The 57,671-nt window shown below is 63.5% G+C and carries 47 protein-coding genes and 2 pseudogenes (2 of these 49 running past the window's edge); 20 read left to right on the forward strand and 29 right to left on the reverse strand.

Annotated elements, in window-relative coordinates; all coding sequences use genetic code 11:
• From aruF to acs, 8 genes are all read right to left on the reverse strand, one after another.
• On the reverse strand, positions 1-859 hold the 5' portion of the coding sequence (aruF, locus tag AC5QPF_RS23220; protein WP_494960071.1) for an arginine/ornithine succinyltransferase subunit alpha. Its footprint begins 161 nt before the window's first position; only the first 859 of its 1,020 coding nucleotides appear in the window; the start codon lies at positions 857-859; the stop codon falls past the left edge of the window.
• 136 nt (positions 860-995) lie between these two features.
• Positions 996-2,216 carry an acetylornithine/succinylornithine family transaminase gene (locus AC5QPF_RS23225; protein WP_494960072.1) on the reverse strand — a complete coding sequence of 407 codons (1,221 nt, stop codon included), beginning with the start codon at positions 2,214-2,216 and terminating at the stop codon, positions 996-998.
• Between the two features lie 326 nt (positions 2,217-2,542).
• Positions 2,543-3,523 (reverse strand): transcriptional regulator ArgR, encoded by a 981-nt coding sequence (gene argR, locus AC5QPF_RS23230; protein WP_494960073.1) that lies wholly within the window; start codon positions 3,521-3,523, stop codon positions 2,543-2,545.
• Between the two features lie 136 nt (positions 3,524-3,659).
• Positions 3,660-4,424 carry an ABC transporter ATP-binding protein gene (locus tag AC5QPF_RS23235; RefSeq protein ID WP_458978453.1) on the reverse strand — a complete coding sequence of 255 codons (765 nt, stop codon included), beginning with the start codon at positions 4,422-4,424 and terminating at the stop codon, positions 3,660-3,662.
• A gap of 101 nt (positions 4,425-4,525) precedes the next feature.
• Entirely contained in the window at positions 4,526-5,224 is a 699-nt protein-coding gene (locus tag AC5QPF_RS23240) for an ABC transporter permease subunit (protein ID WP_494960074.1), read from the reverse strand.
• Positions 5,221-5,910, reverse strand: a complete 690-nt coding sequence (locus tag AC5QPF_RS23245) for an ABC transporter permease (RefSeq protein WP_458978455.1) — start codon at positions 5,908-5,910, stop codon at positions 5,221-5,223. Before AC5QPF_RS23245 ends, AC5QPF_RS23240 begins: the two co-directional genes overlap by 4 nt.
• A gap of 90 nt (positions 5,911-6,000) precedes the next feature.
• Positions 6,001-6,786 carry a lysine/arginine/ornithine ABC transporter substrate-binding protein gene (locus tag AC5QPF_RS23250; protein WP_494960075.1) on the reverse strand — a complete coding sequence of 262 codons (786 nt, stop codon included), beginning with the start codon at positions 6,784-6,786 and terminating at the stop codon, positions 6,001-6,003.
• Between the two features lie 528 nt (positions 6,787-7,314).
• Positions 7,315-9,270: an acetate--CoA ligase gene (gene acs / locus AC5QPF_RS23255; protein WP_494960076.1), complete on the reverse strand. Its 1,956-nt coding sequence runs from the start codon at positions 9,268-9,270 to the stop codon at positions 7,315-7,317.
• A 404-nt stretch (positions 9,271-9,674) separates the two neighbouring features.
• Between acs and AC5QPF_RS23260 the strand changes: the two genes are divergently transcribed.
• Positions 9,675-9,935 carry a DUF2790 domain-containing protein gene (locus AC5QPF_RS23260; RefSeq protein ID WP_494960077.1) on the forward strand — a complete coding sequence of 87 codons (261 nt, stop codon included), beginning with the start codon at positions 9,675-9,677 and terminating at the stop codon, positions 9,933-9,935.
• A gap of 103 nt (positions 9,936-10,038) precedes the next feature.
• Here AC5QPF_RS23260 and AC5QPF_RS23265 read toward each other — a convergent pair whose 3' ends face one another.
• On the reverse strand, positions 10,039-11,598 hold the full coding sequence (locus AC5QPF_RS23265; RefSeq protein ID WP_494960078.1) for a sigma 54-interacting transcriptional regulator: 1,560 nt from the start codon (positions 11,596-11,598) through the stop codon (positions 10,039-10,041).
• A gap of 272 nt (positions 11,599-11,870) precedes the next feature.
• On the opposite strand from AC5QPF_RS23265, the gene phhA reads away from it, so the two are divergent.
• The 3 genes from phhA to AC5QPF_RS23280 are packed head-to-tail and all read left to right on the forward strand — an operon-like array spanning position 11,871 to position 14,248.
• On the forward strand, positions 11,871-12,659 hold the full coding sequence (gene phhA / locus AC5QPF_RS23270) for a phenylalanine 4-monooxygenase (protein WP_494960079.1): 789 nt from the start codon (positions 11,871-11,873) through the stop codon (positions 12,657-12,659).
• A 39-nt stretch (positions 12,660-12,698) separates the two neighbouring features.
• A complete protein-coding gene (locus tag AC5QPF_RS23275) occupies positions 12,699-13,055 on the forward strand; it encodes a 4a-hydroxytetrahydrobiopterin dehydratase (RefSeq protein WP_330075701.1) in 357 nt (118 codons plus the stop codon).
• Positions 13,055-14,248 carry an aromatic amino acid transaminase gene (locus tag AC5QPF_RS23280; protein WP_494960080.1) on the forward strand — a complete coding sequence of 398 codons (1,194 nt, stop codon included), beginning with the start codon at positions 13,055-13,057 and terminating at the stop codon, positions 14,246-14,248. Before AC5QPF_RS23275 ends, AC5QPF_RS23280 begins: the two co-directional genes overlap by 1 nt.
• 74 nt (positions 14,249-14,322) lie before the next feature.
• Here the strand turns inward: AC5QPF_RS23280 and AC5QPF_RS23285 are convergent, their stop codons facing one another.
• From AC5QPF_RS23285 to AC5QPF_RS23325, 9 genes are all read right to left on the reverse strand, one after another.
• Entirely contained in the window at positions 14,323-14,553 is a 231-nt protein-coding gene (locus AC5QPF_RS23285) for a hypothetical protein (protein ID WP_494964293.1), read from the reverse strand.
• A 92-nt stretch (positions 14,554-14,645) separates the two neighbouring features.
• Positions 14,646-15,227, reverse strand: coding sequence for an adenylyl-sulfate kinase (gene cysC, locus AC5QPF_RS23290; protein WP_494960081.1), 582 nt, complete (start codon positions 15,225-15,227; stop codon positions 14,646-14,648).
• Between the two features lie 17 nt (positions 15,228-15,244).
• The gene (gene arfB / locus AC5QPF_RS23295) at positions 15,245-15,658 is read right to left on the reverse strand and encodes an alternative ribosome rescue aminoacyl-tRNA hydrolase ArfB (protein WP_494960082.1); all 414 of its coding nucleotides are present in this window, start codon (positions 15,656-15,658) and stop codon (positions 15,245-15,247) included.
• A gap of 78 nt (positions 15,659-15,736) precedes the next feature.
• Positions 15,737-17,152 (reverse strand): amino acid permease, encoded by a 1,416-nt coding sequence (locus AC5QPF_RS23300; RefSeq protein WP_494960083.1) that lies wholly within the window; start codon positions 17,150-17,152, stop codon positions 15,737-15,739.
• 720 nt (positions 17,153-17,872) lie between these two features.
• Positions 17,873-18,931, reverse strand: a complete 1,059-nt coding sequence (rluB, locus tag AC5QPF_RS23305) for a 23S rRNA pseudouridine(2605) synthase RluB (protein WP_494960084.1) — start codon at positions 18,929-18,931, stop codon at positions 17,873-17,875.
• A 147-nt stretch (positions 18,932-19,078) separates the two neighbouring features.
• Positions 19,079-19,867 carry an SMC-Scp complex subunit ScpB gene (gene scpB / locus AC5QPF_RS23310; RefSeq protein WP_494960085.1) on the reverse strand — a complete coding sequence of 263 codons (789 nt, stop codon included), beginning with the start codon at positions 19,865-19,867 and terminating at the stop codon, positions 19,079-19,081.
• A 15-nt stretch (positions 19,868-19,882) separates the two neighbouring features.
• On the reverse strand, positions 19,883-20,713 hold the full coding sequence (locus AC5QPF_RS23315; protein ID WP_494960086.1) for a segregation/condensation protein A: 831 nt from the start codon (positions 20,711-20,713) through the stop codon (positions 19,883-19,885).
• Positions 20,710-21,339 (reverse strand): L-threonylcarbamoyladenylate synthase, encoded by a 630-nt coding sequence (locus AC5QPF_RS23320; RefSeq protein ID WP_494960087.1) that lies wholly within the window; start codon positions 21,337-21,339, stop codon positions 20,710-20,712. Before AC5QPF_RS23320 ends, AC5QPF_RS23315 begins: the two co-directional genes overlap by 4 nt.
• Before the next feature lie 13 nt (positions 21,340-21,352).
• Positions 21,353-22,216 carry a PHP domain-containing protein gene (locus AC5QPF_RS23325; RefSeq protein ID WP_494960088.1) on the reverse strand — a complete coding sequence of 288 codons (864 nt, stop codon included), beginning with the start codon at positions 22,214-22,216 and terminating at the stop codon, positions 21,353-21,355.
• Positions 22,217-22,283: 67 nt separating this feature from the next.
• Between AC5QPF_RS23325 and AC5QPF_RS23330 the strand changes: the two genes are divergently transcribed.
• From AC5QPF_RS23330 to AC5QPF_RS23355, 6 genes are all read left to right on the forward strand, one after another.
• Complete coding sequence (locus AC5QPF_RS23330; protein WP_494960089.1) at positions 22,284-22,880, forward strand: septation protein A; 597 nt, start codon at positions 22,284-22,286, stop codon at positions 22,878-22,880.
• Position 22,881: 1 nt separating this feature from the next.
• Positions 22,882-23,181: a YciI family protein gene (locus AC5QPF_RS23335; RefSeq protein WP_458978468.1), complete on the forward strand. Its 300-nt coding sequence runs from the start codon at positions 22,882-22,884 to the stop codon at positions 23,179-23,181.
• Between the two features lie 124 nt (positions 23,182-23,305).
• Positions 23,306-23,701 (forward strand): SH3 domain-containing protein, encoded by a 396-nt coding sequence (locus AC5QPF_RS23340; protein ID WP_494960090.1) that lies wholly within the window; start codon positions 23,306-23,308, stop codon positions 23,699-23,701.
• Between the two features lie 7 nt (positions 23,702-23,708).
• Positions 23,709-24,386 carry a response regulator gene (locus tag AC5QPF_RS23345; RefSeq protein WP_494960091.1) on the forward strand — a complete coding sequence of 226 codons (678 nt, stop codon included), beginning with the start codon at positions 23,709-23,711 and terminating at the stop codon, positions 24,384-24,386.
• A gap of 125 nt (positions 24,387-24,511) precedes the next feature.
• Positions 24,512-24,940 (forward strand): LTXXQ domain protein, encoded by a 429-nt coding sequence (locus AC5QPF_RS23350; RefSeq protein ID WP_494960092.1) that lies wholly within the window; start codon positions 24,512-24,514, stop codon positions 24,938-24,940.
• A 54-nt stretch (positions 24,941-24,994) separates the two neighbouring features.
• The gene (locus tag AC5QPF_RS23355) at positions 24,995-26,335 is read left to right on the forward strand and encodes an ATP-binding protein (RefSeq protein ID WP_494964237.1); all 1,341 of its coding nucleotides are present in this window, start codon (positions 24,995-24,997) and stop codon (positions 26,333-26,335) included.
• A gap of 51 nt (positions 26,336-26,386) precedes the next feature.
• Here AC5QPF_RS23355 and AC5QPF_RS23360 read toward each other — a convergent pair whose 3' ends face one another.
• Positions 26,387-26,941: a nitroreductase family protein gene (locus AC5QPF_RS23360; protein WP_494960093.1), complete on the reverse strand. Its 555-nt coding sequence runs from the start codon at positions 26,939-26,941 to the stop codon at positions 26,387-26,389.
• A 133-nt stretch (positions 26,942-27,074) separates the two neighbouring features.
• Here AC5QPF_RS23360 and AC5QPF_RS23365 point away from each other — a divergent pair, with 133 nt between their 5' ends.
• Complete coding sequence (locus AC5QPF_RS23365; RefSeq protein ID WP_494964238.1) at positions 27,075-28,529, forward strand: TrkH family potassium uptake protein; 1,455 nt, start codon at positions 27,075-27,077, stop codon at positions 28,527-28,529.
• Here AC5QPF_RS23365 and AC5QPF_RS23370 read toward each other — a convergent pair.
• Complete coding sequence (locus tag AC5QPF_RS23370) at positions 28,486-29,559, reverse strand: AraC family transcriptional regulator ligand-binding domain-containing protein (RefSeq protein ID WP_494960094.1); 1,074 nt, start codon at positions 29,557-29,559, stop codon at positions 28,486-28,488. The two genes, AC5QPF_RS23365 and AC5QPF_RS23370, sit on opposite strands and share 44 nt — an antisense overlap.
• 147 nt (positions 29,560-29,706) lie before the next feature.
• Between AC5QPF_RS23370 and AC5QPF_RS23375 the strand changes: the two genes are divergently transcribed.
• Positions 29,707-30,018, forward strand: a complete 312-nt coding sequence (locus AC5QPF_RS23375; protein WP_494960095.1) for an Mpo1-like protein — start codon at positions 29,707-29,709, stop codon at positions 30,016-30,018.
• A gap of 198 nt (positions 30,019-30,216) precedes the next feature.
• Here AC5QPF_RS23375 and AC5QPF_RS23380 read toward each other — a convergent pair whose 3' ends face one another.
• On the reverse strand, positions 30,217-31,035 hold the full coding sequence (locus AC5QPF_RS23380; RefSeq protein WP_494960096.1) for a metallophosphoesterase family protein: 819 nt from the start codon (positions 31,033-31,035) through the stop codon (positions 30,217-30,219).
• A gap of 131 nt (positions 31,036-31,166) precedes the next feature.
• Between AC5QPF_RS23380 and AC5QPF_RS23385 the strand changes: the two genes are divergently transcribed.
• Positions 31,167-31,931, forward strand: coding sequence for a helix-turn-helix domain-containing protein (locus AC5QPF_RS23385; RefSeq protein ID WP_494960097.1), 765 nt, complete (start codon positions 31,167-31,169; stop codon positions 31,929-31,931).
• Positions 31,932-32,008: 77 nt separating this feature from the next.
• The gene (locus tag AC5QPF_RS23390) at positions 32,009-32,890 is read left to right on the forward strand and encodes an EamA family transporter (RefSeq protein WP_494960098.1); all 882 of its coding nucleotides are present in this window, start codon (positions 32,009-32,011) and stop codon (positions 32,888-32,890) included.
• Here AC5QPF_RS23390 and AC5QPF_RS23395 read toward each other — a convergent pair.
• Entirely contained in the window at positions 32,887-33,168 is a 282-nt protein-coding gene (locus AC5QPF_RS23395; RefSeq protein WP_494960099.1) for a SelT/SelW/SelH family protein, read from the reverse strand. The genes AC5QPF_RS23390 and AC5QPF_RS23395 overlap by 4 nt on opposite strands.
• 67 nt (positions 33,169-33,235) lie before the next feature.
• On the opposite strand from AC5QPF_RS23395, the gene AC5QPF_RS23400 reads away from it, so the two are divergent.
• Positions 33,236-35,422 carry a patatin-like phospholipase family protein gene (locus tag AC5QPF_RS23400; protein ID WP_494960100.1) on the forward strand — a complete coding sequence of 729 codons (2,187 nt, stop codon included), beginning with the start codon at positions 33,236-33,238 and terminating at the stop codon, positions 35,420-35,422.
• 73 nt (positions 35,423-35,495) lie between these two features.
• Here AC5QPF_RS23400 and AC5QPF_RS23405 read toward each other — a convergent pair whose 3' ends face one another.
• Entirely contained in the window at positions 35,496-35,936 is a 441-nt protein-coding gene (locus tag AC5QPF_RS23405) for a MarR family transcriptional regulator (RefSeq protein WP_494960101.1), read from the reverse strand.
• A gap of 114 nt (positions 35,937-36,050) precedes the next feature.
• Positions 36,051-38,186, reverse strand: a complete 2,136-nt coding sequence (gene recQ, locus AC5QPF_RS23410; protein WP_494960102.1) for a DNA helicase RecQ — start codon at positions 38,184-38,186, stop codon at positions 36,051-36,053.
• 245 nt (positions 38,187-38,431) lie between these two features.
• On the opposite strand from recQ, the gene AC5QPF_RS23415 reads away from it, so the two are divergent.
• A complete protein-coding gene (locus tag AC5QPF_RS23415; protein WP_330075678.1) occupies positions 38,432-39,019 on the forward strand; it encodes a YecA/YgfB family protein in 588 nt (195 codons plus the stop codon).
• A gap of 7 nt (positions 39,020-39,026) precedes the next feature.
• Positions 39,027-39,395, forward strand: a complete 369-nt coding sequence (locus tag AC5QPF_RS23420) for a DUF454 family protein (RefSeq protein WP_494960103.1) — start codon at positions 39,027-39,029, stop codon at positions 39,393-39,395.
• Between the two features lie 109 nt (positions 39,396-39,504).
• On the opposite strand, the gene AC5QPF_RS23425 is transcribed toward AC5QPF_RS23420, so the two are convergent.
• Positions 39,505-49,521 carry a retention module-containing protein gene (locus AC5QPF_RS23425; protein WP_494960104.1) on the reverse strand — a complete coding sequence of 3,339 codons (10,017 nt, stop codon included), beginning with the start codon at positions 49,519-49,521 and terminating at the stop codon, positions 39,505-39,507.
• Positions 49,522-50,037: 516 nt separating this feature from the next.
• Here AC5QPF_RS23425 and AC5QPF_RS23430 point away from each other — a divergent pair.
• From AC5QPF_RS23430 to AC5QPF_RS23440, 3 genes are all read left to right on the forward strand, one after another.
• Positions 50,038-51,408, forward strand: coding sequence for a TolC family outer membrane protein (locus AC5QPF_RS23430; RefSeq protein ID WP_494960105.1), 1,371 nt, complete (start codon positions 50,038-50,040; stop codon positions 51,406-51,408).
• A gap of 34 nt (positions 51,409-51,442) precedes the next feature.
• Entirely contained in the window at positions 51,443-53,596 is a 2,154-nt protein-coding gene (locus tag AC5QPF_RS23435; RefSeq protein WP_494960106.1) for a type I secretion system permease/ATPase, read from the forward strand.
• Between the two features lie 78 nt (positions 53,597-53,674).
• Positions 53,675-55,021 carry an HlyD family type I secretion periplasmic adaptor subunit gene (locus AC5QPF_RS23440; RefSeq protein ID WP_494960107.1) on the forward strand — a complete coding sequence of 449 codons (1,347 nt, stop codon included), beginning with the start codon at positions 53,675-53,677 and terminating at the stop codon, positions 55,019-55,021.
• 120 nt (positions 55,022-55,141) lie between these two features.
• Here AC5QPF_RS23440 and AC5QPF_RS23445 read toward each other — a convergent pair whose 3' ends face one another.
• The 4 genes and pseudogenes from AC5QPF_RS23445 to AC5QPF_RS23460 all read right to left on the reverse strand — a co-directional run.
• Positions 55,142-55,735, reverse strand: a complete 594-nt coding sequence (locus AC5QPF_RS23445; RefSeq protein ID WP_494960108.1) for a DTW domain-containing protein — start codon at positions 55,733-55,735, stop codon at positions 55,142-55,144.
• Between the two features lie 76 nt (positions 55,736-55,811).
• Positions 55,812-56,786: pseudogene (locus tag AC5QPF_RS23450) on the reverse strand (methyl-accepting chemotaxis protein); the annotation flags it as partial.
• Between the two features lie 309 nt (positions 56,787-57,095).
• A pseudogene (locus AC5QPF_RS23455) lies at positions 57,096-57,377 on the reverse strand (PAS domain-containing protein); the annotation flags it as partial.
• A 139-nt stretch (positions 57,378-57,516) separates the two neighbouring features.
• Positions 57,517-57,671: the 3' end of a LysR family transcriptional regulator gene (locus AC5QPF_RS23460; RefSeq protein ID WP_330075671.1), read on the reverse strand. Its footprint extends 739 nt past the window's final position; only the last 155 of its 894 coding nucleotides appear in the window; its start codon lies beyond the right edge, outside the window; it ends in the stop codon at positions 57,517-57,519.

Below are 57,671 nucleotides of genomic sequence, written 5' to 3' on the forward strand. Positions count from 1 at the left end.
CCTTGGTCGGCTGCTCCTGCAGCTTGACCGGTACGACCCGGCTCTGGGCGATCGAGCGGATGCCGGAGACCCGCGCATGCAGGGTCGGGCCGCCGTCGAAAATGTCGATGTAGTGGTCGGTCTCGAAGCCTTCGCGCATGAGGATGTCGAAGGTGATCTGCGCCCGCGGATGCACCTGGCCCATGGCTTCCTGGGCCTCGTCCGGCAGCAGCGGCACGTAGATCGGGTAGTGCGGCATCAGCTCGGCGAGGAAGGTACGGCTCTTCAGGCCGCACAGGCGCTCGGCCTCGGCGTAGTTGAGATCGAAGAAGTTGCGGCCAATGGCATCCCAGAATGGCGAGTCGCCGTTTTCGTCGCTGTAGCCGACGATCTCGGTGACCACCGATTCGGCGAAGCGCTCCGGATGCGAGGCCATGAACAACAGGCGACCGCGGGAGTTCAGCTCTGCCCAGCCGGTGTTCACCAGTTCCGGCAGCACGTAGAAACTGGTCAGCAGGCTGTTGCCGGTGAGGTCGTGGCACTGCGACAGGACGTGGATCTTGTTGTGGATCTTCAGCTCGCGGGACGCATGCACGAAGGTCTCGTTGCGGAAGCTGTAGAACGGCTCGGAGTAGCCCGCCGAGGCGACGATGGCCGAACAGCCCACCAGCTTGCCGGTGTCCGAGTCTTCAAGGACGAAGAAGTAGCTTTCCTCGCCATTGAAACTGACTTCGGCAGCGAACGAGGTTTCCGACGCGGCGATCTTGTCGCCCAGGCGACCGGCATCGTCCGGCAGGGACGTGACACCAATGGGACTGTCCGCAGCCAGGCGCTGTACTTCATCCAGGTCAGCCATTTGCGCGGGTCGCATCACCAGCATGGTGTCACTCCTTTCGGGTATACGGGCCAACGGCATTCGTCGGCGCAAAAAAAGCGGCGTGTGCACGCTGGGCACAGGCCACATGAAATCGGTGCGCTGGCCGGTGGCCGGCCAGCGCGGGTGTCGCGGGGGCGAATCAGGCCTGGGTCAGCTTGGCGGCAGCGCGCTCGAAGCGGTCCAGACCTTCGTCGATGTCGGCGTCCTCGACTACCAGGCTCGGAGCGAAACGCACCACGTCCGGGCCAGCCTGGAGGACCATCAGGCCTTCCTGCTCGGCGGCGTTGAATACGTCCTTGGCCTTGCCTTTCCACTGCTCGGTCAGCACGCAGCCGATCAGCAGGCCCATGCCGCGGACCTGGGTGAACAGATCGTATTTCTTGCCGATCTGTTCCAGGCGTGCCTTGAAGCGCTCGTGCTTGGCCTTGACGCCGGCCAGCACTTCAGGGGTGTTGACGATGTCCAGCACTGCGTTGGCGACAGCACAGGCCAGCGGGTTGCCGCCATAGGTGGTGCCATGGGTGCCGACCGCCAGGTGCTTGGCCAGGTCGTTGGTGGTGAGGATCGCGCCGATCGGGAAACCGCCGCCCAGGCTCTTGGCGCTGGAGAGGATGTCCGGAATCACGCCGTAGTGCTGGTAGGCATAAAGATGGCCGGTACGACCGACGCCGGTCTGCACTTCGTCGAAGATCAGCAGCGCATTGTGCTGGTCACACAGGGCGCGGGCGCCTTCCAGATAGGCCTGATCGGCCGGGACCACGCCGCTCTCGCCCTGGATCGGCTCGATGACCACGGCGCATGTCTTGTCGGAGATCTGGGCTTTCAGCGCTTCCAGGTCGTTGTACGGCACGTGGCTGATGCCGGTGATCTTAGGACCGAAGCCGTCGGAGTACTTCGGCTGGCCGCCGACGCTCACGGTGAACAGGGTACGACCGTGGAAGCTGTTGACGGTGGCGATGATCTCGTTTTTTTCAGGGCCGAAGCGGTCGTGGGCGACGCGACGGGCCAGCTTGAACGCGGCCTCGTTGGCCTCGGCGCCGGAGTTGCAGAAGAACGCGCGGTCGGCGAAGGTCGCGTCGACCAGCTTGCGAGCCAGTTGCAGGGCCGGCTCGTTGGTGAAGACGTTGGACACATGCCACAGCTTGTTGGCCTGTTCGGTCAGCGCGCTGACCAGTGCCGGGTGGGCATGCCCCAGGACGTTAACGGCGATACCGCCGGCGAAATCGATCAGCTCGCGGCCCGACTGGTCCCAGACTCGGGAACCGGCGCCGCGCACGGGAATGAAGGCGGCTGGCGCATAGTTGGGAACCATTACCTGGTCGAAATCGGCGCGTTGCACCGGAGCTTGCTCAACGGACATCGGAGTCTCCTGAAGAGGAACGCCTGCCTGGAACTGGCGAGCGATGGGGGGATTGTAAGGAGAGATGAACACTCGGCCTTGCCGCCAAGCGACAACTTCTTATAGCGCCAAACCCTGTTTTTCCAAGGCTTTCGGCAATGCGACAAATTGGGTCCAAATAGTGTCGCAAAGGCGCAGTTTAAACGGAGGGAGGGGTTGGCGGGGAGTGGCGCCGAGGCGGGAAAGGCAGGAAATTCAAGGTGTTTGATGATTGGTGGGGTGGCAGATGGTTTTTCTGTGGCTTTGAGGGCCTCATCGCTGGCAAGCCAGCGATGAGGCCCTGAAGATCAGCCGCGCTCGGCGGGGACGGAGGAGAGCTCGAACGGCGAACTGCTGCGCCGCTGGTTGCGGTCTTCCCGCGGCGTCGCGCCGAAGAAATTGCGGTAGGCACTGGAGAAATGCGGACCGGAAGAGAAGCCGCAGGACAACCCGATCTGGATGATCGACTTGCTGGTCTGCATCAGCATCTGCCGCGCCTTGTTCAAGCGCAGTTCCAGGTAATACTGGCTCGGCACCCTGTTCAGGTACTGCTTGAAGATCCGCTCCAGTTGCCGACGTGACACGCACACATGCTGGGCGATCTCGTCGGTGGTCAGCGGCTCCTCGATATTGGCTTCCATCAGCAGCACCGCCTGGGTCAGCTTCGGATGGCTGGAACCCAGGCGATTCTGCAGCGGAATGCGCTGGCGCTCGCCACCCTCGCGGATGCGCTCGACCACCAGCTCCTCGGACACCGCACCGGCCAGCTCTGCACCATGATCCCGCGCCAGCACCGCCAGCAGCAGGTCGACCACCGACATGCCGCCACAGGCGGTCAGGCGATCACGGTCCCAGTCGAACAGATGGCTGGTAGCGATCACCTTGGGGAAACGCTCGGCGAAGTCGTCCTGCCAGCGCCAGTGCACCGCCGCGCGGTAACCGTCCAGCAAACCGAGCTGCGCCAGCGGATAGACGCCTGCCGACAACCCACCGACCACGCAACCGGAACGTACCAACTGCTTGAGCGCCGCGCCCAGTGCCGCGCCCACCGCCGGCGGCGGCTCGTCGGCCAGCAGGAACAGTTTCTGGCAATTTTCCAGGCGCCCGGTCCACGGCTCGCCCGGCAGGCGCCAGTCACCTTCTACAGGTGCTTCGGCCTGGAGAAACGCCAGCTCGTAGGCCACTTCCGGGTGCACCTTCTGCGCCACTCGCAACACCTCCTCCGCCAGCGCCAGGGTCAGGGCCTTGGTGCTGGGCCAGATGAGAAAACCGATTCGCTGGGTGGTCATGAGGTGAGGTCCGGAACCTGAAGTGAGTCTGGTGTCCGCAAGGATAGGCGGACTGGAGCAAGTGTGGTGCATGCTGCGCGGGTGACGCAGCATGACCTATTTTGGTGCAAAGCGGCAGTGGCGAGGACGCAACGACTTATTTCAAGCTGCCGGAGAGGAACTGCTGCAGGCGCTCCGATTGCGGATTGACCAGCACTTCCCGCGGGTTGCCGGTCTCTTCCACCAGACCCTTGTGCAGGAACACCAACTGGTTGGACACCTCGCGGGCGAAGCCCATTTCGTGGGTCACCACCACCATGGTGCGGCCTTCCTGGGCCAGCGACTGCATGACCTTGAGCACGTCGCCCACCAGTTCCGGGTCGAGGGCCGAGGTAGGCTCGTCGAACAGCATCACTTCCGGCTCCATGGCCAGCGCCCGGGCGATCGCCACGCGCTGCTGCTCGCCGCCGGACATGTGCCCCGGGTAGGCATCCTTGCGGTGCGCGACGCCGACCTTGGCCAGGTAGTGCTCGGCCTTTTCCAGCGCTTCCTTCTTGCTCACGCCCAGCACATGCACCGGTGCTTCGATGATGTTTTCCAGGGCGGTCATGTGCGACCACAGGTTGAAGTGCTGGAACACCATCGACAGCCGCGAACGCATGCGCTGCAACTGCTTGGGATCGGCAGCCTTGAGCGCGCCATCCTTGTTCGGCACCAGCTTGAGTTCTTCGTTGTTCAGCAGGATCTTGCCGGCGTGCGGCTGCTCCAGCAGGTTGATGCAGCGCAGGAAGGTACTCTTGCCCGAGCCGCTGGAGCCGATGATGCTGATCACGTCACCGGCCTTGGCGGCCAGGGACACGCCCTTGAGCACTTCATGGCTGCCGTAGCGTTTGTGCAGGTCCTGGATTTCGAGTTTGTACATGCTGTCGGTTCTCACGATGCGTTCGGTCGCGGGCACGGGCCCAGGGCGAAAAGAGTCGGCCGCGGGCACAAGCCCAGGGCAAAACAATAGGCCGCGGGGCATCAGCCCTTGCGCGGCGCCAGGTAGCCGAGCCAGCGGCGTTCGGCGAGCTTGAACAGGCGGACCAGGATGAAGGTCATGCACAGGTAGAACACGCCGGCGGTGATGTAGGCCTCGAACGGCAGGTAGTACTGGGCATTGACGGTCCGTGCGGCACCGGTGATGTCGATCAGGGTGACGATGGAGGCCAGGCTGGTGGTCTGCAACATCATGATCACTTCGTTGCTGTACTGGGGCAGCGCGCGGCGCAGGGCCGACGGCAGGAGGATGCGGCGGTACATCTTGTAGCGCGACATGCCCACCGCCTTGGCCGCCTCGATCTCGCCATGGGGCGTGGCCTTGAGGCTGCCAGCGATGATTTCCGCAGTATAAGCGCTGGTGTTGATGGCAAAGGCCAGGCAGGCGCAGAAGGTCGCGCTGGACAGCCAGGGCCAGAGGAAGCTCTCGCGCACCACGGCGAACTGGGCCAGGCCGTAGTAGATCAGGAACAGCTGGACCAGCATCGGCGTGCCGCGGATCACGTAGGTGTAGAGCCAGGCGATACCGTTCACCAGCGGCTGCTTCGAGACCCGCATCAGACCCAGCGGAATCGCGGTCAGCAGGCCGAAGAACAGCGAGATCGCCAGCAGCTTGAGCGTGGTCAGCAGGCCGCCCCAGTACAGCGGCAGCGCCTCCCAGATGACGTTGTAGTCGAAGATCATAGTTCCGCCGCCTTAACGCCTACCGAGTAGCGTTTTTCCAGGTAACGCAGGGCCAGCAGCGAGACGCTGGTGATCACCAGGTACATCGCGGCCACTGCCAGGAAGAAGGTAAAAGGTTCGCGGGTGGCGTCGGCCGCCTGCTTGGCCTTGAACATCATGTCCTGCAGGCCCACCACCGAGATCAGCGCGGTGGCCTTGGTCAGGACCAGCCAGTTGTTGGTGAAGCCGGGAATCGCCAGGCGGATCATCTGCGGCACCAGCACGCGGAAGAACACCTGCAAATTGCTCATGCCGTAGGCCATGCCGGCCTCGGCCTGGCCTTTCGGGATGGCCATGAAGGCGCCACGGAAGGTCTCCGAGAGATAGGCACCGAAGATGAAACCAAGGGTACCGATACCCGCAGCCAGCGGATTCAGGTCGATATAGTCGTCGTAGCCCAGCAGCGGGGCGACGCGGTTGAGGATGTCCTGGCCGCCATAGAAGATCAGCAGGATCAATACCAGATCGGGGATGCCGCGAATCACGGTCGCGTAGAGATCGCCCAGCCAGGCCAGCCAGCGCACCGGCGACAGGCGCAGGGCCACACCGATAAGGCCGAGCACGATGGCCAGGGCCATGGACGACAAGGCGAGCTGTAGCGTCAGCCACGCTCCATCGAGGATGACTGCCCCGTAGCCTTTCAACATGATGAGGTCCTCGACCTTAGGGATGAAAAAATGGTGCAAGCCTCAGCGCTTCTGCTGCTTGCACCATTGAACAGGTGACACGGACGCCGGTTAGTTGGTTTCCGGACCGTAGATATCGAAGTTGAAGTACTTGTCCTGGATTTCCTTGTACTTGCCGCTGGCGCGGATGCCGTCGATGGCAGCGTTGATGCGTTCCAGGTTTTCCTTGTCGCCCTTGCGCACGGCGATGCCGATGCCGTCGCCGAAGTACTTGGCGTCGGTGAATGCAGGGCCGGTGAAGGCGTAGCCTTTACCCGCGTCGGTCTTCAGGAAGCCATCTTCCAGCAGGGTGGCGTCGGCCACGGTGCCGTCGAGGCGACCGGCGGTGATGTCCAGGTAAATTTCGTTCTGGGTGCCGTAAGGAACGATGGTGGCGCCTTTCGGAGCCAGGACTTCCTTGGCGAAGCGGTCGTGGATCGAACCGCGCTGTACGCCGATCTTCTTGCCTTGCAGCTCGGCCAGGCTGTCGCTGACGGTGGTGCCGTCCTTCATGACCAGGCGGGCCGGGGTCAGGTAGTAGCGTTTGGTGAAGTCGACGGACTTCTTGCGGTCGTCGGTGATCGACATGGAGGACAGGATGGCGTCGATCTTGCGCACTTTCAGCGCCGGGATCAGGCCGTCGAACTCCTGCTCGACCCAGGTGCACTTGACTTTCATCTGTTCGCACAGGGCGTTGCCGATGTCGTAGTCGAAACCGACGATGCTGCCGTCCGGTGCTTTCGAAGCGAAGGGTGGGTAGGCGGCCTCGATACCGATTTTCAGCGGTTTCTCGTCAGCCACCGATACCAGGGAAAACACGGAGAGCGCCAGGGCGCCAAGCAGTGCGAGTTTCTTCATCTGGGAACTCCATTGGTAAGGGGCGATACCAGGCAGTTCGACTGCCTGCCATGCAAATGGGTACAACGCAGAGCCGCGCAGGGCCGGACCACCGGTCAGGTGCCACGAGCGAGTGATCGGCATTTTAACGACAGCTCGGAAGCCGATATTTCTTCAATGCGACAAGTAGTTACAGAAGCGCAGGAAGAGCGTCCGAGCGATATTGACAGGCATGGGGAAATATGCAAAAGCGAAAAACAAATAACCTATAACCAAAGCAATAACCGGGCCCATTATTGGCAAAGCCTTGTAATACGGCAAGCCCAGCCGTTCGAGTGTCGGAAAACCCGAACGATTGCGCACCAGGATGGAACACCCGCGTTTCCTTATGCCCCGTTTTCGTACGATCGCGGTGACAGAGCGGTTACCGATGAAAGTCGAAGTAACAAAAACCCAAGGCCCCGTAGGCAGATTGCCTACGGGGCCTTGGGTTTTGGGCTTACAGGGAGGACGCGCTCCCACAAGGGAACGCATCAAGCCTTAAAGCCTTCAAGCCACGTTCATGGTCTTGTGCGTCTCCACCAGATGCGCCACTACGCTCGGGTCAGCCAGCGTCGAGATGTCGCCCAGGGCGTCATACTCGGCCGTGGCGATCTTGCGCAGGATGCGGCGCATGATCTTGCCCGAACGGGTCTTCGGCAGGCCCGGCGCCCACTGGATGACATCCGGCGAAGCGATCGGGCCGATCTCGCGGCGAACCCAGTTCTTCAGCTCCAGACGCAGCGCCTCACTCGGCTCCTCGCCACCGTTGAGGGTGACGTAGACATAGATGCCCTGCCCCTTGATGTCGTGCGGCACACCAACCACAGCAGCCTCGGCGACTTTCGGGTGGGCGACCATGGCGCTCTCGATCTCGGCGGTGCCCATGCGGTGCCCGGAGACGTTGAGCACGTCATCCACGCGACCGGTGATCCAGTAGTAGCCGTCCTCGTCACGGCGGGCACCGTCACCGGTGAAGTACATGCCGCGGAAAGTCTTGAAGTAGGTGTCGACGAAGCGGTCGTGGTCGCCATACAGCGAACGCGCCTGACCCGGCCAGGAATCGAGGATCACCAGGTTGCCCTCGGCGGCGCCCTCGATCAGGTTGCCCAGGTTGTCCACCAGCGCTGGCACCACACCGAAGAACGGACGGGTCGCGGAACCCGGTTTCAGTGCGGTGGCACCTGGCAGCGGGCTGATCAGCACACCACCAGTCTCGGTCTGCCACCACGTGTCGACGATCGGGCAGCGCTCCTTGCCGACGGTCTGGTAGTACCAGTTCCAGGCTTCCGGGTTGATCGGCTCACCCACCGAACCCAGCAAGCGCAGGCTGGAGCCATCGGCACCGGCCACGGCGGCCTGACCTTCGGCCATCATGGCGCGGATTGCGGTCGGCGCAGTGTAGAGGATGTTGACCTTGTGCTTGTCGACGATCTTCGACACGCGGGTGATGTCCGGGTAGTTCGGCACGCCCTCGAACAGCAGGGTGGTGGCGCCGTTGGCCAGCGGGCCGTAGACGATGTAGCTGTGACCCGTGACCCAGCCGACGTCGGCGGTGCACCAGTAGACTTCGCCCGGACGGTAGTCGAACACGCGCTCATGGGTCATGGCGGCGTAGACCAGGTAGCCGGCGGTGGTGTGCAGAACGCCTTTCGGCTTGCCGGTGGAACCAGAGGTATAGAGGATGAACAGCGCTTCCTCGGCGCCCATTTCCTTCGGCGCGCAAACGCTGCCGGCCACTTTCATCAGGTCTTCGTACCAGATGTCGCGGTGCTGGTTCCACTTGATGTCGGCACCGGTGCGCTTGCACACGATGACCTTCTGGATGCTGTTGGTTTCCGGGTTGGTCAGAGCGTCGTCGACGTTGGCTTTCAGCGGAGTGCGGCGGCCGCCACGCAGGCCTTCGTCGGCAGTGATCACCACCTTGGACTTGCAGTCGATGATGCGGCCAGCCAGGGCTTCCGGCGAGAAGCCACCGAAGACCACCGAGTGAATCGCGCCGATACGGGCACAAGCCAGCATGGCCACCACGGCCTCAGGGATCATCGGCATGTAGATAGTCACCACATCGCCACGGTGCACGTCCTGGCCACGCAGGGCGTTGGCGAACTTGCAGACCTGCTCGTGCAACTCGCGGTAGGTGATGTTGCGGTGCTCGGAAGGATCGTCGCCTTCCCAGATGATTGCGACCTGGTCGCCACGCTCTTCCAGATGACGGTCAAGGCAGTTGTAGGACACGTTCAGGGTGCCATCGGCGAACCACTTGATGTCGACGTGGTGATCGTCGAAGGAGGTCTGCTTGACCTTGGTGAAAGGCTTGATCCACTCGAGGCGCTGAGCCTGCTCACGCCAGAAGCCGTCCGGGTTGATCACCGACTTCTGATACATGGCCTTGTAGGTGGCCTCATCGGTCAGGGTATTCGCCGCAACCTCGGGACGAACAGGGTACAGGGAAGCCGCACTCATCTTTGTTACCTCGGTGTAATAGTTGTTTTTGTATGACCTCGTTTTAACTGTACCAGAGCCGCCCGGGCCATTCGACGTTGGTAGTAACGCCACGGTCTTTTCGCCTCACCCCGCCAGAAAACCGCTCTAGCACGGGCGTCCCAGTATTAACCCGAGGGATCGGGGATTTTTTCGCGGCGATTGTTACGGATTCTGCCAACAGTGTTTATCAAAACATCGACTGTTTCAGCTTGATGGCACCCCCTAAAATTCACCTCGCCAGCAACGGCAACGAGATTAACTTCAGGTAACAGGCCCCCACGAAGGCGCGTTAATCCCGAGATAACTTTCAGGATTCACTTTGTTGCACCGTAGCGCCACAAGCGCTACGCCCCCTTTCTCTACCCTGGACAGGTAAATAGAAGATGAAAGCTTTACTGGTATTGGCACTCGCTAGTGTTTGCGCTTCGGCCATGGCCGACGATATTGCAAATACCAATGCCGAGCAGATCCCGGTCGAACAATACAGTTACTCGCAACACCTGGATATCGCCAAGGTCATTTCCATGAGCGAGATACCAAACGTGTGCGAAGTGGTTCCGGCGCGCATGACCTACGAGGATTCCAACGGTCAGAAGCACATCCTCGAATACCGCGTCATGGGTAATGGCTGTTCCAACGGCTAACTTCCCCTCCGTGGCTGCCGCGCCTCTTGATTGAAACAAGAGGCGCCACGCCCGAATAATATTCCCTTAATAAATCTGCACTTCCCCCCGAAAACCTCCAGCGCTATTCAACCGCTTTGCCAATTGCATAATCACGCAACTTGTTGGCAATCGTCGTATGGGAAACACCCAATCTTTTCCCCAACGCCCGACTGGTTGGAAACTCGCCTTGCAAAGATTCCAATACTGCCTTTTCAAAGCGTCCGACAATCTGAGCCAGATCGCCTTCCAGGGAAAACTCGCCCAGCGGCTGGCGCGCGCCGTAGTCCGGCAGACGGATATGTTCGGCCTTGACCACCCCGCCCTCGCACAAAGACACCGCCTGGAACAGCACGTTTTCCAGTTGCCGCACATTGCCCGGCCAATGGTATTGGCTCAGACGCTCCAGCGCCGCCGGCGCCAGGCGCGGTAGCGGGCAGCCTATCTGCCGACTGGCCTGGTCGAGGAAATGCTCCACCAGTGGCGGCAGGCCATCGAGGCATTCGCGTAGCGGCGGGATATGCAGCGACAGCACGTTGAGCCGGTGGTACAGGTCCTGGCGGAATTCGCCGCGGGCGCACAATTCGGAGAGGTCGACCTGGGTCGCGCAGATCACCCGCACGTCGAGATACACCTCTTCATCGCTACCAACCCGGCGGAAGCAACCGTCCTGGAGGAAGCGCAGCAGCTTGACCTGCAGGCGCGGGCTCATCTCGTCGACGCCATCGAGAAACAGCGTACCGCCAGCCGTCAGCTCCAGCAGCCCCAACTTGCCTTCGGCGCGGGCGCCCTCGAAAGCCCCCGGGCCATAGCCGAACAGCTCGGTCTCGGCCATGGATTCCGGCAGGCCAGCGCAATTCAATGCCATCAACGGCGCCTGACCACGGGGACTGGCCAGATGACAGGCACGGGCTAGCAGTTCCTTGCCGGTGCCGGTCTCGCCCTCGATCAGCAACGGTGCGTCCAGCGGCGCCATGCGCCGCGCCTCGCGGACCACCGCAGCCATCACCCGTGAGCTCTGGAAGATGCTGTCGAAGCCGCGCAGCTCCTGCTTGCGCACGTTGTAGATGCGCTCGCCGATGCGATCGGCGCGGTGCAGGGTCAGCACCGCGCCGGCCAGGGCCTCGCTGTCGTCGTGCTCGGATTGCAGCGGGGCGATATCGGCGAGGAACACATCATTCTTGATCTTCACCCGCAGGCCATTGATCCGCGCCTTGTTGGCACGCACCAGTTCCGGCAGGTCGAAATCCTCGGCATAGCGCGACAGCGGGATGCCCGGCACCTCATCCACCCGCACTCCAAGCAACTGCGCGGCGGCGCGGTTGGCGGCGACGATGGAGCCACCCATGTCGATGGACAGCACCGGAAAATCCAGGGCCCCGAGCAGCGCATTCAGCTCCATGTGCCGGCGCTCGCTGGGCATCAGGCCGACGCGCTTGACCCCGAACACCCCGGTGATCGACTCGAACTTCGGGCGCAGCGCCTGGAACTGCAGGTTGATCAGGTTCGGACAATGCAGGTAGATGGCGTTGCCGTGTTCGCCCCCCACCTCACCGCGGGCGACGTTGATGCCGTACTCCACCAGCAGGTTGAGAATGTCGCGAAGGATGCCGATGCGGTTCTGGCAGTGCACTTTGATACGCATGAAAGGTCCTGCAAATAGGTAAAAGCGGCGATTTTTCTGCGGCCAGGCCGGAAATTTTGTAAATAATACGTTACAAAAACAGGCTTTCCCAGCGCTTCGCGATGGCGGATTTCCGCGATCCTGCCGATTACGTAAATTCTGCGTTACAGAAACCGCTTGTTGGCGCCCCGTCCAGCCTTCCGCCCGGGCTGCAAATCCATCGGCCAACGGCTATCTCTAAGGGCATGGCGCAAGCCGCACACAACAATAAAAGCCCTCAGCAGGAGAGCAGCATGAAACAGACGCAGTACGTGGCCCGTGAGCCCGATGCGCAGGGTTTTATCGATTACCCGCCGCAGGAACATGCGGTGTGGAACACCCTGATCACGCGTCAGTTGAAAGTGATCGAGGGTCGCGCATGCCAGGAATACCTGGACGGCATCGAACAGCTCAACCTGCCCCATGACCGCATTCCGCAGCTCTCGGAAATCAACGCGGTGCTGGGCGCCACCACTGGCTGGCAGGTCGCCCGGGTACCGGCGCTGATCCCCTTCCAGACGTTCTTCGAACTGCTGGCCAGCAAGCGCTTCCCGGTCGCCACCTTTATCCGCACCGAGGAAGAACTGGACTACCTGCAGGAGCCGGACATCTTCCACGAGATCTTCGGCCACTGCCCGTTGCTGACCAACCCCTGGTTCGCCGAATTCACCCACACCTACGGCAAGCTCGGCCTGGCCGCCACCAAGGAACAGCGCGTGTACCTTGCCCGCCTGTACTGGATGACCATCGAGTTCGGCCTGATGGACACCCCGCAAGGTCGCAGGATCTATGGCGGCGGCATCCTGTCTTCGCCGAAGGAGACCGTCTACAGTCTCTCCGATGCGCCAGAGCACCAGCCGTTCGACCCGCTGGAAGCCATGCGCACGCCGTACCGCATCGACATCCTGCAGCCGGTGTATTTCACCCTGCCGAACCTCAAGCGCCTGTTCGACCTGGCCCACGAAGACATCATGGGTATGGTTCAGCAAGCCATGCAGCTCGGCCTGCACGCACCCAAATTTCCACCCAAGGCGGCCGCCTGAGCCGCCCTCTACACCTATAACAATCGACTGGAAGACCTTATGAACGCCTTGTCCCAAGCCCACTGCGAAGCCTGCCGCGCCGATGCGCCGAAAGTCAGCGACGAAGAACTGCCGGAACTGATCCGCATGATTCCGGACTGGAACATCGAAGTCCGTGACTCGATCATGCAACTGGAGCGCGTCTACCTGTTCAAGAACTTCGCTCACGCCCTGGCCTTCACCAACGCCGTCGGCGCGATCTCCGAGGCCGAAGGCCATCACCCGGGCCTGCTGACCGAGTGGGGCAAAGTCACCGTCACCTGGTGGAGCCACTCGATCAAAGGCCTGCACCGCAACGACTTCATCATGGCCGCACGCACCGACGAGGTCGCCAAGACCGCCGAAGGCCGCAAGTGATGCATTTCCAGGCCATCACCCGGGTGCCGGGCGACCCGATCCTCGGGTTGATGGAGGCTTACGCCAAGGATGCCAACCCGGTGAAGTTCGACCTCGGCGTCGGCGTGTTCAAGGACGCACAGGGCCTGACGCCGGTGCCCGCGGCGGTCAAGCAGGCAGAACAGCGCCTGGTCGAGCGCCAGCTGAGCAAGAGTTATGTCGGCGGTCATGGCGATGTCGCCTTCGGCTACCTGCTCTGCCAACTGGTACTGGGCGAGACCTCGCCGCTGCTCACCGAGCAGCGCGCCGGGGCGACCCAGACTCCGGGCGGCACCGGCGCCCTGCGTCTGGCCGCCGAGTTCGCCCGGCAGTGCCTGCCGGGTCGCGGTATCTGGTTGAGCGATCCGACCTGGCCGATCCACGAAACCATCTTCGCCAGTGCCGGGCTCAAGGTGGAGCACTATCCCTACGTCGGCACGGACAACCGCCTGGACGTGGCCGGCATGCTGGCCGCGCTGGAGACTGCGGCCGAGGGTGATATCGTCCTGCTGCATGCCTGCTGCCACAACCCGACCGGTTTCGACCTGTCCCATGCCGACTGGCACGCCGTGCTGGACGTGGTGAAACGGCGTTCGCTGCTACCGCTGATCGATTTCGCCTACCAGGGCTTCGGTGACGGGCTGGAAGAGGACGCCTGGGCGGTGCGGCTGTTCGCCGCCGAACTGCCTGAACTTCTGATCACCAGTTCCTGCTCGAAGAACTTCGGCCTCTACCGCGAGCGCACCGGTGCCCTGCTGGTGTGTACCCATGACGCCGAGAAGCTGTTGGATGTGCGCAGCCAGCTGGCATTCATCGCCCGAAACCTGTGGTCGACGCCGCCGGATCATGGCGCAGCGGTGGTAGCGGAGATTCTTGGCGATCCGGCGTTGAAGCGCCTGTGGATAGAAGAGGTCGAGGCCATGCGTCAGCGGATTGCGCGGCTGCGCAGCGGGCTGGTGGATGCACTCAAGCCACATGGGCTGAGCGAACGCTTCGCACATATTGCCGAACAGCGCGGGATGTTTTCCTACACCGGATTGTCGCCGGAGCAGGTGAAAGCGCTGCGGGAGCGGCATAGCGTGTATATGGTCGGGACCGGACGGGCGAATGTGGCCGGGGCCGACGAAGCGCGGCTGGACATCCTCGCGGCAGCCATTGCCAACGTTTGTCAGTAAACGCGACGCGGACCGTGTGGACCTGCTCCCACACGGTCCGCGCCCTGCTACTAATGTTGTAATTTTCCTACCAATCAGCAGGAAAAACTCAATCTGTCATCCAGACTGCTGTATCCTGCCCCCGGCTTCACCGGAGCCACGCGTACTTTGTGCGTGAACTTCCCACCTACGACCACCTTGCGAGGAACGACGAGATGCACGAAATCCCGAATCTTCCCTTCCCAAGCCTGAACCATGTCGAGCAGAAGCCGGCTTCCCAGAGCGCCGAACCAGCCCAGGTGGCTGATCAACAAGGCGACGACCATCCGAGCGCTGACCAGGAATAACAAAGCGCGCAACAGGACGTGTGAAAACCTCGGTTACCGGGGGTCCACCTCACCAACCGGTTTTCACACGCTCAAGAAGCTCCGCCCTCCCTGCGCACCCGCGCCAGCAATCTCTCCAGACACTCCTCCACCGCCACCTCGGCGGTATTCAGCGCCAGCGCCGGTTCCTGCGGTGATTCGTAGGGATCATCCACCCCGGTAAAACCACTCAGCATCCCCGCCCGCGCCTTGCGGTAAAGGCCTTTCGGATCACGCCCCTCACAGATGGCCAGCGGCGCACTGACGTGGATCTCGTGAAAGCACTCGACACCAATGATGCGCCGCGCCATCTCGCGATCGCGCTGGTAGGGCGAGATGAAAGCGGCCATCACCACCAGGCCGGCATCGTTCATCAAGCGCGCCACCTCGGCGACACGGCGGATGTTCTCGGCACGACTTTGCGCGTCGAAGCCCAGGTCGCTGCACAGGCCGTGGCGGATGTTATCGCCGTCCAGCACGCAGCAGGCAATACCGGCGTCGAGCAAGCGGCGCTCGAGGCCGAAGGCCAGGGTGCTCTTGCCCGAGCCGCTGAGGCCGGTGAACCACAGGGTTGGGGGGCGCCAAGTGTCGCGGCGGGCAGCGGGGTGCCAGGTCAGATTCCGTTCGCAGGCCATGGAGGTCCTTGTAGGGTTCAGTAGTCGATCTTGCCGCGGCCGGCCTTGATCGCCCCGCGCTTGCTCTTGGTGTCGAGGCGACGGGTCTTCGAGCCCAGGGTGGGCTTGGTCGGTCGGCGTTTCTTTTCAACCTTCACCGCAGCCAGGATCAACTCGCGCAGGCGCTCCAGAGCGTCGGCACGGTTCTGTTCCTGGGTGCGGTATTGCTGGGCCTTGATGACGATCACGCCGTCGCGGGTGATGCGGCTGTCGCTGAGCTGGAGCAGGCGTTCCTTGTAGAACGGCGGCAGCGACGAGGCCTGGGTGTCGAAACGCAGGTGCACGGCCGAGGAAACCTTGTTGACGTTCTGCCCGCCGGCGCCCTGGGCGCGGATGGCGTTCAGCTCGATTTCTTCGTCGGGGATATGCACGGAGTTGGAGAGGACCAGCATCGGAGGAAGCCCGGGGGAATGTGGGCGTCAGGATACTCCGAGTTGCCGGAATTGGGGCCGCTTTGCGGCCCCGAAGACTTACTTGACCGCCGGACTCACCACGACAGACGCACCGGCCCGCTTGGCCTTGATCATGTAGAACACCCACATCACGCCCAACCACACCGGAATCGCATATACCGACTCACGGATACCATCGATCATCAGCATGATTCCGAGGATCAGCACCACGAACGCCAGGCACAGGTAGTTGCCATACGGGTACCACAGCGACTTGAAGAACGGCTTCTGACCGGTACGGTCCAGGTGCTGGCGGAACTTCAGGTGCGAGTAGCTGATCATCGCCCAGTTGATCACCAGGGTCGCCACTACCAGCGACATCAGCACTTCCAGCGCGTTGTGCGGCATGAAGTAGTTCAGCAGCACCGCCACCAGGGTCACTGCCGCCGAAGCCAGGATCGAACGCACCGGCACGCCGCGCTTGTCGATCTTCGCCAGGCTCGCCGGAGCATCGCCCTGCTCGGCCATGCCGTAGAGCATCCGCGCGTTGCAGTAGGTGCCGCTGTTGTACACCGACAGCGCCGCGGTCAGGACCACGAAGTTGAGGATGTGCGCCGCGGTGTTGCTGCCCAGCATCGAGAACACCTGGACGAACGGGCTGCCGCTGTACGAACCGCCGGCCGCCTCGATATTGCCCACCAGCGCATTCCACGGGGTCAGCGACAGCAGGACCACCAGGGCACCGATGTAGAAGATCAGGATGCGGTAGATGACCTGGTTGATCGCTTTCGGGATCACGGTCTTCGGCTTGTCTGCTTCAGCCGCGGTAAAACCGAGCATTTCCAGGCCGCCGAAGGAAAACATGATGAACGCCAGGGCCATCACCAGACCATTGATGCCATGGGGGAAGAAGCCGCCGTGCTCCCACAGGTTGCTCACCGACGCCTGCGGGCCGCCGTTGCCGCTGACCAGCAGGTAGCTGCCCAGGCCGATCATGCCGACGATGGCCAGGACCTTGATGATGGCGAACCAGAACTCCGCCTCGCCGAACACCTTCACGTTGGCCAGGTTGATCGCGTTGATCAGGATGAAGAATGCCGCCGCCGTGGCCCAGGTCGGCACCTCCGGCCACCAGAAGTGGATGTATTTGCCGACCGCAGTCAGCTCCGACATGCCCACCAGGATGTACAGCATCCAGCAGTTCCAGCCCGACAGGAAACCGGCGAAGCCGCCCCAGTACTTGTGCGCGAAATGGCTGAAGGAACCGGCCACCGGCTCTTCGACGATCATCTCGCCGAGCTGGCGCATGATCATGAAGGCGATGAAGCCGCAGATGGCGTAGCCGAGGATCATCGACGGGCCCGCCGATTTCATCACGCCGGCCGAGCCGAGGAACAGGCCGGTACCGATCGCACCGCCGAGGGCGATCAACTGGATGTGGCGATTTTTCAGGCCGCGCTTGAGCTCACCTGAATGCGGAGTTTGTCCACTCATGAACGAAGTCACCTGTTGTTTTTATCTGTGACGGGATCGGACCCACCACGCTCGTGGCGCGGCGGAATTGGCAAGGGGTGGTTACCTTGGGGCCATGACGCGGGCTGACGATCCCGGCAAAAGCCCCGGGGATATCAGCCTGGCGTCGGCCAGGGTGCGTGGTACGCAAGAAGGTCACAGGTAAAACGCGGCGCACTGTATACCCTTGCATTGACGCAAGGGTCAACACACAGCGTAACGTTTTGATGACGGCACGAAGCGTTCCAGCGGGCAGATTGAAGCCTGGGGGAGTGAATGGCGTGCATGGCGCCCTCCGTTTTTGTTTTGTTTTCTGTCCCGCTCTGCGGCGGTCAGGCACTTGGCTATGGACGCCATGACACCCGGTTTATGAGGGTTGCGGCAAGGTGTTGACGTGAGCGTAAAGGGGATTGGCGGGGGAATTGCGGCAAGGAATGTTTACAGTTTTGGAGAGTTCCGGGATCGGCCTGATAAGCGTGGCGGCTCAGTAACAAAATATTTACAGGCTGGTCGAAAATATTTCCAACAGGACAGTTTTGTAGGGGCCTGCAGGGCCTCATCGCGGGCAACGCCCGCTCCCACAAGATTCGGCGGCGCATATGAAACCTGTGGGTGGCGTTGCCGGCGATGAGGCCCTCAAGCCCGACACATTTCTACCAGACACAAAAAAGCCAACCCGAAGGTTGGCTTCCTGCACATCACTCACTCGCTACGCGGCTTGCCCCGCCCGGCACCCGGGCCAGGACGCTTGCCCGCCCCGGTCGGCGCCGGCTTGCGGCGAACGTCACTCGGACGCTCGGCCACGGTGGTACGGCCTTTGCGCGGCGCGTCCTCGCGTGGTTTGCGGGCAGGACGCTCTTCCCCTTCCTTCGCCGGGCGCAGGGTCCGCACGCGCTCACCACGACCGATCGGCTTGCTGGACTTACGCTGCATGCGCTCCAGCTTGTCCTTGGTCTTGGCGTTCATCTGCGGCATCGCCACCGGGGTCAGACCCACTTCGGCCGCCAGGATGTCGATCTCGCCCTGGCTCATTTCGCGCCAGCGGCCCATCGGCAGGTCGGAGTTGAGGAACACCGGACCGAAACGCACGCGCTTCAGGCGGCTGACCACCAGGCCTTGGGATTCCCACAGGCGACGCACTTCGCGGTTGCGACCCTCCATCACCACGCAGTGGTACCAGTGGTTGAAGCCTTCGCCACCCGGCGCCTGCTGGATGTCGGTGAAACGCGCCGGACCGTCTTCCAGAACCACGCCTTCCTTCAGGCGCGCGATCATGTCTTCGTCGACCTCGCCACGCACACGCACGGCGTACTCGCGGTCCATCTCGAAGGACGGGTGCATCAGGCGATTGGCCAGCTCACCGTCGGTGGTGAACAGCAGCAGACCGGTGGTGTTGATGTCGAGGCGGCCGACGTTGATCCAGCGGCCCTCTTTCGGCCGCGGCAGGCGGTCGAACACGGTCGGACGGCCTTCCGGGTCGTCACGGGTGCAGATCTCGCCGTCGGGCTTGTTGTACATGATGACGCGGCGCACGCTTTCGGCGCTCTCCTCACGCTTGATCAGGCGACCGTCGACGGAAATCGCGTCGTGCAGGTCGACCCGCTGGCCAAGGGTGGCGACCACGCCGTTGACCTTGATGCGGCCTTCGCCGATCCAGGCTTCAACGTCGCGGCGCGAGCCGACGCCAATGCGTGCGAGTACTTTTTGCAGTTTTTCCCCGGCCGGACGTGGCGGGCTGTCTTGCAGGTCTTGTTCACTCATCTGGGCACCTCCCGGTGTAAAAAGTCGAATCTGGGTTTCTGGCATGTGCGCCAAAAAGGCCGCGAATCATACGCTGATCGCGGCGCAAACGCACCTGAGCGTAGACCGATTTAATCCACCGCGCCGGCCTTTACGCCGGGCGGCACCTCAGTCCCGCGGGGTTTCCGGCTCGGGCTCGGCGGAATCTGCATCCGCCTCGGCCTCCGGCAGGTCACGCAGGATGTCGTCGAAGTCAATCTTCAGGCCCTCCTCCATGGCATCCAGCTCCACCAGCAGGCTGCGGAAGCTGGTTTCTTCCGCCGGCGGCTGCTCGTCCGGGTCGGCGCTGGCGTCGGCCAGGGCCTGCAGGTGCGCCGGTACCGGCAGGTCGTCGAGGTCCACCGGTGGCAGTGGCGACGGTTCCATCTCGCGCAGCTCGGCCAGCGGCGGCAGTTCGTCGAGGCTTTTCAGGTTGAAATGGTCGAGGAAGGCCTTGGTGGTGGCGAACATCGCCGGGCGCCCGGGCACCTCGCGGTAGCCGACGATGCGCACCCACTCCCGTTCCAGCAGGGTCTTGATGATGTTGCTGTTGACCGCCACGCCACGCACGTCCTCGATCTCGCCACGGGTGATGGGCTGGCGGTAGGCGATCAGCGCCAGGGTTTCCAGCAAGGCACGGGAATAGCGCTGCGGCCGCTCTTCCCACAGGCGGCCGACCCAAGGTGCGTAGTCCTCGCGGATCTGCAGGCGATAGCCGGAAGCCACTTCCTTGAGTTCAAAGGCGCGGCCCTCGCAGGACTCGCGAAGGATCTCCAGGGCTTCTTTGAACACATCGGATTCCGGACGCTCGGCTTCCTCGAACAGTTCGAACAGGCGCTCCAGGGATTGCGGCTTGCCGGATGCGAGAAGGAAGGCTTCCAGCAGGGGCGCCAGGTCATGGGGGTCAGTCAGGTTCATTGCGGTGCTCGTGATTTACTCTGCCCGGGCGCGGACGTGGATCGGCGCAAAGGCCTCATTCTGCACCAGTTCCACCAGTTGTTCCTTGACCAGTTCGAGAACCGCCATGAAGGTCACCACCACCCCGAGCCGGCCTTCTTCGGCGGTGAACAGCTCGGCGAAGGGCACGAAACCGGCGCCGCGCAGGCGCTCCAGCACCTCGCTCATGCGCTCGCGGGTGGACAGTGCCTCGCGGCTGACCTGATGGCTTTCGAACAGGTCGCTGCGGCGCAGCACCTCGGCCATGGACATCAGCACCTCTTCCAGGATCACGTCCGGCAGCAGCTTGCGCGCCTTGGCCTGCGGGGCTTCCAGCCGCGGCACGATGACGTCGCGGCCGACCCGGCTGAGGCCGTCCATGTCCTCGGCGGCAGCCTTGAACCGTTCGTACTCTTGCAGGCGGCGGATCAGCTCGGCCCGCGGGTCGTCCTCTTCTTCCTCGGCAGTCTCGGCCCGCGGCAAGAGCATGCGCGACTTGATCTCGGCGAGCATGGCGGCCATCACCAGGTACTCGGCGGCCAGCTCCAGGCGCACGGTCTTCATCAGCTCGACATAGCCCATGTACTGGCGGGTGATTTCCGCCACCGGGATGTCGAGGATGTCGACGTTCTGCTTGCGGATCAGGTATAGCAACAGGTCGAGCGGGCCTTCGAAAGCTTCGAGGAAGACTTCCAGAGCGTCCGGCGGGATGTACAGGTCCACCGGCATCTCGGTCAGGGCCTGGCCGTAGACCATCACCAGCGGCAGTTCCTGCTGGGCGCCGGCCTGGGGATCGACCGGCGCTTCCATGGCTTCCACCGCGCTCACACGTTGACCATGAACGGTTCGGGGTCGCCGCAGCCGGCCCGTACCACTTCCGGTTCGTCGCCGCTCAGGTCGATCACGGTGGAAGCCTTCAGGCTACCGAATCCACCGTCGATGATCAGGTCGACGTGGTGCTCTAGAACCTGGCGCATTTCATAAGGATCGGTCATCGCCTCCTCTTCGCCAGGCATGATCAGGCTGACGCTCATCAGCGGCTCGCCCAGCTCTTCCAGCAGGGCCCGGACAATGGGGTTTTCCGGTACGCGCATGCCGATGGTGCGGCGCTTTTCGTGCATCAGCAGGCGCGGCACCTCGCGGGTGGCGTTGAGGATGAAGGTGTAGGGGCCCGGGACATGGGCCTTGATCAGACGGAACAACCCGGTATCGACCTTGGCGAACAGCCCCAGTTGCGACATGTCGCAGCAGATCAGGGTGAAGTTGTGGTTCTTGTCCAGCTGGCGCAGGCGGCGCACCCGCTCGATGGCGCCCTTGTCAGCGATCTGGCAGCCCATGGCGTAGGACGAATCGGTGGGAAACACCACCACGCCACCCTTGCGGATGATCTCCACCGCCTGTTTTATCAGGCGCGGCTGGGGATTCTCCGGATGTATCTGGAAAAATTGACTCACGTTGTCTTCCTGTTCAGACGCCCGCGGATGGCTGCTCATGTTTGAATCGACGCCACAGAGGTGGCAGATCCTCCGGCAAAGGCCGGTAAACACCGATTTCGGACCAGGTGCCCGGGCCATGGAAGTCGCTGCCAGCACTGGCCAGCAGGCCGAACTCGCGGGTCAGGATGGACAACGTGCCGACCTGTTCAGCCGGTTGCATGCCGTTGACCACCTCCAGAGCCTGGCCCCCCGCTTGAATATAGTCGGCAATCAGCCGACGGCGCTTGCTGCGGGTCAGTTCGTAATGCATGGGATGGGCCAGACTGACCCAGGCGCCTGACTGGCGCAGGGTCTCGACGGTGTCGTCGAGGGTCGGCCAGTGCAGCTTCACATCGCCCAGCTTGCCGGCCCCCAGCCACTTGCGGAAGGCTTCGGCGCGGTCCTTGACATGCCCGGCGCTGATGAGGAAATCGGCGAAATGCGGGCGCGCCGGGGCATTGCCGCTGTCACCCAGGGCCTGCTGGATCGCCCGTGCGCCTTCCAGCGCACCCGGCATGCCCTTGGCCGCCAGGCGCCGGGAAATTTCCTCGGCGCGCAGCCAGCGCCCGCGGTGCAACGACTCGACCGCGGCCAGCAACGGCGGCGCGTCCAGCGGGAAGCCATAGCCGAGGATATGAATGGTAGCGCCCGACCAGGTGCAGGACAATTCGATACCGCTGACCCATTGCATGCCGCGGGCGCGCATCGCTTCCCGGGCTTCGACCTGGCCTTCGAGGGTGTCGTGGTCGGTGAGCGCCATCGTCCGCACGCCCTGTTCGTAGGCGCGGGCAACCAGTTCGGTGGGGGTCAGCGAGCCGTCCGACGCGGTGCTGTGGCAGTGCAGGTCAACATTCATGGGGTGAAGCTTTTCCTCTCATTGAGGTTTGTTATTATGCCGGGACATCCTGCTCCTGGCTGCCACTGTGAAACAATTCATCGATTTCATCCCGCTCCTGCTGTTCTTCATCACCTACAAGATCGAACCACGTCTCGTCGAGGTCGCCGGCCAGAGCTTCACCCTGGGCGGTATCTACAGCGCCACGGCGGTGCTGATCATCAGCTCGCTGGTGGTCTACGGGGCCCTGTTCATTCGGCAACGCCGCCTTGAAAAAGGTCAGTTGCTGACTCTCGTGGCCTGCCTGGTGTTCGGTGGCCTGACCCTGGCCTTCCACAGCGAGACCTTCCTGAAATGGAAGGCGCCAGTGGTCAACTGGCTGTTCGCCATGGCCTTCTTCGGCAGTCATTTCATCGGCGACAAGGTGCTGATCAAGCGCATCATGGGCCATGCCCTGACCCTGCCGGACGCCGTCTGGACCCGCCTCAACGCGGCCTGGATCGCCTTCTTCCTGATCTGCGGCGCGGCCAATCTGTTCGTCGCCTTCACCTTCCAGGACTTCTGGGTCGACTTCAAAGTGTTCGGCAGCCTGGGCATGACCGTGCTGTTCCTGGTCGGCCAGGGTGTCTACCTGTCCCGACACCTGCACGACAGCGATCCCACCACTCCCAAACCCGAGGAATGACATGCTCTACGCCATCATCGCCACCGATGTCGCCAACTCGCTGGATGCCCGCCTGGCCGCACGCCCGGCGCACCTCGAGCGCCTGCAACAGCTGAAGGCCGAAGGCCGCGTCGTGCTGGCCGGCCCGCACCCGGCCATCGACAGTAACGATCCGGGCGCCGCCGGTTTCAGCGGCAGCCTGATCGTCGCCGAGTTCGCTTCGCTGGAAGCCGCCCGGGCCTGGGCCGATGCCGACCCGTACATCGCTGCCGGCGTCTACGATCACGTCGTGGTCAAGCCGTTCAAGCAAGTCCTGCCGTAACCGCGAAGACGCACCGGCCAGTGCCGGTGCGTCGCCTGACGCTTTTAATCCATCCCTTTGCTCATTATTCTCATCACCCGGCCGACAACGTCCTGAACATTCGTCTTGAATTACAGGAGTTACCATGCGTCAAGGTTCGTTGTCCCTGCTGCTGTGCCTGTTGTTGCTGAGCCCCCTCGCCCAGGCCGAAGAAGAATCCACCCCGCTGTCGCTGAGCGCCGGCGCCCAGATCACCGAACTGCAGCAACGTCTGCAGGACAGCGAACGCCAGCGCGAGGCACTGGTCCAACAGTTGCAAAATGCCGACAACGAACGCGAAAGCGCACAACTGAGCCGTTTGCGCCAGGAAAACCAGCGCCTGAAGATGGCGCTCAAGGAAGCCCAGGCCAGTGTCAGCCCGCGGCTGCTGAGCGATCAGCAGCAGTGGTTCGTGACGGGCGGTGCGGTTGCCCTGGTCGCCCTGCTCTGCGGTATCTTTGCCAGCGGCAGCCACAGACGGCGCAAGCAATGGTTGAATTGAGTGAGAAATGAGCGAGCTGCTACTGATTGACGATGACCAGGAACTCTGCGAACTGCTGGCCCATTGGTTGGGCCAGGAAGGTTTCCTGGTGCGTGCCTGCCACGATGGCCAAAGCGCCCGCAAGGCCCTGGCCGAACAGGCCCCCGCCGCGGTGGTACTGGATGTGATGCTGCCCGACGGCAGCGGCCTTGAACTGCTCAAGCAGTTGCGCAGCGAGCATGCCGAACTGCCGGTGCTGATGCTTTCGGCCCGCGGCGAACCGCTGGACCGCATCCTTGGCCTGGAACTGGGTGCCGACGACTACCTGGCCAAGCCCTGCGATCCCCGTGAACTGACCGCCCGCCTGCGCGCCGTACTGCGTCGCAGCCACGGACCGGCAGCACCAAGCCAGATGGAAATCGGCGACCTGAACTTCAGCCCGGCCCGTGGTGTGGTCGCCATCGACGAACGGGAACTGAGCCTGACCCTCTCGGAAAGCCGCATCCTCGAAGCCCTGCTGCGCCAGCCTGGCGAGCCGCTGGACAAGCAGGAGCTGGCGCAGATCGCCCTGGGCCGAAAGCTGACCCTGTACGACCGCAGCCTGGACATGCACGTCAGTAACCTGCGCAAGAAGATCGGGCCGCACCCCGATGGCCGCCCGCGCATCGTCGCGCTGCGCAGCCGTGGCTATTACTACAGCCTGTAAACCCGGTGTCAGCGAGGTGCTCGACCGTCTTTACCCAGGCTTTACCATCGCCTGACCGCCGCTGACCTTGATCTCCGTAGACTGGCCACATCCGGTAATGACCGGCCTCAGAAAGGAGATACACCATGCGCAAGACCCTTATCGCCCTGATGCTCGCCGCTGCCCTGCCGACCGTTGCCATGGCCATGCCGGAAGGCGGCCCGGCCCCTGACCACGGCCCGCGCTTCGAGCACCACCGCGGTGACGCGCCTTTCGCCAAGCTCGACCTGACCCGCGAACAGCGCCAGCAGATCGGCAAGCTGATGGGCCAGGAAATGAAAGACCGCCGCGACGTCACCCAACGCTACCTGGAAAAGCTGCCGCCGGCCGAGCAGAAAGCCATGAAGGACGAGCTCAAGGCCAAGCAGGACAAGACTCAAGCCGACATCCGCGCCCTGCTCAAGCCTGACCAGCAGAAGCAGTTCGACGAGATGAAGAAAAAACGCGAGGAACGCCGCGCCGAATGGCAGGAGTTCCAGGCCTGGAAAGCCGAGCACGGCAAAAAAGTCCAGTAATCCATGACCCCGCCCGGCCTGCCCACGCAGGCCGGGCTTTTCTCGTTAGAGGGACTGAATTTGCGCTCACTGTTCTGGCGTATCCTGGCCAGCTTCTGGCTCGCCATCACCCTGGTCGCCGGCCTGTCGATCGGCATGGGCCACATGCTCAACCAGGACGCCTGGATCCTCAGTCGTCATCCTGGCCTCAATACCCTGGCCAAGAACTGGGCCGAGCGCTACGAGAAGATGGGGCCGGAAGCCGCCCAGCAGTACCTGGAACAGCGCAAGCGCCGCTATCACATCGACACCCAGGTGCTCAACGAAGCTGGCGAAGCCGTGGTACCCGGCACCTTCCCGCGTCGCGCGGCGGTGTTCGAAGAACGCCAGGGCAACGACCACCGGCCACTGCCGTGGCGCCGCCTGACCGAGGAATACACCAGCGCCAGCAGCGGCGAGACCTACCTGCTCATCTACCGCATTCCCCATCCCGAACTCGATGCCTGGCACCGCGACAGCCTGATCTGGCCGCTCAGCGCCCTGAGCATCGCGTTGGTGGTGCTGACCCTGTTCAGCCTGCTGGTGACCCTATCCATCACCCGCCCGCTGAGCCGCCTGCGCGGCGCAGTGCATGACCTGGGGCAGACCAGCTACCAGCAGAACAGCCTGGCGCGCCTGGCCAGCCGCCGCGATGAGTTCGGCGTGCTGGCCAATGACTTCAACCGCATGGGTTCGCGCCTGCAGAGCCTGATCGGCAGCCAGCGGCAGCTGTTGCGCGACGTATCCCACGAACTGCGCTCGCCCCTGGCCCGCCTGCGCATCGCCCTGGCACTGGCCGAACGTGCCGAGCCGGAGCAGCGCGATGCCTACTGGCCACGGTTGACTCGCGAATGCGACCGTCTGGAGGCGCTGATCAGCGAGATCCTGGTGCTGGCCAGGGTTGACGCCGAACAGGCCCATGCCGAGCCGGTGGATGTCAACGCGGTGCTTGCCGGGGTGTGCAAGGACGCGCAACTGAGTGCGCCGGAGCAAGTGATCCACCTCAGCGAGACCCCGGGTTTGAACCTGCACGGCTGGCCGACGCTGGTGGAGCGGGCGGTGGATAACCTGCTGCGCAACGCGGTGCGCTTCAATCCTGAAGGGCAGCCGATCGAGGTAACGGCGGAGTGCGAGGACGAGAAGATCCTGCTCAGCGTGCGCGACCATGGGCCTGGAGTGGCGGCGGAGCATCTGGAGCAACTGGGCGAGCCGTTCTTCCGGGCGCCGGGGCAGAGCGCGCCGGGGCATGGCCTGGGCCTGGCAATCGCACGAAAGGCGGCGCAACGGCATGGCGGGACGTTGCAGTTGGCCAATCATCCGCAGGGCGGCTTCGTGGCGACGCTGGTGTTGCCGGTTCAGGGCACTGCCAGCGCCTGACCCAAGGTGCATGCGCTCCCACACGGTCCGCGTCAATCAGCCCTTATGCGATCAACCCCAGGCGCTGACGAAGTCCTCGGTCTTGAGCACCGGCGCCGTGCGCGGCTCGCTCATCGGCGTGCCCAGGTACAGGTAGCCGATCAGCTCTTCGCCATCACCCAACCCCAACCCCTTGGCCACATGCGCCGAATAAGCCATCTCGCCAGTACGCCACACCGCACCGATCCCCTGGGCATGGGCCGCGATCAGGATGCCATGGGCCGCGCAACCCGCCGCCAGCACCTGCTCGGACACCGGCACCTTCGGGTGCTCGCGGGTGCAGGCGATCACCAGCACCAGCAGCGGCGCACGCAGCGGCATGGCCCGCGCCTTGTCCAGCGCGGCCTGGTCGGCATCGCCCTTCTGCGCCACCACTTCGGCGAACAGCTCACCCAGCTTGTTCCGCGCCTCGCCCTCGACGGTGAGGAAGCGCCACGGCCGCAGTTGACCATGGTCCGGGGCGCGCAGGGCGGCCTGGAACAGGCCTTCGCGCTGCGCGGCATTGGGCGCGGGCTCGGTCAGGCGCGGAACGGAAACACGGTTGAGCAAAGCGTCGAGAGCCTCCACGGGCATCCCTCCAGGTCAGAAAAATGAACCTGCATTCTAGTGCCGCGCCCCACAAACGCCACAGCGTCGTTTACTTAAAAAGACCCACAGGTAGAATGGCGCCCTTCCGTTTCGAGTCAGGGCTGAGTACATGGTGGCGTTGCCGACCCTAAGGATCATCGGTTTCATTATCGGCATCTTCCTGATCACCCTGGCGATCAGCATGACCGTTCCCATGGCCACGCTGGTCATCTTCGAACGCACCGGCGACCTGCCGGAGTTCCTCTGGTCGAGCCTGATCACCTTCGTCGCCGGCCTCGCCCTGGTGGTGCCCGGCCGTCCGCAACACGTGCACCTGCGCCCGCGGGACATGTACCTGCTGACGGTGAGCAGTTGGCTGGTGGTGTGCATCTTCGCCGCCCTGCCGTTCCTGCTGACCCAGCACATCAGCTACACCGACGCCTTCTTCGAAAGCATGTCCGGGATCACCGCCACCGGCTCCACCGTGCTCAGCGGCCTGGACACGATGTCGCCGGGCATCCTCATGTGGCGCTCGCTGCTGCACTGGCTCGGCGGCATCGGCTTCATCGGCATGGCAGTGGCGATCCTGCCGCTGCTGCGCATCGGTGGCATGCGTCTGTTCCAGACCGAGTCCTCGGACCGCTCGGAAAAGGTCATGCCGCGCTCGCACATGGTGGCCAAGTCCATCGTCCTGGTGTACATCGGCATCACCATCTTCGGCAGCCTGGCCTTCTGGTGGGCGGGCATGAGCGTGTTCGACGCGATCAACCACGCCATGTCGGCGATCTCCACCGGAGGCTTCTCCACCTCAGACCAGTCCCTGGCCAAATGGCACCAGCCGGCGGTGCACTGGGTGGCGGTGGTGGTGATGATCCTCGGCAGCGTGCCCTTCACCCTGTACGTGGCGACCCTGCGCGGAAACCGCAAGGCGCTGATCCGCGACCAGCAGGTCCAGGGGCTGCTCCTGTTGCTGGTGGTGACCTGGCTGGTGCTCGGCACCTGGTACTGGGCGACCACCAAGCTGCACTGGCTCGACGCTCTGCGCCACGTGGCGCTGAACGTCACCTCGGTGGTCACCACCACCGGCTTCGCCCTGGGCGACTACAGCCTGTGGGGCAACTTCTCGCTGATGCTGTTCTTCTACCTGGGCTTCATCGGCGGCTGCTCCGGCTCCACCGCCGGCGGCATCAAGATCTTCCGCTTCCAGGTCGCCTACATCCTGCTCAAGGCCTCGCTGAACCAGTTGATCCACCCGCGCGCGGTGATCAAGCAAAAGTACAACGGTCACCGCCTCGACGAAGAGATCGTCCGTTCGATCCTGACCTTCTCGTTCTTCTTCGCCATCACCATCTGCGGGATCGCCCTGCTGCTGTCGCTGCTCGGGGTCGACTGGATGACCGCCCTGACCGGCGCCGCCAGTACGGTATCCGGCGTTGGTCCGGGCCTGGGCGAGACTATCGGCCCGGCGGGCAACTTCGCCAGCCTGCCGGACGCGGCCAAGTGGATCCTCGCCGGCGGCATGCTGCTGGGCCGCCTGGAGATCATCACGGTGCTGGTGTTGTGTATGCCGGCGTTCTGGCGTCACTGAGGGTTTCCGCCTCGGCCTGGCTCAGGCCGTGACGGCGGGCGCGGTATTCGCCGGGGGTAACATCGAACCAGCGGCGGAAGGCGCGGAAGAAGTTGCTCGGGTCGGCGAAGCCCAGCAGGTAGGCGGTTTCCAGCAGGGTCATGCCGGGCTGGGCAAGGTATTGCTCGGCCAGTTCGCGCCGGGTGTCGTCGAGCAGGGCCTGGAAGCTGGTGCCCTCTTCCTGAAGGCGCCGCTGCAGGGTGCGCTGGGACAGGTGCAAGGCCTGGGCCACCAGCTCGCGCTTGGGCTCGCCCTGCGGCAACACCCGGCACAGCACCTGGCGCGCCCGATGGGTCACCCGGCTTTCCGAGAAGCGCGCCAGATACTCCCCCGCAAAACGATCGTGCAGAACGGCCATGGCTTCGTTGGCCGTGGGCAAGGGTGATTGCAGGTCCGCCGGGTCGAAGATCACCGCATCGTAGGCCGCGTTGAAGACCAGCGGCGAATGGAAAGCGGCCTTGTAGGGTTCGATATCGTCCGGTTGCGGGCCCTGGATCAGCACCTTGCGCGGCTGAATGGTGCGCCCGCTAAGCCAGCTGCACAGCGACAGCGCGCAGGCCAGCGAGGCTTCCGAGCTGTGTCGGGTCGGGGGAAGGTGGTCACCATGCACGGTCAGGATCAGGGCATGGCCTTCGGGGCCGAGATGGAAACTCAGATCCGAGCTTTCGGCGATGATACGCTGGTAGCGGACCAGGCGTTCGAAACCTTCGGCCAGGGTGCGGCTGGACATCAGCGCGTAACCGACCACATGGAAAGATGCCGGGCGTACCACCCGCGCCATGTTCAGGCCGATAGCGTGGTTGCCGGACAGCTCCTCGGCAAGTTGCCAGAGGCGGGTCATGGAATCCTGGGTGAAGCGGGCATCCGGGTCGCTGAGCGCGGCGAAGTCCAGGCCGAGCTTGTTGAAGAGGGCCGGGCAGTCCAGCCCTTCCAGTTCGAGAGCCTTGACAATCCCCGAGGCCCAGCTTGCTGAAGTGGTTCTCTCGTTCATGGCTGGCTCTGGTTTGGGGGAAAGACGCAAGGATACTAAAGTGGCGCTTATTGTCACTGGCCGTATCACTCGTTGACTCTAGACTCAGATCAGGCTCCACGCCGTGCAGTTCAGAAAACCGACAATAACAAGGAGGCGTCTGATCCCGTGGAAAGTCCTCGCCAATTCAACAGCTTTGCGCAGTTCTACCCCTACTACCTCGACGAGCATGCCAATCCTTCATGCCGTCGCCTGCATTTCGTCGGCACCACCCTGGTGATCGCCCTGCTTGCCTACACCATCGCCAGCGGCAAATGGATCTTGCTGCTGGCGGTGCCGTTCGCGGGGTATGGATTTGCCTGGATCGGGCATTTCTTCTTCGAGAAGAACCGGCCGGCGACCTTTCAGCATCCGTTCTACAGCTTGCTGGGGGACTTCGTGATGTACCGCGACATGTTGCGGGGGAAGGTCAGTTTCTGAATAAGCACATGGCTCATTGATTTAGCAAGGACGGCGTGGGAGCGGATTCATCCGCGATTGGCCGCGAAGCGGCCATAAAACCGGTATCCCAGGTGTGTCAGGAAAACTTGGGACTTAGGTTTTACGACGGCTGCGCCGCCGATCGCGGATGAATCCGCTCCCACGCCGACTCTGGGTGGACTCCCAGTGGGATGGCCCTTAGCCTTGCACGGACTCGGCGGCCTGCGCCTCCTCCTGCTCCTGCCGCGCCTGGTCATCCGCCAGCCGATACAGCTCGATATTGCCGTCCCAGTGCTCGATCAGCGCCGTGCACGACTCCACCCAGTCCCCGCAGTTGAGATAGTCCACCTCGCCCACCTTGCGGATCTCGGCATGGTGGATATGCCCGCAGACCACCCCGTGGAACCCCTGCTTCACGCACTCGTGGGCGATGGCTTCCTCGAAATCGCTGATGAAGTTCACCGCGGTCTTGACCTTGTGCTTCAGGTACGCCGACAGCGACCAGTAGCCATAGCCATACCGCGCACGCCAGTAGTTGAGCCAGCGATTGAGGGTGAGGGTGAATTCGTAGGCCGAATCGCCCAGGAACGCCAGCCAGCGGTGATAACGGGTGATGACGTCGAACTGGTCGCCATGGATCACCAGCAGGCGGCGGCCATCGGCGGTGAGGTGCTCGGCCTGGTCCACCAGGTGGATGTTGCCGAGGATCAGCTTGGAATAGCGGCGCAGGAATTCGTCATGGTTGCCGGTGACATAGATCACCTCGGTGCCACGCTTGCTCATGGTCAGCAGGCGGCGGATCACGTTGGTGTGAGCCTGGGGCCAGTACATGCCGCCGCGCAGTTTCCAGCCATCGATGATGTCGCCGACCAGGTAGATGCGGTCGGCGTGATAGCGCTTGAGGAATTGCGACAAGTGCTCGGCCTGGCAATCCCGGGTGCCCAGGTGCACATCGGAAATCCACAGGGTGCGGACACGCTGTTTGCGCGTGGGCTTGATCAACGCGGCACTGGTCATGGGCAGGCTCCGGCAGGCTTTCGGCGAGCTTGCCAACCAGCCGTTAATCGAACATGACAAGCATGCGGCAATCCCATGACAGCCGCCGAAGCGTACACTGTGCACTTTCACCCGTTCCGGACCCGGCAGCGATGAACAGCGACCCGATCCTTTCCCTGCGCCACTACCGCGATGACCTGATCGCCCACGCCCACGAGCACCCGCAACTGGTGTTCGGCCTGCGCGGGCGCCTGGAATTCGAAGTCGACGGCCGTGGCGGGCGGGTCGAGCGCCAGGACCTCATGGTGGTCCCCGCCGGTGCGCACCACAGCTGCGACAGCGCCGCCGGCAGCCATTGCCTGGTGCTCGATGTCCCCGGCTGCGCCTGGGTGGAAGACAGCCTGGGCGCCCATGTCGATCCTTGCCGGCGCCTGCTCGAACGTCCCGGCACCTTGCAGCTGGACAGCCGCCAGCAGCAACTGGTGGACTGGCTCGCCCAGAGCCCGGTCGACGATCCGCTGATCGCCCGCCAGGGCGCAGTGTTGCTGCTCGCCAGCCTGAATGGCGCCGGCGCCGTCACTTCCACTCAACGGCAATTGCCCTACCCCGCCTTCGATGCCCATATCGAGCAATACGCCGCCTACCCGCTGCAGGTCGCCGACCTGGCGCGTCTGGCCGGGTTGTCCAGCGCCCGCCTGCACGCGCGCTTCATGGCCGAGCGCGGGATCACGCCGATGGACTACATCCGCCAGCACCGCCTGTTGCGCGGCCGGCACCTACTGCAAGGCACTGCGTTGCCCATCGGCGAGATTGCCGGCCAGGTCGGCTACAGTTCCCAGAGCGCCTTCGCTGCCGCCATTCTAAAAGCCTTCGGCCGTAGTCCCGGTGCCTTGCGCCGCGAGTCCTGCAACAACTGACGCGAGGATCGCGACAGACATGCCTGCGCCCGGTTCCGTAGACTGGCTGGGCAATCTTCTATCCTGCAAGGACTTCCATGAACCACCGCACCGCCCTCGGCGCCCTGCATATCGGCGCGCTGTTCTTCGGCCTGACCGGCGTCTTCGGCAAGCTGGCCAGCGCATCGCCGGCGATCATCGTATTCGGCCGCGCGGCCTTCGCCGTGCTTGCCCTGAGTTTGTTCGTGCGGCTCGCCGGGCCGGGCTGGAAAGCCCTGCAGGCTCAGGACTGGCGTCGCCTTGGACTCGGTGGCGTGCTGCTGGCAGGACACTGGGTCAGCTTCTTCATTTCGGTGAAGGTTGGCGGCGTGGCCATCGCCACCCTCGGCTTCGCCAGTTTCCCAGCCTTCACCGTGATCCTCGAAGGCCTGCTGTTCCGCGAGCGAATCCGCGGCAACGAGTTACTGCTGGTGGGCCTGGTCAGCATCGGCCTGGTGCTGGTCACACCGGAGTTCAACCTAGCCAGCGAAGCCACCGGCGGGCTGCTCTGGTCGCTGCTCTCCGGCCTGCTGTTTTCTCTGCTGTCGCTGACCAACCGCGCCGGTTCTGGACGGATCCCGGCGGTGCAGGCCGCCATGTGCCAGAACCTGGTAGTCGCCCTGTGCCTGCTGCCCTTCGCCGCTCCCGGGCTGGGCGCGGTACCGGTACTGGACTGGCTGTGGATCGGCCTGCTCGGGGTGTTCTGCACCGGCGTCGCCCACAGCCTGTTCGTGGCGGCGCTGGGCGTGATCAAGGCACGCACCGCCGCGGTGGTGTTTGCCATGGAGCCGATCTACGGCATCGCTGTGGCCTGGATGCTGTTCGCCGAAACACCGACGCCACGCATGCTCGCCGGCGGCGTGCTGATCATCTTCGCCATCGTCATTTCCAGCCGGCTCGCTGCCAGCGGGGAATCACGCAAGGCAGCGACTGGGCACTAACGGTCGTTGTGGCCCAGGTCACGCTGCGGATCGATCTGGTCGCGCACCCGCTGCTTGAGCACCTTGGCTTCGGGGAAGCCGCCGTCGGCCTTGCGCTCCCAGATCTGCACGCCGTTGCAGGTGATGCGGAAGTTGCCACCGGTGGCCGGTTCCAGCGCTACCCGGGCGAGGTCGTCACTGAAGGTGCTGAGCAGTTCCTGGGCCAGCCAGGCGGCCCGCAGCAGCCACTGGCACTGGGTGCAATAGGTAATGACGATTTCCGGCTTCGAAGCGCTCACGACGACAACCTCAAACAAAATGTGTGGCGCTTATACTAGCGGCTTGCCCCTGGTTCCGAGAATCACGATGCGCCGCCTGCTGTTGAGCCTCCTGCTGGTCCTGACCCCGCTTACCCTCCTGGCCGCCGAAGCCACCCGGCCCAAGGTCGGCCTGGTCCTGTCCGGCGGCGCTGCCCGCGGCCTGGCCCATATCGGCGTGCTCAAGGCCCTCGAGGAACAGGGGGTGAAGATCGATGCCATCGCCGGCACCAGCATGGGTGCGGTGATCGGCGGCCTCTACGCCTCCGGCTACACGGTCGCGGAACTGGAAAAGCTGGCGCGCAGCATCGACTGGCAACAGGCCCTGTCCGACGCCCCGCCGCGCAAGGACGTACCCTTCCGGCGCAAGCAGGACGACCGTGATTTCCTGGTCAAGCAGAAGATCAGCTTCCGCGACGACGGCAGCCTCGGCCTGCCGCTGGGGGTGATCCAGGGCCAGAACCTGGCGCTGTTGCTGGAAAGCCTGCTGGCCCACACCAGCGACACCCGGGACTTCAACAAACTGCCTATCCCCTTCCGCGCCGTCGCCACCGATATCGCCAGCGGCGAGAAGGTAGTGTTCAGCCGCGGCCACCTGCCTCAGGTGATCCGCGCCAGCATGTCGATTCCCGCGGTGTTCGCCCCGGTGGAACTGGACGGCCGCCTGCTGGTGGATGGCGGCATGGTCGACAATATCCCGCTGGATATCGTCCGCGAAATGGGCGTCGACCTGGCCATCGTCGTCGATATCGGTACCCCGCTGCGCAACCGCAAGCAACTGGGTACGGTGGTGGACGTGCTCAACCAGTCCATCACCCTGATGACCCGGCGCAACTCCGAGGAACAACTGGCCGCCCTGCACCGCGACGACATCCTGATCCAGCCGCCGCTGGCCAGCATCAGCGCCACCGATTTCGGCCGCGCCGAGGAAATGATGGACGCCGGCTACCGCGCCACGCGCATCCTGGACAACCGCCTCGCCGCCTTGCGTCCGCCCGTGGGAGACGTCGAGCTGGCGGTGGCGCGCTCGGCGGACCGACGCACCCCGGTGATCACCGCGATCCGCATCGAGAACGACTCCAAGGTCAGCGACGACGTGATCCGCTACTACATTCGCCAGCCCATCGGCGAACCGCTGGAACTGGATCGCCTGCAGACCGACATGGGCACCCTGTACGGCCTGGACTACTTCGACCGGGTGCAGTACCGCGTGGTGCACAAGGGCCAGGACCACACCCTGGTGATCAACGCCCGCGGACGCTCTGGTGGTACCGACTACCTGCGTCTGGGCCTGAACCTGTCGGACGACATGCGCGGCGACAGCGCCTTCAACCTTGGCGCCAGCTACCGGGTCAACGGCATCAACAAGCTCGGTGCGGAATGGCTGACCCGGGCGCAGATCGGCGATGTGCAGGAGCTGTACAGCGAGTTCTACCAGCCGCTGGATGCCGGCTCGCGCTACTTCATCGCGCCGTTCCTCAGCCTCGGCTCACAGAATATCGAGGCGACCCTGGACAACGACCCTGTGGCCGAATACCGCCTGGAGCGCTATGGCTATGGCCTCAACCTGGGCCGGCAGATTGGCACCAGCGGCGAGGTACGCCTGGGTGTCGGCCAGGCCTGGGGTGAAGCGAACGTACGCATCGGTGACCAGGACCTGCCCAAGGTCAGCTTCAGCGAAGGCTTCTATGAGCTGAAGTACTCGTTCGACACCCTGGACAATGTCTACTTCCCCCATGACGGCGAGGATATCCGCCTGACCCTGCGCCAGTTCGAGCCGCAACTGGGCTCGGACCAGCGCTACCGGCAGTGGGACTTCAAGCTGGACAAAGCCCTGAGCAGCGGGCCGAACACCTTTGTTCTCGGCGGCCGCTACGGACGCACGCTGGACGATGCCGAGGTGGTGATTTCGAGCATGGTGATGGGTGGGGCGCGGCAATTGTCGGGCTTCCGCCAGAACTCGCTGTCGGGACAGAACCTGAGCCTGGCACGGGTGGTGTACTACCGGCGGCTGACGCCGCGGGCCTACCTGCCGCTGGACTTCCCGTTGTACCTGGGAGGATCGCTGGAGCGCGGGCGGGTGTGGAACAACGACAACGAGTTCGACAGTGGATATATCAATGCCGCGAGCATCTTCGTCGGCTTCGATACGCCGCTGGGGCCGTTGAGCTTCAGTTATGGGTTCAATACCGAGGACCAGAAGGCGATCTATCTGAACCTGGGACAAACCTTCTAGGGGCTGGACGGCGACGCGGACCATGTGAGAGCGGGTTCACCCGTTCCCACATGGTCCGCGCTGAATCAATGCGTCAGACCTTGGACTTGTCGAGGTTCGCCAGGATTCGCGTGTGCACCCGCATGCACACCGCCAGCTCCTCTTCATCCACCCCGGTGAACAACTCCACCCGCAGCGCATTGGCAATGGTCTCGATCTGGTCGATCAGCGGCTTGGCCGGCGGGCACAGGACGATCTTCTTGGCCCGGCGGTCTTCCACCACCGCCTGACGCTTCACCAACCCCTGGGACTCCAGGCTGTCCAGCAGGCGGGCCAGGGTCGGCCCCTCGACGCCCACGCTCTGGGCCAGTTCACGCTGGGTCGGGGCTTCTTCGAAACGGGCGAGATGCAGCAGCACCAGCCAGCGCGCCTGGGACAGGTTGAGGCCGGCAAGGCGGCGGTCCAGTTCGGCACGCCAGCCCCGGGACATATGGGCCAGCTGCATGCCGAAGCGGTGTTGATCGGTCAGGGGCATGAAAAACTCTTATTCAGAACTAATTATTAGTCAGCTAACCATGCCAGTTGCGCTTAGGCAAGGTCCATCTGGAGGACGCTTCGGACCAAACGTAAGAAATCGTGACACCCCAGCTCACATCTCGAATTCGGCCGCCAGCGCAGCCCGCACGCAATAGAGCACGCCTTCCGGCACCCGGCTGCCGAACAGCGGCAGGATTTCCGAAACCGGCGGCAGTTCGCCCTCGCCGTCGAGGAAGGCGTCCTGGATTTCCATCATCAGGTCTTCCGGCAGGTCCAGGGCCTGTTCCAGCGACAGTTCCTGGCGGCCGATGGCCTCGGCCAACAGGCTGTAGACGTTCTTCTCGCTGCACTTCAACTGCCCGGCGATCTGCGCCGGGGTCATGCCAGCGCGGGCCAGGCTGACGAGTTCGTGGCGCAGGTCGGTGACCACCGGCGGCGCCTCGGCACCACCGCCGAGCACTTCGAGGAAGGCCTCACCATAGCGCTCCAGCTTGCGCGCGCCGACACCGCTGACCCGCGCCATCTCGGCCAGGCTGGTGGGCTGGCTGCGGAGCATTTCCAGCAGGGTCGAATCGGGGAAGATGACATACGGTGGCACGCCGTGTTCCTCAGCCAGCTTGCGTCGCAGGCTGCGCAGGGCTTCCCACTGCTCGCGCTCGTCGCCGCGCACCAGCTGGCTGGCCGGGCTACCGCCACCGCTGCTGCCCTTGCTGCTGGTCTGTGGCTTGAGATCGCGGCGCAATTCCAGGGTGACTTCACCGCGCAGCAACGGCCGACACGTGTCGGACAGGCGCAGGCCGCCATAGCCGTCGAGGTCGACATCCACCAGCCCGCGCGCCACCAGCTGGCGAAACAGCGAGCGCCATTCGCTCTCGGAACGGCTCTTGCCAACGCCGTACACGGAAAGCTTCTCGTGGCCGAAGTTGCGCACCTTCTCGTTGTCCTTGCCCAGCAGCACGTCCACCAGATGGCCAACGCCATAACGCTGGCCGGTGCGGTAGATCGCCGACAGGGCCTGACGTGCCGCTTCGGTGGCGTCCCAGGTCTGCACACCATCGACGCAGTTGTCGCAGTGCCCGCAAGGCTGCGGCAGTTCCTCGTCGAAGTAGCGCAGCAGGGCCTGGCGGCGGCAGCGGGTTTCCTCGCAGAGGGCGAGCATGGCGTCGAGCTTGTGCTGCTCGACGCGCTTGTGCCGCTCGTCGCCTTCGGAGTTCTGCAGCATCTGCTTGAGCATCACCATGTCCTGCAGGCCGTAGGCCATCCAGGCGTCGGACGGCAGGCCATCACGGCCGGCGCGGCCGGTTTCCTGGTAGTAGGCTTCCAGCGACTTGGGCAGGTCGAGGTGGGCGACGAAACGCACGTTGGGCTTGTCGATACCCATGCCGAAGGCGATGGTGGCGACCATGATCAGCCCTTCCTCGTTGAGGAAGCGCCGCTGGTTTGCCGCACGGGTCTCGGCGGGCAGGCCGGCGTGGTACGGCAGGGCCGGGAAGCCTTGGTCGCAAAGGAATGCGGCGACCTCGTCAACCTTCTTGCGCGACAGGCAGTAGACGATCCCGGCGTTGCCACGACGCTCGGCGAGGAAGGCCAGCAACTGCTTGCGCGGCTGTTCCTTGGGCACGATGCGGTAGAAGATGTTTGGCCGGTCGAAACTGGACAGAAAGCGCTCGGCGTCGTGCAGGTGCAGGCGCTCGACGATCTCCTCGCGAGTACGCATGTCCGCGGTGGCGGTCAGGGCGATACGCGGCACGTTGGGGAAGAACTCGGCCAACTGGCCCAGTTGCAGGTATTCCGGGCGGAAGTCGTGACCCCATTGCGAGACGCAGTGGGCCTCGTCGATGGCGAACAGGGCGATGTCGAGCTCGCGCAGGAAGTCCAGCATGCGCGGCTGCACCAGGCGCTCGGGGGCCAGATAGAGCATCTTCAGCTCGCCGCGGCGGATGCGCCCAGCCAGTTCACGCTGCTGCTCGGCGCTCATGGTCGAGTTCAGCGAGGCGGCCGCGACGCCCAGTTCGTCGAGAGTGGCGACCTGGTCTTCCATCAGCGCGATCAGCGGCGAAACCACCACCGCCAGGCCCTCGCGCAACAGCGCCGGGACCTGGAAGCACAAGGACTTGCCGCCGCCGGTAGGCATCAGCACCAACGCATCGCCGCCCTTGGCCACGCGTTCGATGATCGCCCCCTGGCGACCGCGGAAGCTGTCGTAGCCGAAGATGTCGCGAAGGACGCGCTGAGCCTGTTCGAGCATAACCACTCCAAAAATCATGAATCCATCCCGGCCACACAGGCTGGATGAAAACCGCGCGCAGCTCACGTGAAAAAACGCAAGCAGCTTTTACCGGGGGAAATGCCCTCCCCGGGCGGAAAAAAGCCGGCAGTATACCCGAGCCCCTGCCCTTGCAGGACGACCGCACGATAGACCGTCATCCTTTGCCTTGTTGGGGCCGCAAAATGCTAGAATTCAGCATCGTTCCGTTTCCAAGGTAGCCCCTAATGTCCTTCGCTGAGCAATTGACCCGCCTGCAAGCCTTCCTCGACGCCGACGAGCTGCATGAAGAGGCGCTGGACTACGTTGCCGCCCACGGCTACATGACCGCGCTGTCGATCTGCGCCGAAGAGGTACCGGAGCGTGAATGGATCGACGCCCTGTTCTCCGAAGAACCCCACTACGCCAGCGATGCCCAGCGTGCCGAGATCGAGGCGACGCTGGTCCAGCTCAAGGCGCACATCGCTCGCCAACTGGCCAGCGACGAGGAATTCGAGCTGCCGTGCGACCTCGACCTCGGCGAGGAGCCGGACGATTCCGACCTGCGCGGCTGGTGCATCGGTTTCATGGAAGGCGTGTTCCTGCGCGAGGAAGCCTGGTTCGAGAGCGCCGAGGAAGAAGTCAGCGAGATGCTCCTGCCGATCATGGTCGGTTCCGGCCTGTTCGACGAACAGCCTGAATTCGCCGACATCGCCAGCGACGCCAACCTGATGGACGACATGATCGTGCAGATCCCGGAAGCGCTGACCGCGCTGTACCTGCTGTGCCACGCGCCAGACGAGAAACCGGCCCTGCTCAAGCCTCGCCACCACTGATTCGGTGATGGTGCGCTACCTGTTGCTGGCTGTCGGCTGGCTCAGTGTCGCGTTGGGGGTGATTGGCATATTCCTTCCGGTATTGCCAACCACCCCTTTTCTATTGCTCGCCGCCGCCTGTTTCGCCCGCAGTTCGCCGCGCTTCCATGACTGGCTGGTGAATCACCCCCGACTGGGGCCGTGGATCCGCGACTACCTCAGTGGTGAGGGGATTCCCCTGAAGGGCAAGGTCTACGCCATCGGGTTGATGTGGGTGAGTATCGGTTTTTCCTGCTATCTCGTGCCTTCGCCGTGGGCACGGGGGTTCATGCTGACCAGTGCGGTGCTGGTTTCGGTTTATATCCTGCGGCAGAAGACCCTGCATCGGCCTGGCTGATTGGCTGTTGCCGAGGGCCTCATCGCGGGCAACGCCCGCTCCCACAGGGTTCGGCGGTATACGCGGAATCTGTGGGAGCCGGCGTTGCCGGCGATGAGGCCCTCGAGCCCTACACCGTATCCACCTTCAGCGAATGGTCATTCAACATGCCATTGATGATGGTGGCTGTATCCGCCCCCGCCGCGACCACTCCGCCCGCTCCCGCCGTCACCCCGTAGTGCTGGGCCAGGTCGACTCCGGCCAGATCGATGGTCTGGGTCGGCGCCGCGCCGGCCACTGAACTCACCTCGATGGTCGAGACCAGGCTGGCCCCGCTGCCGGTCACCTTGAAGTGCAGGTAATCGTCCAGCGACGCGGCAGTCGCGTTCTCGCCCTGAAGCAACTGTGAAAGGTCGAGGTGATCGGTCCCCGGAGTGAAGTCGGTGACCACGTCATGGCCGTTATCGCCCAGTTGCCAGAGGAAGGTGTCCGCCCCCGGACCGCCGGTCATGATGTCGTCGCCACGCCCACCGATCAGCACATCGTCCCCGCCACCGCCATTGAGGATGTCATTGCCCAGCCCGCCCTGCAGCACGTTGGCGTTGCCGTCGCCGGTCAGGGTGTCGTTGTAGTCAGAGCCGATCAGGTTCTCGATCGACACCAAGGTATCCATCCCGGCACCCACGGTGTTCTGCTGGCCGGTGATGGACAGGTTCACCGTGACCCCAGCGGTGGCATTGGCATAGCTGGCGGTATCTATACCGGGTCCACCATCCAGCAGGTCGTTGCCGGGTCCGCCGATCAACAGGTCATTGCCATTGCCGCCATACAGGAAGTTGTTGCCACCTCCGCCCACCAGCACGTCGTTGCCGTCGCCGCCATAGAGTGTGTCGTTGCCGCTGCCACCGAGCAGCACGTCGGCGTTCACCGTACCGGTGAGTATCGAGCCGTCCTGATAATTGATGTCCAGCGCCCCTGTCGCGGTGCCACCATGACCATCCGTGACCGTGTAGCTGCCGTTGTACTGCGGCGTGTTGTTGGCAGCGCCGGAGTAATCGATGGTCATTGTCAACTGGTAGTTTTCCGCGTTGTTGGCGCTGCCGCCACCGCTACTGTTGGTCAGATTGACCACATGGATGCTGTAGACGCCATCGTGGGTCGCGGTGAAGGTGCCACCGTCGGCGATGGTCTGGTAGCTCCCGGTAGCATCTTTCCACTCCATCAATACGTTACCGGCCGGCCGGTCGTGATCGAGGTTCAGGCTTTCGCCCTGCTTCAGGGTCACGGTGATGGTGTCTTCGTCGTTGGCATTGGCCGTGGTCACCGCGCCCAGGTAACCGCTGACGATCACCGCTGCGGTCGTGGACGATGCCGTGCCGGTGAACGCACTGCGAGCGATATCCTTCATCTGGTTGGCCAGGGTGTTGCTGGTGCCATTGAACACCACGGTCGGCGTCGTGCTGCCCACGGTGAAATCGGCGCCGCGGGCGCTCCAGCCGGTGTTGAAGGTAGTCGGCGACGCATTCAGGCGATCGACGTTGGCATCCGTATCGTTGGCCAGCAATGCCTCGGCTGGCACGCTGATGCTCGACGAAAGAATGTTGGTGATGATGTGGTCGGCCCCTGGCACCGGCGCGGCGTTGGTGTAGATGTTGACCACCAGGCTGGCATTGGCCAGGTCGCCATCGTTGTCGCTGACCACGTAGCCGATGTTCTCCACATGGCCGGCGCCATCATCCTTCGGCGGCACGTAGGTATATTCGCCGGTGTCCATGTTAACCACGATGGAACCACCTAGCGCGGTCTTGACCGTGATGCTGTTGGTTACGGTATCGAACGTGCCCTTGTCGGTCCCGCCACTGACAGCATAGGAACCCTGGTTGGAATTTCCCTTCGGATCATAGGTGTAGGTAGTTCCATCGACCACCAGCGACTTGATGAAGCCTCCATCCGCGCCGAAAGTGCCGCCCGTCATCAGGCTGCCGGTGACCGGCGCCCCCTGTACGGTGCCGGACAATACCGAGTTGAGCTGATTGAGATCGGTGACCACGGTGGAGTTGGTGTCGGTGTGGGTACTGCCGTCGTAGGCCAGCGGATTGAGGTTGCTGGCATTGACACCGCTGCCCAGGCCGATGGCATAGGACTTGATCCCGTTGCTATCCAGGAAGTTAGTCCAGGCGGTCTCGCGGGTGCCGGAAATGGCGTGTCCAGACGTAGGCTCACCATCGGAAAGGAAGTAGGCGATGTTCTGCGCACCGGTGATTTTCCCTGCGGTGACAAAGGCCGCCTGCGCCGTGGTGGTGGCCGAGTCGTAGTAGGTCGACCCGCCTGCGGTGAGGCCGTTGACGATAGCCTTGGCCTGGGCCACCGAGACCCAGGCCGAGCTCTGGTCAGTGGCACCGCTGGAGAAGGTGACGATCTGCACTTTCACATCGCCCAGGTCGTCGTACTTGTCGAGCAAGGCGTTGATCGCCTGCTTGGACAGTTGCAGGCGAGTCAGCCCGGTCACGCCAGAGGCGTCGTTCATGCTGCCCGACACGTCGACCACGAGCAGCAGGTTGGTATCCACCTGCCCCGGGCTGACCGAGCGAACCTCTCCCACGGCCTTGGGCACATCGTCGACGATGTTGATCTGGATGGTGCTGGTGGTGAAGTTGCCGAGGGCATCCGTCGCCTTGTAGGTGAAGGACTCGGTCATCACGTTGGCACCGTCGTTGGCGCCGCCCGGCGTCTTCGGTGCCGAGGTCAAGGTGTAGGTGTAGGAACCGTTCGCGAGCAACTGAATCTGGCCGTAGGACCCGGTCGCACTACCGACCAGGGTGTAGGTGATGGCGCCAGAACCACCCGACACCGATCCCACCAAGGTACCCGTGCTGGTTTCCGCGGTGCTGGTCGGATCGCTACCCACCACAGTACCAGGCGCGAGATCCTGGCCGTCCCTGTTCAGGTCCAGGGCTTTTTCGTACACCGTAATGTCCTGGTCCTGACTGGCGACCAGCGAGCAGTCCTTCACGTTGATCGTCAGGGTGGTAGTGCTTTCATCGCCATCGGCGTCACGGATGGTGTAGGTGAACACATCCTGGGCACCGGCCGCGGACACCGAGTTGGGGTTGGCGTGATACACCGCGTTGCCCGCGGCATCCAGGGTCAGGGTACCGTAGGTGCCAACGACATTGGTATTCAGCGAGCCGATGGCCGAGGTCGAGGTATTGGAACCGGCCCGCACCCCTACCACCACGTTGCTGCCCGGGTCATCGGCGCCCTTGGTGTCGTTGCCGAGGACATTGCCGGTCACCGTATCGCCCTCGATCACCGAGGCCACGTCTGGCCGGGCGGTCGGCACGTCATCGATGATGTTCACGTCCAGCGAACCGCTGTTGGTGCTGCCGTCGGTATCGGTAGCGGTGACGGTAAAGCTCTCGGTCAGGCTGTTGGCACCATTGCCTGTCGGATGCGTCTCGTTGTCCAGCAGGGTATAGCTGTAGGACACGACACCGGTACTGGCGTTGTAGCCAGTGACCGTCAGGGTATTGCCCAACGGCGTGGTCAAGGTCTGCGGGAAGGTCGCCGCCACCCCGCCGCTGACCACGTTGATGCCACCTACGGTCAGGGTCTGCAGGCCGTCCGGTGCCGTTACGGTGAAGGTGCCGGACTGGGTCAGGGCCGCCGGGTTCGGGCTGCTGCCGTCGCTGAGGTTCTTCTCGTAGACGGTCAGTTCACCGCCCGCAACATTGAGGCCGTTGAGGGTGACCGGATCGTTGAGGTTCTTGATATCCAGCGTCAAGGTGGCGGTGCTGGTATCGCCGTCGGCGTCCCTCAGGGTGTAGGTGAAGGTCTCGGTGCCCGTACCACCGCCGTGCAGGTTGTAGAAGTCCGGGTCTGACGGATTCAGGGTGTAGGTGTAGGAGCCGTCCGCAGCCAGGACCAGGGTGCCGTAGGTACCGACGAAGGTACCGGCGGTGATCGGCCCGCTGACCCTGTCAGCACCCTGGATATCGTTGGTCAGCACATTGCCGGTCAACACCGTCGAGGCTTCGGTCGCCACCGAGGCATTGGTATCGGCCACCGCCGTCGGTACGTCGTCGACGATGTTCACGTCGAGGCTGCCGGTGGTGCTGCTGCCATCGGTATCGCTGGCCGTGACGGTAAAGCTCTCGGTCAGACTGTTCGCTCCGGCGCCAGTCGGATGGGTCTCATTGTCGAGGAGGGTGTAGCTGTAGGACACCACACCGGTGCTGGCGTTGTAGCCGGTGACTGTCAGGGTATTGCCCAGCAGGGTCGTTGTGGATTGCGGGAAGGTAGCCGCTACCCCACCGCTGACCACATTGATACCACCGACACTCAGGGTCTGCAGGCCATCCGGCGCGGTCACGGTGAAGGTGCCGCTCTGGGTCAGGGCGCCCGCGTTCGGAGCGCTGCCGTCGCTGAGGTTCTTCTCGTAGACAGTTAGCTCGCCGCCTGTCGCATCCAGGCCGGTAAGAGTGACCGGATCATTGAGGTTCTTGATATCCAGCGTCAGCGTGGCAGTGCTGGTGTCGCCGTCGGCGTCCCTCAGGGTGTAAGTGAAGGTCTCGGTGCCCGTACCACCGCCGTGCAGGTTGTAGAAGTCCGGGTCTGACGGATTCAGGGTGTAGGTGTAGGAGCCGTCCGCAGCCAAGACCAGGGTGCCGTAGGTACCGACGAAGGTACCGGCGATGATCGGCCCGCTGACCCTGTCAGCACCCTGGATATCGTTGGTCAGCACATTGCCGGTCAGCACCGTCGACGCTTCGGTCGCCACCGAGGCGTTAGTGTCAGCGACCGCCGTCGGCGTGTCGTCGACGATATTCACATCGAGGCTGCCGGTGGTGCTGCTGCCATCGGTATCGCTGGCCGTGACGGTAAAGCTCTCGGTCAGACTGTTCGCTCCGGCGCCGTTCGGGTGCGTCTCACTCTCCTGCAAGGTGTAGCTGTAGGACACGACTCCGGTGCTGGCGTTGTAGCCGGTGACCGTCAGGGTATTCCCCAACGGTGTGGTCACCGTCTGTGGGAATCCGGCCGCAACGCCGCCACTGATGACATTGATGCCACCTACGCTCAGGGTCTGCAGGCCATCCGGCGCGGTCACGGTGAAGGTGCCGTTCTGGGTCAGGGCGCCCGCGTTCGGAGCACTGCCGTCGCTGAGGTTCTTCTCGTAGACAGTTAGCTCGCCGCCCGTGGTATCCAGGCCGGTAAGGGTGACCGGATCATTGAGGTTCTTGATATCCAGCGTCAGCGTCGCGGTGCTGGTGTCGCCGTCGGCGTCCCTCAGGGTGTAGGTGAAGGTCTCGGTGCCAGTACCACCGCCGTGCAGGTTGTAGAAGTCCGGGTCTGACGGATTCAGGGTGTAGGTGTAGGAGCCGTCCGCAGCCAGGACCAGGGTGCCGTAGGTACCGACGAAGGTACCCGCAGTGATCGGCCCGCTGACGCGGTCAGCCCCCTGGATATCGTTGGTCAGCACATTGCCGGTCAGCACCGTGGACGCCTCGGTCGCCACAGAGGCGTTAGTGTCAGCGACCGCCGTCGGCGTGTCGTCGACGATGTTCACATCGAGGCTGCCGGTGGTGCTGCTGCCATCGGTATCGCTGGCCGTGACGGTAAAGCTCTCGGTCAGACTGTTCGCTCCGGCGCCGTTCGGGTGCGTCTCACTCTCCTGCAAGGTGTAGCTGTAGGACACGACTCCGGTGCTGGCGTTGTAGCCGGTGACCGTCAGGGTATTGCCCAACGGTGTAGTCACCGTCTGCGGGAACCCAGCCGCGACGCCACCACTGATGACATTGATGCCGCCCACACTCAAGGTTTGCAGCCCATCCGGCGCAGTGACGGTGAAGGTCCCGCTCTGGGTCAGCGCACCGGCATTGGGAGCACTGCCGTCGCCGAGGTTCTTCTCGTAGACAGTTAGCTCGCCGCCCGTGGTATCCAGGCCGGTAAGGGTCACCGGATCATTGAGGTTCTTGATATCCAGCGTCAGCGTGGCGGTGCTGGTGTCGCCGTCGGCGTCCCTCAGGGTGTAGGTGAAGGTCTCGGTGCCCGTACCACCGCCGTGCAGGTTGTAGAAGTCCGGGTCTGACGGATTCAGGGTGTAGGTGTAGGAGCCGTCCGCAGCCAGGACCAGGGTACCGTAGGTGCCGACGAAGGTACCCGCAGTGATCGGCCCGCTGACGCGGTCAGCCCCCTGGATATCGTTGGTCAGCACATTGCCGGTCAGTACCGTGGAGGCCTCGGTCGCCACCGAGGCGTTGGTATCGGCCACCGCCGTCGGCGTGTCGTCGACGATGTTCACATCGAGACTACCGGTACTGTTGCTGCCGTCCGTGTCCGTCGCAGTGACGGTGAAGCTTTCCGTCAGGCTGTTCGCCCCGGCACCAGCCGGATGGGTCTCATTGTCGAGGAGGGTGTAGCTGTAGGACACCACACCGGTGCTGGCGTTGTAGCCGGTGACTGTCAGCGTGTTCCCCAGCGGCGTCGTTACCGTCTGCGGGAATCCGGCTGCAACGCCGCCACTGATGACGTTGATACCGCCCACGCTCAGGGTCTGCAGGCCATCCGGCGCAGTGACGGTGAAGGTCCCGGACTGGGTCAGCGCACTGGCGTTCGGGGCACTGCCATCACTGAGGTTCTTCTCGTAGACAGTTAGCTCCCCGCCGGCGGTATCCAGGCCGGTAAGAGTGACCGGATCATTGAGGTTCTTGATATCCAGCGTCAGCGTCGCGGTGCTGGTGTCGCCGTCGGCGTCCCTCAGGGTGTAGGTGAAGGTCTCGGTGCCCGTACCACCGCCGTGCAGGTTGTAGAAGTCCGGGTCTGACGGATTCAGGGTGTAGGTGTAGGAGCCGTCCGCAGCCAGGACCAGGGTACCGTAGGTGCCGACGAAGGTACCCGCAGTGATCGGCCCGCTGACGCGGTCAGCCCCCTGGATATCGTTGGTCAGCACATTGCCGGTCAACACCGTCGACGCTTCGGTCGCCACCGAGGCGTTAGTGTCAGCGACCGCCGTCGGCGTGTCGTCGACGATATTCACATCGAGGCTGCCGGTACTGTTGCTGCCATCCGTGTCAGTCGCAGTGACGGTGAAGCTTTCCGTCAGGCTGTTCGCGCCCGCGCCATTCGGATGTGTCTCGCTTTCCACCAAGGTGTAGCTGTAGGACACCACCCCGGTGCTCGGGTTGTAGCCGGTAACCGTCAGAGTATTCCCCAACGGCGTGGTCACCGTCTGCGGGAATCCGGCAGCGACGCCGCCGCTGATGACATTGATACCACCCACACTCAAGGTCTGCAGACCATCCGGCGCGGTGACGGTGAAGGTCCCGCTCTGGGTCAGCGCACCGGCATTGGGAGCACTGCCGTCGCCGAGGTTCTTCTCGTAGACCGTCAGCTCGCCACCGGCGGTATCGAGACCACCGAGGGTCACCGGATCATTGAGGTTCTTGATATCCAGCGTCAGCGTCGCGGTGCTGGTGTCGCCGTCGGCGTCCCTCAGGGTGTAGGTGAAGATCTCGGTACCGGTACCACCACCATGCAGGTTGTAGAAGTCCGGATCTGAAGGATTCAGCGTATAGGTGTAGGAACCATCGGCAGCCAGCACCAGGGTGCCGTAGGTACCGACGAAGGTGCCCGCAGTGATCGGTCCGCTGACGCGGTCAGCCCCCTGGATATCGTTGGTCAGCACATTGCCGGTCAACACCGTCGACGCTTCGGTCGCCACCGAGGCGTTAGTGTCAGCGACCGCCGTCGGCGTGTCGTCGACGATATTCACATCGAGGCTGCCGGTACTGTTGCTGCCATCCGTGTCAGTCGCAGTGACGGTGAAGCTTTCCGTCAGGCTGTTCGCGCCCGCGCCATTCGGATGTGTCTCGCTTTCCACCAAGGTGTAGCTGTAGGACACCACCCCGGTGCTCGGGTTGTAGCCGGTAACCGTCAGAGTATTCCCCAACGGCGTGGTCACCGTCTGCGGGAATCCGGCAGCGACGCCGCCGCTAATGACATTGATGCCGCCCACACTCAAGGTTTGCAGCCCATCCGGCGCAGTGACGGTGAAGGTCCCGCTCTGGGTCAGCGCACCGGCATTGGGAGCACTGCCGTCGCCGAGGTTCTTCTCGTAGACCGTCAGCTCGCCACCGGCGGTATCGAGACCACCGAGGGTCACCGGATCATTGAGGTTCTTGATATCCAGCGTCAGCGTCGCGGTGCTGGTGTCGCCGTCGGCGTCCCTCAGGGTGTAGGTGAAGATCTCGGTACCGGTACCACCGCCGTGCAGATTGTAGAAGTCCGGGTCTGAAGGATTCAGCGTATAGGTGTAGGAACCATCGGCAGCCAGCACCAGGGTGCCGTAGGTACCGACGAAGGTACCGGCGGTGATCGGCCCGCTGACCCTGTCAGCGCCCTGGATATCGTTGGTCAGCACATTGCCGGTCAGCACCGTCGACGCTTCGGTCGCCACCGAGGCATTGGTATCGGCCACTGCCGTCGGCGTATCGTCGACGATCACCACATTGAGGTTGATGCTGCTGGTACTGCCGTCAGTATCGCTGGCCACCACGGTGAAGGTTTCGCCCAGGGTGTTGGCGCCGCCCCCCGTCGGGTGAGCTTCGTTCTGCACCAGGGTGTAGCTGTAGTTCACCACACCGGTATTCGGGTTGTAGCTGATGACCGTGAAAGTATTGCCCAGCGGCGTGACGATCGACTGCGGCGAGCTGATCGCCACGCCGCCACTGATCACGTTGATGCCGCCCACGCTGAGGTTCTGCAGGCCATCCGCTGCGCTGACGGTAAAGCTGCCACCCTGGGTCAGGGCCGCTGCGTCGGGGCTGCTGCCGGTGGCCAGGTTCTTCTCGAAGACGCTGATGATCCCGCCGTTGGCACCGAGGCCGCCGAGGTTCACGCCGTCGTCGAGGTTGGTGATGTTCAGCACCAGGTTGGCGGTGCTGGTGTCACCATCGGCATCAGTCAGGGTGTAGGTGAACGTCTCGGTGCCCTTGCCGCCGCCATGGAGATTGACGAAGTCCGGATCCGACGGATTCAGTGTGTAGGTGTAGGAACCATCCGAGGCCAGGACCAGGGTACCGTAGGTACCGACGAAGGTGCCGGGAATGATCGGGTTAGGTGTCCGGTCGGCGCCCTGGATATCGTTGGGCAGGACATTGCCAGTGAGCACGGTCGATGCTTCGGTGGCGACCGAGGGGTTGGTGTCGTTCACCGCCCGTGGCACGTCGTCGATGATGGTGACATCGAGACTGCCGCTGGTGACGTCGCCATTGGTGTCGCTGGCCGAGACCGGAATGCTCTCGCCCACGGCACTGCCCGCGGTGGTCAGGGTGTAGGTGTAGCTGACCACGCCGGTGGTGGGGTCGTAGCCGGTGATGGTCAGCAGATTGCCGGTACCGGTGGTGATCGACTGCCCAACCCCGGTCACGCCACCGTTGGTCAGCACATTGATGCCGCCGACATTGAGGTTGAGCACGCCGTCCGGGGCCACCACGCTGAAGGTGCCGGCCTGGACCAATGCCGCCGGATCGCTGGCCGAGCCCAATGGCAGGTTGGCTTCGTTGACGGTGACCTCGCCGCCTTCCACTGACAGCCCTACAAGGCTGATCGGATTGTTGACCGCCGGCAGTTCGTTGTTGTGATCAATGAAGCCAGTGTCGATGTTGGCCAGTTCGCCGAAGAAATTGAAACCGGCCGTGGGGAAACCGATCACCGGATCGACATGCCCAGCGACCTCGGTCAGCAGCACGAAGGAATGCCCGCCCCCCAATGCCCCTGGCACACCATTATTGGGGCCGGCAGCAGTGGCTTCGGCATCCTGGGTAGGGTCGCCACCGGCAGCGATGGCTTGCTGGAGTTTCTCCACCTCGGTCAATTGGGCTTCGCTGGGAGTGATCGCTTCCGGCGCCAGCACGTGAGGCGCGTGGTTGGCCAGCAAGGCATTGGACAGGTTCAGGCTGCTGTCACGACCCAGGGTCAGCTCCTCGCCGTTGGCCAGGTGTACCGCCACCGCCCCCGCCGCGCCGGTCTGCAGTTGTTCGCCCGCGTACAGCCGGTCGCCTTCGACCAGCAGCCGCCGGGTTCCGTCGGCCTCGACCGCGAACACCTGCCCGATCACCTTGCTGACCACACCGATTGACTTAGCCATCTAGCCACTCCTCTCCACTGCCGACGTTCTCTATGCAGGAAAGCCTGTGGTGTTTCGTGGGCGGACCCCTGCCAGCGGGTCCGACTCGAAGTAGCTGCGACCGTCAAGACCGTGGGTTTCCCCGGGAAAACCACGGTTATGGCGAGTATCGCTGCGGCGGAGTGACAACACGATCTGGCGATTTGCTTTGTGTCAACTTTTTGTCGCCAGCATTTCCGTTATCCCTCTCCCTCCACTCCTTTCTTGCCCTGTGCCGAATCACGGCTTGAAATCTTTCTGACGCCAGTAAAAAAGCGCCACAGCGCCCGGTATACGCGGTGCTTGGGTTAAACAATGTGCTGCTTTTCTTAGACCGCATAAGTTTTTTTTCGCATAACCCTTATGAAAATTTCTTCTTAGCTTTCCGTCCAGATGTTCTTAGCTCTGTTGTTACAAGCCTGAAACGGTTTGAACTTTCTTTTTCGTCAAATCTTTGGCGATTGCAAGACCTAAAAATGGATCAGGGAGAAGTAACCCATGCGCGTTTTGAACCCCATCACCAGCGCCTTGTTGTTGGCCATGACCTGCGCCAGCGCCCAGGCGATGTCACTACAGGAAGCCGTACAGAACGCCGTGGATACCCACCCGGAAGCCAAGGCAGCGGTCAATGGCCGGTTGTCCGCCGATGAAGACGTGAAATATGCCCGTGGCGGCTACTATCCCAGCGTCGACCTGGTTGCCGGTTATGGCCGCCAGCGCTCGGACAACCTCAATACCCGGGGCCTGAACCCGGACGGCACGCGCAACCACAACAAGGAAACCCTCAACTACACCCAGTCCGAACTCCGCCTGCGGCAGATGCTGTTCGACGGCTTCAATACCTCCAATGAAGTGGCGCGCACCCAGGCCGTGGCCAACTCTCGCGCCTATTACGTGCAAGCCACCTCGCAGACCGTCGCCCTGCGCGCGATCGAGGTCTACCTGGATGTGCTCAAGCGCCGCGAGCTGGTGACCCTGGCGAAGAACAACCTGCAGGCGCACCTGCGGGTCAACGACCAGATCGGCCTGCGCAGCGAGCGCGGCGTCGGCAGCACCGCCGACCTCGACCAGTCCACCGCACGCCGGGCACTGGCGCAGAACAACCTGGACACCGCCACGGTCGACCTGGAAGACGCCAACGCCAATTTCTTCAGCGTCGTCGGTCGTGAGCCCGACCAACTGGAAGCGCCCACCTCCATCCAGGACCTGATGCCGGCCAACCTCACCGATGCGCGTCAGGACATGCTGCAGAACAACCCCTACCTGAAGTCGGCACAGGCCGACGTCAACGCCGCCGAGCAGCAATACGAGGTGGCCAAGTCGCCGTTCTATCCGCGCCTGGATGCCGAGCTCAGCACCGGCGCCAACAACAATATCGGTGGCGAACCCGGCCACGCCAACGACATCACTGCCGGCGTGACCATGACCTACAACCTGTTCCGCGGCGGCAGCGACAAGGCGCGCCTGCAGTCCGACGCGCACAAGATCAACCAGGCCATGGACATCCGCAACAACGCCCTGCGCCAGCTCAACGAAGACCTCAAGCTGGCGTGGAACGCCTGGAAGAACGCCGAGATCCAGACGCCGACGGCCAAGCAGTACGCCGAAACCACCACTCGCGTACGCGCCGCGTACCAGGACCAGTTCGGTCTGGGCCAACGCACCCTGCTCGACGTGCTGGACAGCGAGAACGAGCTGTACAACGCCAACCGCCGCTATGTGGAGGTGCGTTATACCGAAATCTTCTCGCGCTACCGGGTGCTGGCCAACATGGGCGAGTTGCTGACCAAGCAGAGGATTTCCCTGCCGCCGGAAGCCTTCGCCCAGACCGACGTGAAGACCGACGCACACTTACCCGATATGCGTTGACTGCATCCGCCACCTCGGCGGGAGGTAGGCCATTGTGACCAGCATGCAACCGGCGAGCTCGGCGGACCAACGCCAGAGTTTCGATGATCCGTTACTCGATGGGCTGTTGATTCTCTGCAAGCTCCACGGTTGCACGGCGAGCCGCGCCAGCCTGTGCAGCGGCCTGCCGCTGCCCGAGCAACGCCTGGATATCGATCTGCTGCCGCGGGCCGCAGCCCGTGCCGGCTTGCAAGCGCGAGTGCTGCGCCGCGAGCTGGCGGCGATTTCGGCGCTGAACCTGCCGGTGCTTCTGCTATTGAAGGACGGCCGCTGCGCCGTACTGCGGCGCTGGAAAGACCAGGACCAGGCGCTGATCCTGCCCTGCGAGGCGGATGGCGGCGAACAACTGGTCAGCCGCGCCGAGCTTGACGACGCCTATTCCGGCCACGCCCTGTTCGCCCGCCCCCGGCATGAACTGGAACACCAACGCAACCCGCTGGTACCCCGGGTCCACGCCTGGTTTCGCGACACCCTCAAACAATCCCGCTGGCTGTACAGCGATGCCCTGCTGGCGAGTCTGCTGATCAACCTGCTGGGCCTGCTGGTGCCATTGTTCGTCATGCAGACCTACGACCGCGTGGTGCCCAACCAGGCCATCTCGACCTTGTGGGTGCTGGTCATCGGCCTGTTCATCGGTACCACCTTCGAACTGATCCTGCGGGTGGTCCGATCTCACCTGCTGGACCAGGCCGGCAAGAAGACCGATCTGATCCTCTCGGCGACTCTGTTCGAGCGCATCACCGGTATGTCGATGAAGGCCCGTCCGGCCACCATCGGCGGCTTCGCCCAGAGCATCCACGACTTCCAGGGTCTGCGCGAATTCCTCACCGCCGTCACCCTGACCAGCGTCATCGACCTGCCCTTCGTCGTGCTGATGCTGGCAGTCATCGGCCTGCTCGGCGGCTGGCTGGTGCTGATCCCGATGATCGCCTTCCCGGTGACCATCCTCTTCGCCCTGCTGATCCAGGTGCGCCTGCGCGACACCGTACAGAAGAGCCTGGCCCTCGGCTCGGTGCGCCAGGCCTTGCTGATCGAGACCCTCGGCGGCCTGGAGACGCTCAAGGCCTGCGGTGCCGAAAGTGAACGCCAGTATCAGTGGGAAAGTACCCACGGCGCCCTCACCCAACTTGACGCCCATGCCCGCAACCTGGCGGCCCTGGCCACCAACGGCACCCTGTTCGTCCAGCAGTTCTGCGGCATGGCCACCATCGTCGCCGGGGTCTACAGCATCATCGCCGGCAACCTCAGCGTTGGTGCCCTGGTGGCCTGCTACATGCTCGGCAGCCGGGTGCTCGCGCCGCTGGGGCAGATCGCCGGGCTGATCACCCGCTACCAGCAGGCGCAACTGACCATGCGCAGCACCGACGCGCTGATGGCCCTGCCCCAGGAGCGCCGTGCCGACCAGCAACCGCTGGAGCACGCGCGCCTGCAAGGGGCGCTGGAACTGAGCCGGGTCAGCTTCCGCTATCCCGGGCAAGCGGCGCCGGCCCTGAACACTGTCAGCTTCAGCGTCAAACCGGGTGAGCGCATCGGCATCATCGGCCGCAGCGGCTCGGGCAAAAGTACCCTGGCGCGGCTGGTGATGGGCTTCTACGAGCCGGACGAGGGGCAGATCCTCCTCGACAACCTCGACCTGCGCCAACTGGACATCACCGAGCTGCGCCAGCAACTGGGCTATGTCGCCCATGACCTGCCGCTGCTGGCCGGCAGCCTGCGCGACAACCTGACCCTGGGCGCGCGCTATGTCAGCGATGCGCGGATGCTCGAAGTGGCGGAACTGACCGGGGTCAGTGAACTGGCCCGGCAGCACCCGCGTGGCTTCGACCGGCCGCTGGGCGAACGTGGGCAACTGCTGTCCGGCGGCCAGCGCCAGGCCGTGCTGCTGGCCCGGGCGATGCTACTGGAGCCGCCGATCGTGGTGCTCGACGAGCCCACCAGCCACATGGACAACAGCAGCGAGGAACAACTGCGCCAGCGCCTGCACGGCTGGGTCGAGGGCAAGACGCTGCTGCTGGTGACCCACCGCACCTCGATGCTCAGCCTGGTGGACCGGTTGCTGGTGCTGGATAACGGCAAGATCGTTGCCGACGGGGCCAAGGACGCGGTCATCGATGCCCTGCGCAAGGGCCGCATCGGCCAGGCGCTCTAAAACGGCACGGACCCTGTGGGAGGGTTCACCCGCTCCCACAGGGTCCGCGCTGAATCGACGATATGAGAGGCGTTCACCATGTCCTCGCTCCGCAGCTACTTCAACAGCTTCAACAAGACCGCCGAGCACGAGTACCTGCCGGACCTGGCCAGCGCCACGCTGCAGGATTCGCCGCGGCTGTCGCGGATCACCGTGTGGCTGGCGGCGGCGTTGCTGCTGATCGCCCTGGTCTGGGCCAAGCTGGCGGTGCTCGACGAAGTGACGGTCGGCGAAGGCAAGGCGATTCCGTCGAGCAAGGTCCAGGTGATCCAGAACCTCGAAGGCGGCATCGTCACCGAGATCTTCGTCCGCGAAGGGCAGATGGTGAACAAGGGCGATACCCTGTTGCGCCTGGACGACACGCGCTTCCGCTCGAACAAGGGCGAGAGCGAGGCCGATCGCTATGCCCTCACCGCCCAGGTCGAGCGTCTGGCGGCAGAGGCCGAAGGCAAGCCGTTCCAGCTGTCCGAGGAAGTGCGCACGAAGGCGCCGCAGGTGGCCGAGGACGAACTGGCGCTGTACCAGTCGCGCCAGCGCCGCCTGAGCAGCGAGAAGCAGACCCTCAACGAACAACTGCGGCAGAAGACCCAGGAACTGGCCGAGTTTCGCTCCAAGCTAGACCAGTACCGTTCCGGCCTGGCCCTGCTGCAACAGGAACTGGACATGTCGACGCCACTGGTGAAGACCGGAGCGATTTCCCCGGTGGAGATCCTCCGGCTCAAGCGCAACGCCGTGGAAGCTCGCGGCCAGATGAACGCCACCAGCCTGGCGATTCCGCGGGCCGAGGCGGCGGTGGCGGAGATCAAGAGCAAGATCGAGGAAACCGACGCCAGCTTCCGTTCCGAGGCAGCCAAGGACCTCAACGAGAAGCGCACCGACCTGTCGAAGATCACCGCCACCAGCGTCGCCATCGACGACCGGGTCAACCGCACCACGGTGATCTCGCCGGTCAAAGGCATCATCAAACTGCTCAAGGTCAACACCATCGGCGGCGTGGTCCAGCCGGGCAGCGACCTGGTGGAGATCGTACCGCTGGAAGACAACCTGCTGATCGAAGCCAAGGTGCGGCCGCAGGACGTGGCATTCCTGCACCCGGGGCAGAGCGCGATGGTCAAGTTCAGTGCCTATGACTACTCGATCTATGGCGGGCTCAAGGCGAAGTTGGAGCTGATCGGTGCGGACACCGTCACCGATGACAAGGGCAATGCGTTCTACATGATCCAGGTGCGCACCGACAAGAATCACCTCGGGGGTGACAACAAGCCGCTGTTGATCATCCCGGGGATGGTGGCGACGGTGGATATCATCACCGGCGAGAAGAGCGTGCTGGACTACCTGTTGAAGCCGGTGCTGAAGGCGCGGACGGAGGCGCTTCGCGAGCGGTGAATCAGCTCGATCGGTGTCGCCTGTATCGCTGGCAAGCCAGCTCCCACACGTACAGCGTCGCTCTTGAGGACGATGGAGAAACCTGTGGGAGCTGGCTTGCCAGCGATGAGGCCCGAATGATCAACGCAGATGATTGCGCTCGAACGTCTCCCGCCCCATCGCCGCGATCTGCCCTTCGATCAGCGCATCGAACGGCCTGAGCAAGTCATCGAACCGCCCCTCTCCCTCCAGCACATTCAACGCCTGGGTCACCGCCTCCACCGTCGACAATGCTCCATCCCCAGGCGCCTTGCGCAGGCGATAGCGCGACGGCAGGACACTGGCCAGGGTCACCCGCGGCAACCTCTCCAGCAACGAATTCAGGTACAGCAACTTGCGCGCCTTGCGCCAGGTACCGTCGGGCACGATCAACAGCCATGGCCGGTCATCCGCCTCATAAGCCTGCAACGCGGTCGCCGCCTCGCCGGGAAACAGCAATCCCACCCGATACCCTGGCGTAGCGACCAGTTCAGCCAGATCCTCGAACACCTCACCGACCCGCAATTCCGCGTTCTTCAACCCAAGCGCTGCCAACCGCGCAGTATTCAACGCATGGCGCACTTCATCGGGATGCTGCAACAGCACCACGCGGGTGCGGCTGTCCAGAGACGGGATCAAGGGACAAAGGCAGTGATTCTGCGGACGCAGGCAACGTTCGCACTGGATTCTGGACATCGGGCTCTCCTGGGCGGGCAAGTGTGCCACAGCAGTCCCGCAACGCGCCCACTTCCCTGTGGGCCGGTGATTGCGTTCAGCGGTTGAAGCGCTCCGCCAGGTCGTGCAGGTACTCCGCCATGCGCTCCAGCTCCAGGCTGATCTGCGCCCCCTGCCGCGCCTGTCCGGCACTGTGGTCGCAGAGCTGGGCGATGCGCACGATCTGCTGGTTGATGTCGTCCACCACATGGCTCTGCTGCTCGGACGCCGTGGCAATCTGCTGGCTCATGCCGGTGATGCGGCTGACCGCCTCGCTGATCCCGCTCAACGCCTGCTGCACCGCCTCGACACTGTGCACGCTGTCACGAGAGATCTGCTCGCCCTTGCTCGCACTGCTCACCGCACGATCGGCACCCGCCCGCAGCGAGGCGATGATCTGGTGGATTTCCTCGGTGGACGCTCGAGTACGCTGGGCCAGGGACCGTACCTCATCGGCCACCACCGCGAAGCCGCGCCCCTGTTCCCCGGCCCGCGCCGCCTCGATGGCCGCGTTCAGGGCCAGCAGGTTGGTCTGCTCGGCGATCGAGGTGATCACGTCCACCACGCTGCCGATGGACTGAGTCTGCTCGGCCAAGGCATTGACCGCCTGGCCGATGTCGCTGACTGCCTCGGCCATGCTGCCCATCGCCTTCAGGCTCTGCTGCGCCAGCGTGCTGCCCTGGCGGGTCAGCTGGTCGGCGTCGGAGGCCGCGTGGGCGGTGTTCTGCACATTGTGCGTGACTTCCTGGATGGTCGCCGCCATCTGCGCCACCGCGGTAGCGGACTGGTCGGTCTCGCTGCGTTGACGATCGAGCATCTGCGCCTGGGCATCGGACAGCTCGGACGACTGCGAGGCACGACTGCGCACACTGACACCGGCATCCACCAGGCGTGTCAGCGCGGTCTGCAAGCGTGCTTCCTCGCTGATCATGGCCAGGTCGAGTTGCCCTTGGGGCCCGAGGTTGCGGCTGTAGGTCAAGGCCACCAGCGGGCTGGTGAAGGCCTTCGGGTGCTCCGCCAGGGTATGGCGGATCATCCGGTTGTGCTGGTTCTCCAGGAGGAACCAGGCCCCCAGCAGGCTGGCCATAAGCAGGCCGAGGGCAGCGTACTGTGGCAAGGCCAGGTAGCCGAACACCGACACCGCGCCGGCAGCGAGCAACGGCCAGCCGTGACCGAGCCCGTCCGTGACACGCGCAGCCCATGGCGTCGGCGCCCGCCCGGCGTTAAGCCGCGTGTACAACGCCGAAGCCCGCTCGACCTGCTCGCGGGTCGGCAACGAGCGCACCGACTCGTAGCCGCTGACCCGACCGTTCTCGTAGATCGCCGTGACATAGGCGCTGACCCAGTAGAAATCGCCGTTCTTGGCGCGGTTCTTGACCACGCCCATCCAGGGTTTGCCCTCCTTGATGGTTTCCCACATATGGGCGAACACCGCCGACGGCATGTCGGGGTGGCGCACGATATTGTGGGGTTGGTTGATCAGTTCATCGCGGGTGAAGCCGCTGATGTCGACGAAGGCGTCGTTGCAATAGGTGATACGGCTATTGAGGTCGGTGGTGGAGATCAACCGCTGCCCCGGGGGGAATGATCTTTCCTGCTCAGTGACGGGCAAGTTCTTGCGCATCTCGGGCGTTCCCTGCTGATGAGGTTGTCGGAAAATTCATCAAGGCAAAGAAAGGTCTAGCAGAGCATTCAACTGAGTGGGGGCATTGGGCCAGTATTTTTACCATAGGCACAAAGTAATGATAGCAAAACGCCTCTAGTCAGCCGGGCGTCAGCTGTGCGCGAAGCAGGTCACGGAATGTCTGAATGAGTGGTTCGCGACTCCGTCCACGGCGAATGATCATCGAAAAGGGCGCCTGGTAGCCGAAGGTGGCCGGCGACAGCACGCGCAGATCACCCTTGTCGACCCAGGCCT

Source organism: Pseudomonas sp. Con_6, assembly GCF_059379395.1.

Excerpts from the sequence above, each read along its gene's own strand:
- AC5QPF_RS23225 (WP_494960072.1), bottom strand. The coding sequence starts at position 2,216 with ATGTCCGTTGAGCAAGCTCCGGTGCAACGCGCCGATTTCGACCAGGTA.
- argR (WP_494960073.1), bottom strand. The coding sequence starts at position 3,523 with ATGACCACCCAGCGAATCGGTTTTCTCATCTGGCCCAGCACCAAGGCC.
- AC5QPF_RS23235 (WP_458978453.1), bottom strand. The coding sequence starts at position 4,424 with ATGTACAAACTCGAAATCCAGGACCTGCACAAACGCTACGGCAGCCAT.
- AC5QPF_RS23240 (WP_494960074.1), bottom strand. The coding sequence starts at position 5,224 with ATGATCTTCGACTACAACGTCATCTGGGAGGCGCTGCCGCTGTACTGG.
- AC5QPF_RS23245 (WP_458978455.1), bottom strand. The coding sequence starts at position 5,910 with ATGTTGAAAGGCTACGGGGCAGTCATCCTCGATGGAGCGTGGCTGACG.
- AC5QPF_RS23250 (WP_494960075.1), bottom strand. The coding sequence starts at position 6,786 with ATGAAGAAACTCGCACTGCTTGGCGCCCTGGCGCTCTCCGTGTTTTCC.
- acs (WP_494960076.1), bottom strand. The coding sequence starts at position 9,270 with ATGAGTGCGGCTTCCCTGTACCCTGTTCGTCCCGAGGTTGCGGCGAAT.
- AC5QPF_RS23260 (WP_494960077.1), top strand. The coding sequence starts at position 9,675 with ATGAAAGCTTTACTGGTATTGGCACTCGCTAGTGTTTGCGCTTCGGCC.
- AC5QPF_RS23265 (WP_494960078.1), bottom strand. The coding sequence starts at position 11,598 with ATGCGTATCAAAGTGCACTGCCAGAACCGCATCGGCATCCTTCGCGAC.
- phhA (WP_494960079.1), top strand. The coding sequence starts at position 11,871 with ATGAAACAGACGCAGTACGTGGCCCGTGAGCCCGATGCGCAGGGTTTT.
- AC5QPF_RS23275 (WP_330075701.1), top strand. The coding sequence starts at position 12,699 with ATGAACGCCTTGTCCCAAGCCCACTGCGAAGCCTGCCGCGCCGATGCG.
- AC5QPF_RS23280 (WP_494960080.1), top strand. The coding sequence starts at position 13,055 with ATGCATTTCCAGGCCATCACCCGGGTGCCGGGCGACCCGATCCTCGGG.
- AC5QPF_RS23285 (WP_494964293.1), bottom strand. The coding sequence starts at position 14,553 with ATGGTCGTCGCCTTGTTGATCAGCCACCTGGGCTGGTTCGGCGCTCTG.
- cysC (WP_494960081.1), bottom strand. The coding sequence starts at position 15,227 with ATGGCCTGCGAACGGAATCTGACCTGGCACCCCGCTGCCCGCCGCGAC.
- arfB (WP_494960082.1), bottom strand. The coding sequence starts at position 15,658 with ATGCTGGTCCTCTCCAACTCCGTGCATATCCCCGACGAAGAAATCGAG.
- AC5QPF_RS23300 (WP_494960083.1), bottom strand. The coding sequence starts at position 17,152 with ATGAGTGGACAAACTCCGCATTCAGGTGAGCTCAAGCGCGGCCTGAAA.
- rluB (WP_494960084.1), bottom strand. The coding sequence starts at position 18,931 with ATGAGTGAACAAGACCTGCAAGACAGCCCGCCACGTCCGGCCGGGGAA.
- scpB (WP_494960085.1), bottom strand. The coding sequence starts at position 19,867 with ATGAACCTGACTGACCCCCATGACCTGGCGCCCCTGCTGGAAGCCTTC.
- AC5QPF_RS23325 (WP_494960088.1), bottom strand. The coding sequence starts at position 22,216 with ATGAATGTTGACCTGCACTGCCACAGCACCGCGTCGGACGGCTCGCTG.
- AC5QPF_RS23335 (WP_458978468.1), top strand. The coding sequence starts at position 22,882 with ATGCTCTACGCCATCATCGCCACCGATGTCGCCAACTCGCTGGATGCC.
- AC5QPF_RS23340 (WP_494960090.1), top strand. The coding sequence starts at position 23,306 with ATGCGTCAAGGTTCGTTGTCCCTGCTGCTGTGCCTGTTGTTGCTGAGC.
- AC5QPF_RS23345 (WP_494960091.1), top strand. The coding sequence starts at position 23,709 with ATGAGCGAGCTGCTACTGATTGACGATGACCAGGAACTCTGCGAACTG.
- AC5QPF_RS23350 (WP_494960092.1), top strand. The coding sequence starts at position 24,512 with ATGCGCAAGACCCTTATCGCCCTGATGCTCGCCGCTGCCCTGCCGACC.
- AC5QPF_RS23370 (WP_494960094.1), bottom strand. The coding sequence starts at position 29,559 with ATGAACGAGAGAACCACTTCAGCAAGCTGGGCCTCGGGGATTGTCAAG.
- AC5QPF_RS23380 (WP_494960096.1), bottom strand. The coding sequence starts at position 31,035 with ATGACCAGTGCCGCGTTGATCAAGCCCACGCGCAAACAGCGTGTCCGC.
- AC5QPF_RS23385 (WP_494960097.1), top strand. The coding sequence starts at position 31,167 with ATGAACAGCGACCCGATCCTTTCCCTGCGCCACTACCGCGATGACCTG.
- AC5QPF_RS23390 (WP_494960098.1), top strand. The coding sequence starts at position 32,009 with ATGAACCACCGCACCGCCCTCGGCGCCCTGCATATCGGCGCGCTGTTC.
- AC5QPF_RS23400 (WP_494960100.1), top strand. The coding sequence starts at position 33,236 with ATGCGCCGCCTGCTGTTGAGCCTCCTGCTGGTCCTGACCCCGCTTACC.
- AC5QPF_RS23405 (WP_494960101.1), bottom strand. The coding sequence starts at position 35,936 with ATGCCCCTGACCGATCAACACCGCTTCGGCATGCAGCTGGCCCATATG.
- recQ (WP_494960102.1), bottom strand. The coding sequence starts at position 38,186 with ATGCTCGAACAGGCTCAGCGCGTCCTTCGCGACATCTTCGGCTACGAC.
- AC5QPF_RS23415 (WP_330075678.1), top strand. The coding sequence starts at position 38,432 with ATGTCCTTCGCTGAGCAATTGACCCGCCTGCAAGCCTTCCTCGACGCC.
- AC5QPF_RS23420 (WP_494960103.1), top strand. The coding sequence starts at position 39,027 with ATGGTGCGCTACCTGTTGCTGGCTGTCGGCTGGCTCAGTGTCGCGTTG.
- AC5QPF_RS23425 (WP_494960104.1), bottom strand. The coding sequence starts at position 49,521 with ATGGCTAAGTCAATCGGTGTGGTCAGCAAGGTGATCGGGCAGGTGTTC.
- AC5QPF_RS23430 (WP_494960105.1), top strand. The coding sequence starts at position 50,038 with ATGCGCGTTTTGAACCCCATCACCAGCGCCTTGTTGTTGGCCATGACC.
- AC5QPF_RS23440 (WP_494960107.1), top strand. The coding sequence starts at position 53,675 with ATGTCCTCGCTCCGCAGCTACTTCAACAGCTTCAACAAGACCGCCGAG.
- AC5QPF_RS23445 (WP_494960108.1), bottom strand. The coding sequence starts at position 55,735 with ATGTCCAGAATCCAGTGCGAACGTTGCCTGCGTCCGCAGAATCACTGC.